This window comes from Streptomyces flaveus, from assembly GCF_014647675.1.
GTDB lineage: Bacteria > Actinomycetota > Actinomycetes > Streptomycetales > Streptomycetaceae > Streptomyces > Streptomyces flaveus.
Genome location: NZ_BMPQ01000046.1, coordinates 1 through 55,171, shown reverse-complemented (window position 1 = coordinate 55,171; position 55,171 = coordinate 1). Strand labels below are relative to the sequence as shown.

The following is a 55,171-nucleotide window of genomic DNA, read 5'->3' as shown; positions in this document are numbered from 1 at the left end:
GGCGAGGTCATCAAGACGGTGCCCGAGTCGAAGATCGTGGAGACCCTGATCGACGAGGCGATGAAGATCGCCGAACAGATGCAGAAGGACGGCGTCGCGTCGGGGGATCCGGCCGTCACCGTGAGTTGAACAGCACGGACCGAGAGGGGGCCCTGGCGTGACGATTCTGGAGACCATCCGGCAACCACGCGACCTGAAGGCGCTGTCCGAGGCGGAGATCAACCAACTGGCGGACGAGATCCGGGAGTTCCTGGTGCACGCGGTGGCCAGGACCGGCGGTCATCTCGGGCCCAATCTGGGGGTGGTGGAGCTCTCCATCGCGCTTCACCGGGTCTTCGAGTCGCCCGTCGACCGCATCCTGTGGGACACCGGCCACCAGAGCTACGTACACAAACTCCTGACAGGACGTCAGGACTTCTCCAAGCTGCGCGGCAAGGGAGGTCTCTCCGGCTACCCGTCACGCGAGGAGTCCGAGCACGACATCATCGAGAACAGCCACGCGTCCACCGTGCTCGGCTGGGCCGACGGGCTCGCCAAGGCCCGCCAGGTGCAGGGGGAGAAGAACCATGTCGTCGCGGTCATCGGGGACGGCGCGCTCACCGGCGGCATGGCGTGGGAGGCGCTGAACAACATCGCCGCCGCCAAGGACCGGCCGCTGATCATCGTCGTCAACGACAACGAGCGCTCGTACTCGCCGACCATAGGCGGCCTCGCCAACCACCTCGCCACCCTGCGCACCACCGACAGCTACGAGAAGGTGCTGGCCTGGGGCAAGGACGTACTGCTGAGCACGCCGGTCATCGGGAACACGATCTACGAATCGCTGCACGGCGCGAAGAAGGGCTTCAAGGACGCGTTCGCCCCGCAGGGCATGTTCGAGGACCTGGGACTGAAGTACGTCGGGCCGATCGACGGGCACGACGTGGGCGCGGTGGAGTCGGCGCTGCGGCGTGCGAAACGCTTCCATGGGCCCGTACTCATCCACTGCCTCACCGAGAAGGGGCGCGGTTACGAACCCGCGCTCGCCCACGAGGAGGACCACTTCCACACGGTCGGCGTGATGGACCCGCTCACCTGCGAGCCGCTTTCGCCCTCCAACGGACCTGCCTGGACCTCGGTGTTCGGCGACGAGATCGTACGGATCGGGGAGGAGCGCGAGGACGTTGTGGCGATCACGGCGGCCATGCTGCACCCGGTGGGCCTGGCGAAGTTCGCGGAGCGGTTCCCCGACCGGGTGTGGGACGTCGGCATCGCCGAGCAGCACGCCGCGGTGTCCGCGGCCGGGCTCGCGACGGGCGGACTGCATCCGGTCGTCGCGGTGTACGCGACCTTCCTGAACCGTGCCTTCGACCAGCTGCTGATGGATGTGGCGCTGCATCGCTGCGGAGTGACCTTCGTGCTCGACCGGGCCGGTGTCACCGGAGTTGACGGGCCGTCGCACAACGGCATGTGGGACATGTCCATCCTGCAGGTCGTGCCGGGGCTGAGGATCGCCGCGCCGCGTGACGCCGACCAACTGCGGGCCCAGCTGCGGGAGGCGGTCGCCGTGGACGACGCACCGACGCTGCTGCGCTTCCCCAAGGAGTCGGTGGGACCGTCGATCGAGGCGGTCGACCGGGTGGGCGGTCTGGACGTCCTGCACCGGGGAGAGAGGCCCGAAGTGCTCCTGGTCGCTGTCGGTGTGATGGCGCCGGTGTGTCTCCAGGCGGCCGAGCTGTTGGAGGCGCGGGGCGTCAACTGCACGGTGGTGGACCCGCGTTGGGTCAAACCCGTCGATCCCGCGCTGCCTCCGCTCGCCGCCGAGCACCGCCTGGTCGCCGTCGTCGAGGACAACAGCCGGGCCGCCGGCGTGGGCGCGGCGGTCGCTCTCGCGCTCGGCGATGCCGAAGTCGACGTGCCCGTACGGCGATTCGGGATTCCCGAGCAGTTCCTCGCGCACGCCAAGCGCGGGGAGGTGCTGGCCGACATCGGTCTCACACCCGTCGAGATCGCGGGACGGATCAGTGCGGGACTGGCGACCCAGGAGGCGAGCCTGGCCGTCACGGAGGCCGAACTCGCCGCCAAGGAGCCCATGTCCAAGGAGAAACAGGAATGACCGCGGAACCCTCCTCGCAGTCCGGGGGCTTCGACCTCGGCAAACTACTCGCCGGGCGGGCAGGTGAACGCTACGAGCTGCACGCCCGGCACCTCAATCACCAACTCCCGCGCATGCTGCACACCATCGGCTTCGACAAGTACTACGAGCGGGCCGAGGGCGCCTACTTCTGGGACGCGGAGGGCAACGACTACCTGGACATGCTCGCCGGGTTCGGGGTGATGGGCCTGGGACGTCATCACCCCGTCGTCCGCAAGGCGCTGCACGACGTCCTCGATGCCTCGCTCGCCGACCTCACCCGCTTCGACTGCCAGCCGCTGCCGGGTCTCCTCGCCGAGCAACTCCTCATCCACAGCCCGCACTTGGACCGGGTGTTCTTCGGCAACAGCGGTACGGAAGCGGTCGAGACGGCGCTGAAGTTCGCCCGGTACGCGACCGGGAAGCCGCGCGTTCTCTACTGCGCGCACGCCTTTCACGGGCTGACCACCGGCTCGCTGTCCGTGAACGGCGAGTCCGGTTTCCGCGACGGCTTCGCACCGCTGCTGCCCGACACGGCGGTGCCGCTCGGTGATCTGGACGTACTGGAAAGAGAGTTGAGGAAGGGAGACGTCGCCGGGCTGATCGTCGAGCCGATCCAGGGTAAGGGCGTGCACGAGTCGCCGCCCGGATATCTGCGCGCCGCCCAGGAGTTGCTGCACCGGCACAAGGCGCTGCTCATCGCGGACGAGGTGCAGACGGGGCTCGGCCGGACCGGGGACTTCTACGCCTACCAGCACGAGGACGGCGTCGAGCCCGACCTGGTGTGTGTAGCGAAGGCGCTGTCCGGCGGCTATGTGCCCGTGGGTGCGACCCTCGGCAGGGACTGGATCTTCAAGAAGGTCTACTCGTCGATGGACCGCGTCCTCGTGCACTCCGCGAGCTTCGGGGGCAACGCACAGGCCATGGCCGCCGGGCTCGCCGTGCTCTCCGTGATGGAGAACGAGGAGATCGTCGCCAACGCCCGTGCCACCGGAGAGGAGTTGAAGTCCCGGCTCGCCGCGCTCGTGGACAAGTACGAGCTGCTCAGTGAGGTACGCGGCCGGGGGCTGATGATCGGCATCGAGTTCGGCAAGCCCAAGTCGCTGAAGCTGCGCAGCCGTTGGACCATGTTGCAGGCGGCGCGCAAGGGACTGTTCGCGCAGATGGTGGTCGTACCGCTGCTCCAGCGGCATCGGATCCTCACGCAGGTCTCGGGCGATCACCTGGAGGTGATAAAGCTGATTCCGCCGCTGATCATCGGCGAACGGGACGTGGACCGGTTCGTGGACGCCTTCACCGACGTGATGGACGACGCCCACAACGGCGGCGGACTGATGTGGGACTTCGGCAAGACACTCGTGAAGCAGGCGGTGGCCAACAGGTAGGTGGCGTCCCGGGGCCAGTGGGGCGGGTCAGTCGAGGAAACGCTCCCGCAGCCGCTCCCGCGTCTCCGGGGTTACGCGAAGGCCCTGCTCCAGGTAGGTGTCGACGCCGCCCCATGTCTCCTCGATCGTCTTGAACGCCGCCGCGAGGTACTCGGCGCGTGCGTCGAAGAGGGGGCTGAGCAGCTCCATCACCTCGGGGGAGTACGCCGAGGACGCGGAGCTGCTGCGCCGCACCTTGTAGCGGCGGTGGGGGGCGTTCGACTTCAGGTAGTCCGCCACGATGGCCTCGCGCTCGACGCCGAGGGCGAGGAGCGTGATGGCTATGGACAGGCCCGCGCGGTCCTTGCCCGCCGCGCAGTGCATCAGCGCGGGCGCGCTGTCCTCGGCCATCGCGTGCAGCACTCGCGAGTGCTCGGGAGTGCGCTCCTTGATGATCGAGCGGTAGGACTCGATCATCCGGTTCGCCGCCTTGCCGTCCGCGAGGATCGAGCGCAGCTGGTCCAGATCGCCGTCGCGGACCATCGTCCAGAACTCGGCGCCGTGTGCCGGATCGGTCAGCGGCAGGTTCACATTCCGTACGCCCGGCAGCTCGACGTCCTCCCCCTCCAGCTTCTTGTCCGCCTCGTTACGGAAGTCGAAGATCGTGTGCAGGCCCAGCGAGGCGAGGAACGCGGCGTCCTCCTCGGTCGCGTGCGCGAGATGGCCGCTGCGGAACAGCCGTCCGGGCGCCACGCGTCGGCCGTCCTCGGTCGGCAGGCCACCCACATCGCGGAAGTTGCGCACTCCGGCCAGTTCGGGCTCGGTCGACGGGACCTGCTGCGTCACGGGGGCTCCTCCCAGTCGGCGGCCGACGCTGTTGTCGGCGGGGCGCGCTCTCGACGATACGACATGGGTTCGTAGGCCAATCAGTTGTCCACAGGCGGTGCCGGTGCGTTGTCCACAGGCGATGCCGACGAGGTGCGGGCGCCTGCGATGATGTTGTGCTTGAGCGAGCTTGTTCGGATCTGTGAGGACTTGATGGTGGAGATCGGCAAAGACGGTCGTACGTGGCTGCTTTCGGGGCCCACGAGCAGCTATGCCCTGCGGCTCACGGACCAGGACGAGCTGCTGCATCTGCACTGGGGGCCGCGCATCGCGCTCGCGGACGCCGAGGCGCTGGCCGCCCGTCCCGGGCCGGAGTACCGGGGCTTCGAGTCCCCGCTCGACGGGCGCGAGGAGTACCCGGTCGAGGGCGGCCCTCGTTTCGTACGGCCGGCACTGTCCGTGCGTACGGACGAGCGGCGCGGTACGGAGTGGCGCTTCGAGGCGTACGAAGTGGATGAATCCGGTGAAGCGGATGGGGCTGAACTGCGGCTGCGGTTCTCCGATTCCGGGCTCGGCATCACGCTGCACTACCGGATGCGCCCCGCCTCCGATGTCGTCGAGCGCTGGGTGACCCTCGTCAACGAAGGGCCCGCCCTGGAGGTCCTGCGCGCCGACTCGGCGACCTGGACACTGCCGGAGCGCGAGGGCTGGCGGCTGTCGCAGACGCACGGGCGCTGGGCGGCCGAGTCTCAGCTCGTACGAACGGACCTTACCTACGGTGAGCAGGTCATCGGCAGTCGACGCGGGCACACCGGGCATCAGCATCTGCCGTGGGTGGCGCTGGACGTCGAGGGTACGGCGACCGAGGAGCGCGGCGAGGTGTACGGGTGCGCGCTCGCGTGGTCCGGTTCGTGGCGGATCGCCGTGGCCCAACTCCCGGACGTGCGCGTGCAGATCACCGGCGGCGCCGGGTACGACGACTCCGGACTGGTGCGGCTGGAGCCGGGGGAGAGCTTTGTCGCGCCGGTCTTCGCGGGGTTGTGGAGCGATGGCGGCTTCGGCGGGGCGAGCCGGGCCTGGCACGCGTACCAGCGGGCGTATGTGATCCCGGACGCGGACCAGGACCGGCCGGTGCTCTACAACTCCTGGGAGGCCACGGAGTTCGACATCTCCGAGGAGCAGCAGCAGGCGCTCGCCCGGCGGGCCGCGGCGATGGGCGTGGAGCTGTTCGTGGTCGACGACGGCTGGTTCGGAAAGCGCACCAGCGACCGGGCCGGACTCGGGGACTGGACGCCCAACCCCGATCGCTTCCCGGCCGGGCTCAAGCCCCTGGCGGACGACGTGCACGCCCTGGGCATGCAGTTCGGGATCTGGGTCGAGCCGGAAATGGTCAATGCGGACAGTGATTTGTATCGGGCGCATCCTGACTGGATTCAGTACCAACCAGGACGAAAGCGTACGGAGCTCCGCAATCAGCTCGTACTGAACCTCGCGCGCGAAGACGTCCAGGAATACCTGTGGGAGCAGCTTCACGGGCTGCTCTCCAGCGCTCCGATCGACTATGTGAAGTGGGACTTCAACCGCTGCTTCACGGACGCCGGCTGGCCCGGAGAGGCGTATCCGCAGCGGCTGTGGGTCGACCATGTGCACGCCCTGTACGGCCTGTTGGACCGGCTGCGGGCCGCGCACCCCGGTGTCGCCTTCGAGTCCTGCTCGGGCGGCGGCGGCCGGATCGACCTCGGCGTCATGGCGCGTACGGACCAGGTGTGGACCTCGGACAACACCGATCCGCTCGACCGGCTCGCCATCCAGTACGGCTTCAGCCAGATCCACCCGGCGCGGGCCATGGCCGCCTGGGTCACCGACAGCCCGAACAAGCAGCTCAACGACCGCGTGAGTTCGCTGCGCTTCCGCTTTGTGAGCTCCATGGCCGGGGTGCTCGGGGTCGGTGGCGACCTGACGGAGTGGAGCGACGAGGAGCTTGCCGAGGCGCGGGACTGGGTGGCGCTCTACAAGGAGATCCGGCCTGTCGTGCAACGCGGCGACCTCTACCGGTTGCGGGCGCCGCAGGGCGGGCTGAGCGCCGTGCAGTACGTCCATGAGGACCAGTCCGTCGTCCTCGCCTGGCTCCAGGCTCAGCATTACGGCGAGCCCGTGGCGCCCGTACGGCTGCGGGGGCTCGACCCGGCGGCCACGTACGAATGCCTCGAAACGGGCGAAGTGCACAGAGGTGCCGTGTTGTTGCATCACGGACTGCGGACCGGCTTGCGCGGTGACCTGGATGCGGCAGTTTTCCGTCTGCGTCGCATCTGAGAGTTGTGTCCGCATTGGGGCGCCTTCATTCCAACTCGCTCTGAAATAGGGACTCCTGAATCAGCGATGCGTGAGCAGCGTCATATTCGTGACGGTGCGCTGTCGCCATGCCCACGTAATTCAAGGGTGTTTACAAGGGATTTCAGGAAGGTGGAAGACCGGTGGTTAACGGAGGGTGACGGCGATTTCGGTCAAGGATCAAGAGAATGGGGCACATAGGAAACCCAAAGCTTGTCCCTGTGTGTCTTGGTCGCTTACGTTCGCCATCAATCCGGACGGACGCCTAATCCTGCCGCCGCCCGGAATCCGTACACCGATCCGTACACGGCAGGAGCGGGGGACCCACAGGTACAGCGCCTGTTCTGGTCTCCGGAACAGGCTTGGGGTAAAGCCGCGCGAAAGTGTGGCCGGGCATCTCCAGCTCGCACCCGACAGCTCACCTCGTAGGCGCCGGAGAGGAATTCGTCATGCCCGCGAAGGGTAAGCACCGCCGCCCGAAGTCCGCGCGTTTCACCCGCTCGATCGCTGTTGCCTCAACAGGTGGCGCCGCGCTCGCACTTCCGCTGCTGGGAGCGGCCGGCGCACATGCCGCTACTCCGCAGAGCACGCCCGCGTCTGTTCCGGACAAGGCCGAATCCGTTTCCCAGAAGGCTGTTGAGTCCGCTCCTGTCGCCACTCAGAAGAAGACCGCGACCAGGACGTACGAAGTGAGGGCGGGTGATTCTCTCTCGGGGATCGCCCGCGAACAGAATGTCAGCGGTGGCTGGAAAAAGCTCTATGAGGACAACCGTCAGGTCGTCGGCGGTGACCCGGGGCTCATTCACCCGGGCCTGAAACTGACGATCGGCAAGAAGGCCGCCGCGCCTTCCGGTGACAACGAGGCCAAGGCGCCGAAGGCGGCCGAGGCTCCCAAGGCGGCCGAGGCCCCCCAGGCGTCCGCGAAGAAGGCCCCGACCGCCAAGGCGGCTGAGGCGCCCAGCAGTTCGAGCGGCTTCAGCATGCCGGTCGAGGGTGCGACCGTCAGCACCCCGTACAAGATGTCGGGCGGTATGTGGTCCAGTGGCTATCACACCGGTGTCGACTTCGCGGCCGCGACCGGTACTTCGCTCAAGGCCGTGGGTGCGGGCACGGTCGTCTCCGCCGGCTGGGGCGGCGCGTACGGCAACCAGGTCGTCATCCAGCTCAGCGACGGCCACTACGCCCAGTACGCCCACCTTTCATCCCTTTCCGTCTCGGCTGGGCAGTCCGTGACCGCGGGTCAGGAGATCGGTCTTTCCGGTGCGACCGGCAACGTCACCGGCCCGCATCTGCACTTCGAGATCCGCACCACGCCGGACTACGGCTCGGACGTGGACCCACTGGCGTTCCTGCGCTCGCACGGCGTCTCCGTCTGACGCCACCCGCGCACCGCCGCGAGCGGATCACGTCTCCTCTCGCGCCGAAGGCCGGACCCCTGATCCCCGGGTCCGGCCTTCGGCTTGTCCGCAGGGGTCGACAGCAGCAGCGGCCAGGCGTCAAAGTGATCTGCGGCAAGCGCTTTCTATGTACCCGCGCGAGATCCGCTCGCCCTGTCGTACGCCAGCCAAGGAGACGCTTCATGACGACCCGCAGAGCCTTCGGAGCCCTGGCCGCCGGTGCCGCCCTCGCGGCCCTTGCCCCCGCGCAGACCGCGAGCGCGTCGGCGGACCACCGCCGAGGACGGCTCATCGCCCGCGACGACTTCCGGCACGGACTGGGGCAGTGGGCAACGGAGTTGCAGGACGGTGGCAGCGTCACCGCTTCCCGTGGGGTCATGGAGATCGATGTGCCGAGCGGCGTCACGGTCTGGTTCAAGCGGAAGCTCGCGGGGCCGTACGTCATCGAGTACACCGCCACACCTGTCTCCGCGGGCGGTGTCAACGACCGGGTGTCGGACCTCAACAACTTCTGGAACGCCGTCGACGTCCGCTCCCCGGACGACCTCTTCGCCACCGAACGCGGCGGCGCCCTCGACGAGTACGACTACCTCAAAACGTACTACTCGGGCTACGGCGCCAACTACAACACGACCACGCGGCTGCGCCGTTACGTCGGCCAGGCGGGCGTCCGGCCGTTGATCCACGACTACACGGAGCCCCTGCTGGTGGCGAACCGGCCCCACCACGTCCGCATCGTCTCGCACGGCTCGACCGTCCAGTGGTGGAACAACGGGCGGCTCGTCTTCGACTACGCCGACCCGGAGCCGTACACGAGCGGGCACTTCGCCTTCCGGACCGTGTGGAGCCATTTCCGGATCACGGACTTCCGGGTGTGGGCACTGCGTATTCCGAGTTGACCGAGACTTGACGCGTGGCTTATCTCACCGCCCGTCAACCCCTTCCTACGGTCGCGTAGCTCACACCGAAAGGTGAATCATGGGCCGACGTGGCAGACGATTCGAAGAATGACAACAGATCAGTGATCGGGTCGTACGTAGCGGTGGGGGACAGCTTCACCGAAGGCGTCGGCGACCCCGGCCCTGACGGGGCGCTCGTCGGCTGGGCCGACCGGTTCGCGGTGCTGCTCGCCGACCGGCGGCCCGAGGGCGACTTCGACTACACCAACCTCGCCGTACGCGGGAAGCTGCTCGACCAGATCGTCGAGGACCAGCTTTCGCAGGCCAAGGAGCTGGCGCCGGACCTGGTTTCCTTCTGCGCGGGCGGCAACGACATCCTGCGGCCCGGCACCGATCCCGACGAGGTCGCCTCGCGCTTCGAGCGTGCCATCGCCGAACTCACGTCGGCAGTCGGCACGGTGCTCGTGACCACCGGCTTCGACACCCGTGACATGCCCGTGCTCAAGCACCTGCGCGGCAAGATCGCCACATACAACGGGCATGTGCGGGCGGTCGCCGACCGGTACGGGTGTCCCGTACTGGATCTGTGGTCGCTGAAGACCATCCAGGACCGGCGGGCCTGGAACGACGACCGGTTGCATCTGTCGCCGGAGGGGCACACCCGGGTTGCGCTTCGCGCCGGGCAGGTTCTCGGGATGCCGGTGCCCGCCGATCCGGAGCAGCCGTGGCCGCTGTTGCCGCCGCGCGGGACGCTTGAGGTGCGGCGCGACGACATTCACTGGGCGCGGGAGTATCTGGTGCCGTGGATCGGGCGGCGGCTTCGGGGGGAGTCGTCCGGGGATCGGGTGGTGGCGAAGGGGAGTCTGTCGCCGGACGACATCAAGATGCGGATGCGCTCCGCTGTTTGAGGGGTTCTTTTCCCCAGCCCCGCCCCTTCCCGGCTGTATCAATTTGCGGCTCCGCCGCGTGAGGGGGCTGTGCCCCCAGGCCCCCCGCCAGGGGGTGGGGTGACAGGTCGTGTCGCGGCTGCGGGTGCGTCGTGGCTGGTCGCGCAGTTCCCCGCGCCCCTAAAAAGCCTGCGCCTGCCCGCGCCCCCAGAAAAGTTCGCGCCCTGAGCAAGTCCGCGCCCCGAAGTCCCCGCGCTCCGAGGAGCCGGGGCTCCGGGGAAGCCCGCACCCCCAACCTCCCGCGGTTTCCCTCCGGCGGGAGGGGGCGTGGGCCGGTGCGTCGTATGCCCGTCGCTTAGGTTCGGTCTCGGAGGACCCGCACCCTGTACCAGGCCAGGGTCGTATGCCCGGCCTGCGACGGGCTGACGCACCGGCCCACGGCCCCGCACCCACCACCCACCCAGGGGCGCGGGGAACGGCGCGACCAGCCACCCACACACCCGCACCCAAAAACCGCCCAACCGCCGGAGGCACCCCGCTAAACCGCCGGAGGCAGTTCGTGAGCCAAGGCCTCGTCCGCCCACTGCTGCGTCCGGGCTCGGGACACCGCGCCCTCGTACGCCGTCATCTGGACGGCCAGGCCGTCCAGGAGTGCGGTGAGGCGGAGAGCCGTGTCCATGGGGGACGGGCAGCGGAACTCGCCGGCGGCCACGCCCTCCGTGATGACTTCGGTCAGCGCGGCCTTCCACTGGCGGTCGAGGTCGCGTGTGACGTCCCGCAGTGCGGGATCGCGCAGGGCTGCTGACCAGCCCTCGATCCACAGGCGCCAGCCCTTGGCCCGGTCTGTCGGGGCGTACCAGCGGACGGCCGCTCGGAGACGGCGCAGGGCTGTGGTGCGGCGGGCGAGAAGCTTGCGCAGATGGGCGAGGTCACCCTCGGCCGCGTACGTGAACGCGGCGGCGACCAGCTTTTCCTTCGTCGAGAAGTGATAGAGCACCAGCGCGTTGCTCACCCCGAGTGCGGCGGCCACATCGGCGATCCGTACCGCCGCAACGCCCCGCGCCTCGATCTGCTCGACGGCGGCCCGCAACAACTCCTCCCGCCGCTCCTGAACGCTCAACCGAACCCTGGCCACGCCCGCAACCCTACACACGGGGCCGGACAGGCATCCGGCGTCACCGATACCACCCGAACCGTTCGGAAATCACCGGCAGTCGGTCCGCGACGATCGCGTGTGCGGCCGCCCGTGGTGTCGTGCCGTCGGCCTCCGCGCGCGTGAGCATCTGGTCGATCAGGGCCCGCATGGAGCGTCGTGTGTATGTGAACGCCTCGTCCGCGTCGGCTCCGATGTCGCCGAACAGCGTCCACCACCACCAGGCGTTGGTCCCGGAGTTGACGACGACGTCCGGCAGGACGGTGACACCGCGCGCGGCGAGCAGTTCCTCCGCCTCGGGCAGTACGGGCATGTTCGCGGCCTCGACGATCCAACGAGCCGTGATCCGCGCCTGGTTGACGGTGTCGATCGCGTACGAGACAGCCGCCGGCACCAGCACCTCGGCCTCGGTGGACAGCCAGGCGTCGCCCGGCAGTTCGAGGTCGGCCGGGCGAAGTGCCGCCGGGCGGTCGACCGTTCCGTACGCGTCACGGGCGGCCAGCAGTGCCTCGACGTCGAGTCCCGCCGGGTTGACGATCGTGCCCTTCACGTCGGCGACCGCCACGATCGTGAGTCCCGCGCGCGCGAGGAACCGTGCCGTGGCCCCGCCCATGGTGCCCAGACCCTGCACGGCCACCCTCGTCCCCGCGTACGGCCGTTTGCTGCGGTCCAGCGTCGCGAGGACGGACTCGGCCACCCCGCAGCCGCCGGCCAGCTCGTCGAGCCCGATGCCGTCCACCTCGACGGCGAAGGCGTCCGCCAGTCGCCGCCGAGCCGTCGCCTCGTCGTCGAGCAGCGGGTACACGGCCTGGATGGACGAGACGAGTCCCGCCTCGGCGGCGGCCCGGTCGACGACGTCCTGGGTGAGGCCGAGGTCCTCGCCGGTGGTCCAGAAGTTCTCGATGTACGGGCGCATGGCGCGCAGATAGCGCACGAGGATCCCGTACGCCCCGGGGTCCTGGGGATCGCAGTCGATGCCGCCCTTCGCGCCGCCCAGCGGGATGTACCGACCCTCGGGGTTGTAGTGCAGCGCCTCCTTCATGGTCATGCCACGCGCGAGTCCGGTGACCTCGTCCAACGTGCAGCCTGCCCGCATCCGCAGCCCGCCGCTGGAGACTCCGCGCACCAGCCGGTCCACGACCAGGTGCCCCTGGCGGCCGGTGACGTGGTCGGTCCAGGTGAGCGTCATCAAGGGACTGCTGTCCTGGGCGGTCATGGGGGTCTCCTCGGGAACGGGAAATCGGGAACCGGGAACAGGCAGCGGAGTCGGAGCGTTTGAGCAGCGTGGGACCGGACGCCCAGAGTGGCCCGGTGCCGGTCGGGGCCTGTTGTTGCTGAATAACCAGTCAGTATCGAAAGGGTTGTGCGGCTCTGTCAACGTGCTGAATGGATCTTCAGTACGTGCCGACGTCGTACGCGGTGGATCTCGCCGTGTCCGGCGCGGACACCGCCCTGTCATACGCCCGACCCGGCGCTGTCAGAGGCGGCGACCATAATGAAATGTCAGACCGACTCCACCTGGAGGTGCCGTGACCGGTTTCCGTCCCCTGAGCTCCGGGCTCCGTGCTCTGCGGCCCGCCGCCTTCGGCGCGGATCCGAGCGGTGAGCGCATGGAGCGCATCCGCAGATCGCCGAACTTCGCGGACGGCGTCTTCCGGAATCCGGAGGGTGCCCCCCGGCCCGACGGTGCCATGCGTGAGTTCGCACAGGCCTTCTTCCGCAAGGAAGAGCGGGTTCGCCGCGCCCCGGCGGGGACGGTGCCGGTGCACGCCACGACCCTCGCCGACCTCGCCAGGCCCCCGGCCCACGGCCTGCGGCTGACGTGGATGGGGCACTCCAGCGTGCTCGCCGAGATCGACGGCCACCGGGTGCTCTTCGATCCCGTCTGGGGCGAGCGCTGCTCCCCGGTCGCCTTCGCCGGGCCCAAGCGGCTGCACCCTGCGCCCCTGCCGCTGACGGCGCTCGGCGCGGTCGACGTGGTCGTCATCTCGCACGATCACTACGACCACCTCGACCTGCCCTCCATCAAGGCCCTGGCCGATACGGACACGGTGTTCGCGGTGCCCCTCGGCGTCGGCGCCCACCTGGAGCACTGGGGCGTCTCCCCGGACCGGCTGCGCGAGCTGGACTGGAACGAGACGACGAAGGTCGGCGGGATCTCTCTGACCGCCACGCCCGCCCGCCACTTCTGCGGGCGAGGACTGCGCAACACCCAGCACACCCTCTGGGCCTCGTGGGTCGTCGCGGGTGATGAGCACCGGATCTATCACAGCGGCGACACCGGGTACTTCACCGGATTCAAGGACATCGGCGCCGAGCACGGCCCCTTCGACGCCACGATGATCCAGATCGGCGCCTATTCCGACTTCTGGCCCGACATCCACATGACGCCCGAGGAGGGCATGCGCGCCCACCTGGACCTCCAGGGCGAGAAGCCCAGCGGCGTGATGCTGCCGATCCACTGGGCGACGTTCAACCTGGCGACGCACCCCTGGGCCGAGCCCGGCGAGGGGACGATCACCGCCGCCCGAGCGGCCGGTGCGCGGATCGCGCTGCCCCGTCCCGGTGAGCCCTTCGAGCCCACGGCCGAGACCGTGCCGTCCGAGCCCTGGTGGCGCGGCGTGGCGCACACGCCGGTCGGTGGCTGGCCGGTCGCCGAGAAGCCGGCCGCCAAGGTGGTCGCCGATACGCCGGGTGACACCGCGGAGGACACCGGAGAGCCGGAAACCGTCCCGGCAGGGTGATCGGGACGTAAGCGAGGACGGTCGGCGAGGGCCGAGGAGCGATGTGCTCCTCGGCCCTCGCCTTTTTGTGCTGACCGTTTCTGACCAGGTCTGATCGATCCGATCGTGCACAGGAACGCGCGTACGAGGGGCTTATCGGTCTGTCGTACGAACGCTCATACCAGAGCGGGACGATGCCCGCCGGACTTTGTCAACTGCCCACCGAGTGTGATGCGCTGGCGACTACTGTGAGTGGCCGCCGGGCGACGCAGGGCCGGATTTTCGGCGTGCGCGAACGGCACCGCGATGGCGCATGCCCGACTCGCAGATCCGCGGGAGCCGCAACGGCCCCGACATATCCAGTACGAGGACGTCGATGTCTCACCTTCGCGCACCGGCCGCACGCGCTGACCGCCGCGAGGGCGGGCGCCACGGGCGACCGGTCGCCCGCACCGCCCCCTCGCTGCCCGAGACCCATATACGGCCCCAGCTCCTGCGTCTCGCGGTCCTGCCGCCCATCGCGGTGGCCCTCAGCGCCAGCGCCGCCGTGCTGTTCACCGTCCGCTCGACCATGGCCAGGCCCAGCCTCACCCTGTGGATCGTCCTCGGCGGAGCTGTCGCGGTCGCCCTCGCAGGCATCGTGATCGCCGCCGTGGCCGCCGACCGCGCCGCCAGGTCCGTACGCGAGCGGGTCGGTACGCTGCGCGGCGCCAGCGCCCGTGACCAGGCCGAACTGCGCGGCCTGGTCGAGGCCCTGCGACGCGGCGACGGGCCGCCGGCACGTCGCAAGCGCCGCGAACTCGCCCCGGACGCCGATGAGTTCGACCTGCTCGCCGACGACCTCGCACGCGCCCACGACGGCGCCGTCAGCGCGGTCGTCCAGGCCTCACGGCTGTCCAGCCAGGCGGGCAGCGAGCAGAAGCTCGAGGTCTTCGTCAATCTGGCCCGGCGACTTCAGTCCCTCGTGCAGCGCGAGATCTCGGTCCTGGACGAGCTGGAGAACGAGATCGAGGACCCGGACCTGCTCAAGGGCCTCTTCCACGTCGACCACCTCGCCACCCGCATCCGCCGTCACGCCGAGAACCTCGCCGTGCTCGGCGGCGCCGTCTCCCGCCGTCAGTGGAGCAAACCGGTCTCCATGACCGAGGTGCTGCGCTCCGCCACCGCCGAGGTCGAGCAGTACTCGCGGGTCAAGCTCGTGCCGCCGATCGAAGGCACCGTGCGCGGTCACGCCGTCGCCGACGTGATCCATCTGCTGGCCGAACTCGTCGAGAACGCCACGGTGTTCTCGGCCCCGCAGACGCAGGTCCTGCTGCGCGCCAACCTCGTCACCTCCGGGCTCGCCATCGAGGTCGAGGACCGCGGGCTCGGCATGCCGCCGGCCGAACAGAACAAGATGAACACCCTGCTCGCCGACCCGGACCAGGTGAACGTCGCGAGCCTGTTGCAGGACGGCCGCATCGGGTTGTTCGTGGTCTCGCAGCTCGCGCGTCGGCACGGCATCGCGGTCCGGCTGCAGACCAATATCTACGGCGGTATCCAGGCCGTGCTCGTCATGCCGCAGGAGCTCCTCGGCGCGGAACCCGAGCAGGCGGTGGCGGGGCAGGCGGGAGCAGGGCAGGCGGGGGCCGGTCGGTCGCGGACGGTGGCGCCGGAAGCCGGTACGTCGGCCGAGGGCGTTCCGGTGTACGGCACTCCGGTTCAGGGTGTTGCGGTCCAGGGGAAGCCCGAGCACGGGACGGCGGCTCCCCATGGCGTTTCGGCTCGTGTGGCGGAGGTCCCGGTCCAGGGAACGCCCGTTCCGGTGCAGGGTGTCGTGCCGGGCGCTCCCGTAGACGTATCGCATGCGCAGCGTCAGGAAACGAGGGCGCGTCAGGAATCGACTGCACGTCAGGAGGCGACCGCGCACGGGCACCGTGGCGAGAGGCCCGCGACGTCGCGGCAGCCGCGGGATGACGCGTCGGCAGGAACGACGGTGGTGAGCGGCAGCCGTTCGGTGCCGCTCCCCGTGCGCGGCGCCGAGGCGCGGCCCAATCCGGCGGAGGCGGTGCCCGGCATCCGCTCCGACGACCGGCGGATCGTGATCGAGAACATCGCGAAGACGCTCACCTCGCCGACGCCGCGGAGCGGTGCGGTGCGCGGCACCATGGGCAAGCCCCAACTGCCCAGACGGCGCGCCCAGGAGCACATCGTGCCCGAGCTGCGCGAAGGGCCCCTGCCCCGCCCGGAGTCCGAGTTCCTCGTCGGGCACGACCCCGGCCTGATGGCGGCCTTTCAGCGGGGCATCGGGCTCGCCGAGGCCCAGCAACGGGACGCGGCGCGCAGGGACGCCGCACCCGGGAGCGCGCACGAATCACCCGAGGCGCACGCCGCGCGCGAGCCGGCGCCCGCGCCCACTCATGACTTCACCGCCCGACACGACGGAAGCACACCAGCCGGATGATCAACGCCACCCCCACTTCCACGTCCACCCACACCTCCGCTCCCACCGACGCACGTACTTCAAGGAGTCGATCCCCCATGGCGAGCGATGTGCCGACCGCCCATGTATCCGATCTCGACTGGCTGATGAGCGGCCTGGTGCAGCGCGTCCCGCACACCAGGAGCGCGGTGCTGCTCTCCTGCGACGGCTTGGTGAAGTCGGTCCATGGCCTCGACCCCGACAGTGCCGACCACATGGCGGCCCTCGCCTCCGGGCTGTACTCCCTGGGGCGCAGCGCGGGCGTCCGCTTCGGGGACGGCGGTGACGTACGCCAGGTCGTCGTCGAACTCGACTCCACCCTGCTGTTCGTGTCCACCGCGGGCTCCGGCACCTGTCTCGCCGTGCTCGCCGGACGCGAGGCCGACGCGGCCGTGCTCGGATACGAGATGGCGATGCTGGTCAAGAGCGTCCGCCCGTATCTGATGACCGCACCCAGGCAGTCCCCCCTCGGGCAGTCCCCCGTCGAGCCCTCGGCGATGAGGCCTTGAGCGTGACCGCGGCCGGGGACGGGCCCTGGCTCGATGACGCGGCCGGACGCCTCGTACGGCCCTACACGGTCAGCAACGGCCGGACCCGGCCCAGTACCGCGCTCGATCTGCTGTCGCAGATGCGGGCCACCGGAGCCACCCCTCTCGGGTACCTCGGCCCCGAGCACAACCAGGCGCTCGAACTGTGCCGGGTGCCCGTCTCGGTCGCCGAGGTGGCCGCACATCTGAAGCTGCCGGCGGCGGTCACCAAGGTGCTGCTGGCCGACCTCGTCGACTGCGGGGCGCTGTCCACCAAGCCCCCGGCCTTCCCCCACAACCCCACTGACCGGTCACTTCTGGAGGCAGTGCTCGATGGACTACGACGACAGCTCTGACCCCTTCCCCACCGCACTGAAGATCCTGGTGGCGGGAGGGTTCGGGGTAGGAAAGACCACCCTTGTCGGCGCGGTGAGCGAGATCGCGCCGTTGAGTACGGAGGAGTTGCTCACCACGGTCAGCGCCTCGACCGACAACCTCGACGGCATCGAGAACAAGGTCGAGACGACCGTCGCGATGGACTTCGGGCGTATCACGCTCGATCCGGAACATGTGCTGTACCTGTTCGGTACGCCCGGACAGGAGCGGTTCTGGTTCATGTGGGACGAGCTCTGCGAGGGCGCGCTCGGCGCGGTCGTCCTCGCCGACACCCGCCGCCTGGAGGAGTGCTTCGCCGCCGTCGACTTCTTCGAGCAGCGCGGCCTGGGATTCATCGTCGCCGTCAACGAGTTCGACGGCGCCTACCGCTACGACCCGGAGGAGGTGCGGGCGGCCATCGACCTCGACCCGGAGATCCCCATCGTGCGCTGCGACGCGCGGATCTCCAGCTCAGGGGTGCAGACCCTGCTGACCCTCGTCCGCCATCTGATCGCCCACGCGCCCACGCGCGCCCCCAGTTACGGAGCCCGCACATGAGGTACGACCCGCCGCGACCGGCCGGTCGGCTGCTGCTCACCCCCGAGGACAAGGACGCCCCCGCCCGTACGCGGCGACTGCGCCGGCTCGGTCTGGGGGAGCGGGCCGAGCCGGCCTTCGACGCCTTCGCGGACCGGCTCGCGGAGATCGCCGCGGCGCCGTACGCGATGGTCAACTTCATCGACGAGAAAGGGCAGTTCTTCGCGGGCCTGCACACTCCGGACAGTACGGGCACCGGCTGGGGTACGGGCACGGGCTCGCGTGAGCGGTCGGCCGTGATCGTCGCCGCGGACGGTACGGAGTACCGGTTCGGTCGCCACATGGCCCGCGACCACGGCTTCTGCCCCCATGTGGTGGTCCGGGGGAAGGCGCTGGCCCTGGAGGACGTCCGCGACTACCCGCGGTTCGCCGGGAATCCGGTCGTCGACGAGATCGGCATCCACTCCTATCTGGGCGCCCCGCTCACCGACCGCACGGGCTTCGTGCTCGGCACGGTGTGCGTCGAGGACGTCGAACCGAGGCCCTGGGGGATGGCGGGCCTGGAGACCATCAAGGCGATGGCGGCGGAACTCGTCGAGCGGATCGAGCTGCGGGAGAGCGGCGGGTTCTGAGCGGCGTTCAGGCCTCGGGGCCTGCAGCAGGAGGGGCCTTCATATGGAACTTCATATGGAAACGGTGTCCCCTTCGGGGAAGGTGATCCGCACTTCGTGCTCCTCCACCGCGCAGGACACCGACTCCCGCAGCACCTGGGGGTGTACGGCGTCCCGCGTCAGCGCGAGCAGCGTGACGTACACACCGTGGCCTCCCGGACGGCCGGCCGCACAACGCACGTACGGTGTCGCCGAATGCGGGCCCAAGGCGTTGGCCTCCACCGCGCGTGCGATGCCCGTGTCCTCGTCCCAGCCGTACAGCGCGACGACCGCACTGGTCAGCCCGTCCGCGGTCCGCGCCAGCGTCCAGCCCGAACCCCGCTCCGCCGTGGGCCTGGCCTCTGCGGCGACCGCGTAACCGCCCTCCCGCACCGCCACACCGGCCGGGGCCTGCACCCGGTGTACGCGGATCTCCCACGGCCCGCGCAGCACACTCGTCGTCTCGATCGGGAACTCGGCGTCGCTGCCGGGCAGTTGAGCGTGGTAGCGGGAGGCCGCCGTACGCCCGGAGCAGTGCAGCGGAAGGATCAGGCGCCGACGGGAGGCGGTGCCGTCCGGGGCGAGGAGCGCGATGTGTCCGTCCACCGTGCGCTCCCAGGCGTGCACGCCCGCCTCGGGAGCGGTGGCCGTGGAGTACCCGAACTTCGCGTAGTGCGGGTCGTCCTCGGGAGCCCGGTCGGGGGAGTTGTGATCGCTGCCGTGGTTGACCAGGCGGACGATGCCGTCGTGCTTCGTGCCGTGCAGCAGCCAGCCCGGTGCCGGGAGCGCGGTGTACTGGTCCGACTCCTCGACGGGGAGCGGCAGTTCACGCTCCGTCCACACCGGGTGGTCCGAGGGCAGCAGCAGCCCGAGGAAACCTTTGCTCGCCCAGTACGGTGACGCGGGCCCCGAGTACGGCTGCGTCATCGGCAGGAACGTGCCGTACCAGCCGAGCGGCAGCAGCCCCCGCTCGTCGGGCACCCCGCGCTCCACGAAGTGGCTCACCGCGCCGGAAGCCAGCCGGCGCGTGAGCCCCGGCGCCAGCGGGGTGCAGCCCGTGAGGGCGCCCAGCCACACCGGGGCCGTGGTGGCGAAACGGTACGTCAGGGAGCGGCCCTGGAGCACCGGCGCGCCGTCCGCACCGAAGAACTGCGGGTAGACGGCCAGGAATTGGGCGAGCCGGTCGCGGTAGACCCGGCCGCGGCCACCGCCCTCGCCGCCCGTCATCCGTGACCACAGCAGCGGGTACAGGTGCATGGCCCAGCCGTTGTAGTAGTCGAAGGCGCGCCCCTCGCCGTCGCTGTACCAGCCGTCGCCGACGTACCAGTCCTCGATACGGTCGAGCCCGGCGTCGATGTCGTCCTGCCGGTACGGTGCGCCGACCGAGGCCAGGAACTGCTCGGCCACCACCTGGTACAGCCGCCAGTGGTTGTCCCAGGTACGGCGGCCCACGAAGCCCCACAGCCAGTCCACGATCCGCTCCCGCACCTCCCCGTCCAGGCGGTCCCAGATCCAGGGGCGGCTCTCGTGCAGTCCGACGGCGATCAGGGCGGCCTCGGCCATCTGCTGGGAGCAGTCGGTGAGTTCGGGCCAGGCTTCGCCGCTGTCGCGGTCCGTGCCCGTTGTCAGACCCCGCGCGTACCGTTCTATGAGACGGGGATCCACCTCGCCGCGTGCTCCCGCGATCCGGAAAGAGGCCAGCAGAAATGACCGTGCGAAACCTTCAAGACCGTCCGACACCACACCCGACCAGGAGGTTCTCCCGGGCAGCCGGTACTGCGCGAGTCCCGGCGTCGCATAGGGCACCAGCGCCTCCAACTGCCGGTCGGCGAGCGCCTCCCAGTGCGCCCGCGTCCAGCCGGTGAGCGGCGACAGGACGCGGTCGGTGGGCGGCAGGGCCAGATGCGGTGCGGGCATGTAAGAGTCCTGACTCCTCGGGTCGCGGGTCGTTTTGAGGGTTCCGAGGAGGGATACGGCTGGATGACGCGGATAGATCAATTGAGCCGCGTTCACCTGCGATTCGCCTGCGGCGACGGCTCGGCCTGTGCACCTCGTCGACATCGGGCAGAGGCGGTGACCTTGGCTGAGCAGGTGATTGTCAGTGGGATTGGCTACGGTGCCTGCCATGCCGGATGCCGAAGACGTACGCCGTATCGCCCTCTCCCTGCCGGACACGACGGAGAAGATCGCGTGGAGCATGCCCACCTTCCGGGTCGCGGGGAAGATGTTCGCCACGCTGCCCGAGGACGAGACGTCCATCGCCGTGCGCTGCCCGAAGGAGGAGCGCGACGAACTCGCCCTGGCGGAGCCCGGGAAGTTCTGGATCGCCGACCATGAGGCGGGCTTCGCCTGGGTGCGTGTCCGGCTCGCCGCCCTGGAGGGCGACAACGAGCTGCGGGACATCCTCGCGGACTCCTGGCGCCAGGCCGCTCCGTCCCGACTTCTCGAGTCCTACCCGGAGTTGGGCCTTCCGGCAGCCGACTGAGGGTGTTGCCGGTACCGATCACAGCCCCACCCGTACCCCGGCCCTCAGAAACTCTCCGATCCGCTCCCGCAGGGAACCCGCGTCCAGCCCGTGTGCGGCCACGTGCTCATCGATCCGGCCGTAGCGGCGCAGCTCACGGCGGCCGACACCGAGGCCGAGTACCCGGTGCGGGAGGTCCGCGAGGGCGTCGTTCGCGGCGGAGGTCGACGTGCCGGCCAGGTACGGCTCGACGAGGACGACATCGGTGCCGGCCGTCTCCGTGGCGCGGCGCAGGGCGGCCGCGTCGAAGGGCCGTACGGTCGTCGCGTACAACACGGTGACATCGAGCCCCTCGGTGGCCGCGAGCACCGCGTCGAGCACCGGCCCGACGGCGAGGACGACACCGGCGCGCCCCTCACGGACGGTCAGAAATCGCGACCCGTCGACCGGCAGGGCCTCCGCGTTGGACTGCACCGACAGCCGTACGTACACCTTGTCGTCGCCCGCCGCGACCGCGTGCCGCAGCAGCGTCTCAGCCTCGTCCGGGTGGCCAGGGACGTGTACGGTCCAGCCGTCGAGCGTGTCGAGCAGCGCCACATCGCCGGGTGCCATATGGGTGTACCCGCCCGCGGGCCAGTCGAAGGAGGCGGCGGCGCTGACCAGCACCGCGCCCACGCCCTGGTGCCCGAGATCCAGCTTGACCTGCTCGAAGGGCCGCTCGACCAGGAAGCTGGCGAAGGTGTGTACCACGGGCCGCAGCCCGGCCAGTGCCAGGCCGGCACCCGCGCCGACCAGCAGCTGCTCACGGATGCCGACGTTGATCACCCGGTCCGGATGCCGGATCTGCGCCTCCTCGAGATCGGCCATACCGATCTCGGCGAGAACCACCGCGACGCGCGGATCCTCGTCGAGCAGCCGCGAGACTACGGGGGCGAAGCGGTCACGCATGGTGTCCATGTGGAACTTCCCTTCTGTGGTGATGGTTGAGGGATCCGGTGGTACTGCCTGAGAGATCCGGGTCTCAGGCGGACTTGGGCTCGACCCGGGCGATGACCACCCGAGGCCGACCGGGATGCGGCGCGGTGAACGCTTCGTACAAGGCCTCGTGGTCCCGCCCGTCGACGCTCTCGACGGACCAGCCCGCGGCCTCGAACCGCGCCGCGATCCCACCCGGCCGGGCATGGCTGGCGGAGGAGTTGTCGATCACCACGGTGTGCAGCCGGTCGAGCCCGGCAGGCCCGGCGTACGCGATCGCCTCGTGGTTGCTGCCCTCGTCCAGCTCGGCGTCCCCGACCAGCACCCACACGGCGGGCTCGTGCAGCCCTTGGGCCCGCAGCCCCAGCGCCGTCCCGACCGCGATCGGCAGCCCGTGCCCGAGCGAACCGCTGCCGATCTCGGCGCCCGGCACCAGCACCCGGTCCGGATGGTGACCGAGGGGCGAGTCGTACGAGCCGAACCCCGGCAGCCACTCCACCGGTACGAAACTCTTGGCGGCGAGCACCGCGTAGTACGCCATCGGCCCGTGCCCCTTGGAAAGCAGGAACCGGTCCCGCTCCGGATCGTCCATCCGCTCCGGCGTGACCCGCAGGACCCGGTCGTAGAGCACCCAGAGCGCGTCGAGGGTGGACGTCGCCGCGGGCCCGTGTTTCTCGTCCCCGCTCATCAGGCTCATCAGCCCGGACAGGTCCTCGTACGTGTATCGCCGTTCCGCTGTCTTGGTCATGCCGACGATCGTGCAACCTCAAGCATGATTGAGGTCAAGCGGTGTCGTCCGGCATAAAGGCGTGCGCGATCACCGGTTGGAGTGCGGTATTGTTTCCATGCACGTTCGATCAGGGAAACCCCAGGTCACAACGGGCATCGGGACGTGGCGCAGCTTGGTAGCGCACTTGACTGGGGGTCAAGGGGTCGCAGGTTCAAATCCTGTCGTCCCGACCAGCTTTGATGCAGGTCGGAGGCCGTTCTCTCGTTTACGGGAGGACGGCTTTTCGCGTACCTGGAGGGCTGGTGGTCGCAGTGTGGTCGCGGCCCGGGGCTGGGGCCGGTTCGCGGTGGCACAGAAGCCGGGCCGAGTGGGGGAGCGGAGCCGGTTGACGGCTTCGCGGAGCCGCTGGATGTGGTCGCGCGGTGATCGCAGTCGCGTCTGCCGGGACTGCCGCTCGGCCTTCTGTTCGGCCCGCGTGAGGGTGTGCTCGATGGTGTCGACGGCTTCGCGGGCGGCTTGCCGGGTGAGGTGGCTGTAGATGTTGGCCGTGGTGGACAGGGTGGAGTGGCGCAGGGTCTTGGAGACCACGGTGAGGGGGACGCCGGCGGTGATGGTGAGGGTGGCGGCCAGGTGGCGCAGGTCGTGAACGGTCACCCGGGGGACGCCGGCTTCGTCGGAGAGTTCCCGGAGCCGGTCGAGGACGGCTCTGGGCCGCAGTGGGCGGCCGTCGGGCCGGCAGAAGACCAGTCCTCTGAAGGGAGCGCCCAGGTCGGTCTGGGTGCGGGCGCTGGAGCGGGCCCGGTGCCGGAGGGCGGCGGCGACGCGGGGGGAGATGGCCACCCAGTTCTTGCTGGAGCGGGTCTTGGGCGCGGTGATGACGAGCCGGTGCGATCGCGGAGAGCGTGCAGCGCACGTAGAGCACGCGTTCGGTCAGGTGGACGTCGTCCCAGTGCAGGCCGAGGGCCTCGCCTTTGCGCAGGCCGGTGCCGATGAGGAACTCGAACAGGTCGGCCATGTCCGGATCGGCGTGGTGGCAGTGCTGGAGGAACCGGACCGCCTCGGTGGCGGTCCAGATCCGGCGCTCCGGCGCTCCGGCGCTCCGGCGCTCCGGCGCGGGCGGTCGCCGCAGGGCCGGCGGGCTGGCCGGGTTGTGGGCGAGGCGGTGCTGGAGGACGGCGTCCCCCAGCGCGCTGGACAGCGTGGCCAGGCACCGGTAGAGGGTGGTGCGGCCACGGCCGGCGGAGAGCTGGCCGGTGACGAAGGCGGTGATGTGCCGGTGCCTGAGTTCGTCCAGCCTGAGGCTGCCGAAGGCGGGGACGAGGTCGTTGTGCACGTAGTCGCGGTAGCGGGCCATGGTGGTCGGCTTGAGGACCAGCGCCTTGGCTGTCAGCCAGGTGTGGAGGTAGTCGGCGACGGTCTGGTTCGGGTCGGCGTTGAAGCCGCCGGCCTCGCCCTCCAGGAACGTCCGCAGCGCGGCCTCGGCGTCGTTGTGGCTGGTGAAGCCGCCTCGCCGGACGGTGGTCCGGTGGCGGGCTGGGGCGGGAACGTCGACGGCGAAGGTCCACGTCCCGTGGTGATGGTCGGTGAGCAGGCGGGGGCAGTGTGCTCCGAGCTGGCGGCGGTGGGTGTCTCGGCAGCCGCACCTGCGGTAGACGCGGCCGCGGTCGGCGGTGGTACGCATGAGGATCGCCTCCCGGAGGCGCAGGAAGGGCCGACACTCCCAGTCTCGTGCGACCACATGCGACCACCATCCGCCCGTGCTTGCCGCGACCAGTACGTTTCCCTTGGTTGGGTGCCAAGGGCGGCCTGGGGGCAGCCCGTAGCGGTGACGCGCTGCGGCCCGGTGGTGGCCGGGCCGCGGCGAGGACATGACCGACGGGATCAGGTGCCGGTGAGGGAGATGGCCACGTCCGTGATGTTCAGAGGGAACTTGGCCTTGGCGGCGTCGGTGGCCACGAGGGTGGCTTGGCCGGTGAAGACGTTGATGGTGTAGAGGGAGGGCGTGCCGGCTCCAGAGGGGGTGAGGGTGGCGAAGGCGGTGTTGTCGACCGTCTTGCCGCCCGACAGGGTGCTGAAGATGTCCATGCCTGCGTTGATCCCGGCATCGATGCCGAGGTTGCCGGTCGGGGCGAGCGTGCCGTTGTTGGCCGGGGACTGGATGACGACCTGGTCGGTGGTCGTGTTGATGTCGAACAGCGTGGTCGCGGTGGTCCCGTCGAGGTCGTTGTTCGTGTAGGCAGCGGCGGAGACGCCCTTGGTCGTGCCCTCGATCGGCGGGGTGGTGAGGTTCAGGTCCTGGATGGTCGTGTGGTCGTTGAGGTTGTGCCGCAGATTCTGGCCGTTGTCGCTGATCACGCGCAGCCGGTCGGCCGCCGGGTTGAAGTCGACGCCGAAGTTCGTGCCGTTCAGCGCGTACTGGAGCTGGGACACCTTGGTGACCACGACGTCCTGGGTGCCCGTCGGGATCTTGATCGTGTAGATGCCGCCCTTGTTGCCCACGCCGTACATCAGGCCGTTCTGCACCCGGAAGTCGATGCCGACCAGGCCCGTGTCGCCGCTGAGGCCGGTGATGGCCCTGACCCAGTTGAGTACGTCCGGTCGGTCGGTCGTGAACGTGGCCATCAGGGTGCCGTCACCGGTGATCCCGAAGGCGCGCAGGCTGGGGGTGGCGGCGGGGGCAGCCGAGCCGGTGCCCGGCGTGCCGAGCATGAGCGCCGTCGACGTGACCATGACCGCGACCGCCGCCATGATTCTCTTTCTCGTTCCTGATTTCATCGGAGTTTCCCTCCCGTTTGAGCGAGCGCCATTGTTTGGCGCGCTGCTGAGAATTCCCGTACTCCCGCCCGTACCGATTTCCGGAGCCATGCCGGAGCCGCGCCGGAATGAGCCGCGGTGTTCCCCCAGCGGGCGTGTACGCGGTTCTTATTAAGGCCGCTTCACGCCTCCTCCACAAGCGGAAGTGGTGGCGGGAACGCCCCGGTCCGGGAATTTTGCGCACTGTGACAAAAGCCAGGTCGACAGGGTTGGCGCCGATTTGTGCGGAGTGATGAACGCCGTCCGGATCTCGTCTGTCGGCCGGTTCGCCCGGAATGACATGCTCGCGTCCATGGGGAGCCTCTTCGCCGAACTGGCCCGGCGGGCGTCGACCAACGCCCGCCGGGAGGTCGAGACGTACAAGCGTGAGATCCCGGAGTTCGGGTTCCTGGACAAGGACTCCCGGGCCCGGGCCGAGACGCTGGAACACGCGATGTGGTTCCGGCGCCGTACGGTCGAACTGTCGCCGGACAACAGCGAGTTGAGCGGCGACGACCTCGGCTACATCGCGTCGATGGGGGAGCTGCGGGCCGGGGCCGGAATGTCGCTCGACGCGCGGCAGCGGGTGCTGCGCGTGCACACCGCGCTCATGCTGCGCGAGATCAACGAGGCGACCGAGGCACAGCGCGGCGGCGGAGTCGACGAACTCATGCGCATGATGGCCTGGTTCGCCCCGCAGGGCGAGCGCGGCATCGGCGCCTACCGCCAGGGATTCGTCCGTGTACTGCGCCGCCGAATGCCGTATGCCGAGCAGGTCGCCCTGCTGGCCCGGTCATTGCTGAGCGGAGATTCGATATCGACGGAAATCGCCGCGGCCGTCGACATGGAACTGCCCGATGACTTCGCGGTAACGGTGTTCCGGCTGCCGGACCTGCCCGCCGTCGATCGTTTCCTGGAAAACGAGATCGAGACGCTGGTGAAGAGCCACCAGGTGCCGGTCATGTGGGGTCCGGACAACGGAGACGGTAGCGGTGAGCTGATAGCCCTGGTCCCCCTGATTTCCGGTGCCGCGGAAGCGGAAAACGTATCGCCGCACACCGTTCCCGACCTCTTGCCCGATCGCACCCCCGACCACTTGCCGGATCTCGTACGGGACTTCGCCCGCGCCCTCGGCCGGCCCTGTGCCGTCGGTACGGCCACCGCCCCGCTGTCCGGGCTGGCCGACGCCCTGGACAGGGCCCGGCGGATCAGCCGAGCGGCCCCGCTGCGCCGAGCGGACGCCCGGCTCCGGCCGCACACCCTGGCCGACGTGTTCGTCGAACTCGCCGTAGTGGACGTGCCGTTCGTCGACGCATGGCTGCGCGACGTGGCCCGACGACTGGACTCCGGCCCGGACCTGCTCGTCACCCTCGACGCGTACTACCGCCACGACATGCACCGCGGCGCCACCGCGACCGCCCTCAACGTCCACACCCGCACCCTCGACTACCGCCTCCGCCGGGTACGGGAACTCACCGGCATCGACCCCGGCTCGACGCGGGGCGTGCGCACGCTCAGCGCGGTGGTCACCCGGCGCCTGTCGGGAGCGTGGCGCTGAACGCATCGGGCGCGCCGGACCGGGGTGGCCGCCGTGCCGTCCGTGCCGCCGATACGGCAGGCTGGGGTGGTGAGCAACTCCAGTGATTTCCTCTTCAAGTCCGGCCACCTGCATCACCGGAGTGCGACGAACCGGTCACCGACCTCGCGCCGCTGCGTCAGCGGGGCGTTGTTCCGCTCGATGATGATCCGCAAAATGTTCATCGAGGTAGCGCGTCTCGGCGTCGTTGTGCAGGCGATCCTGCAAGATGACTGGCAGAACGGCTCGCCTTCCAGACGATGGACCATCAGATCGCGGGCTACACAGGCGTGTTGAGCCGGATCATCCGGCAGGTCGGCGTAAAGCCGGCCAAGGCCACTGGGGTCGGAGAAAGTGCTCTGCGCGGCATAAAAGGCGGCGGCGTCCCGTGCGAGGCGAGCGGATGGCATGGCTGGACCCCAGAAGGCATCGGCCACACATTCGATTCCTGGGCCGGTGCACCTCACCGTGTCAAAATCTCCCCGGAATTGTCCAGATGCCTTGTGCTGACGATTGAGGCCGGGGCACGCCGCCCACAACAGGCGACTCAACTCGCATTTCCGCACTACGCGATAGGTGACTTCACTCCGGCAACCCGGGCCTGGGGAGTACGCCCACAAGATTCCCGCCACCATCGAGTGAAGTGCAGAGAAGCGTTTTTAAGGCCCACGCGAAACCTTCGGATGCCCTGGCCTTCGGCGCCGATATCGCCCACACCGGTGAGTGCCCCGCTGAGTCACCGGGGCGCTGGTCGGCTGCCGCTGGGCCGCAGGGCCTTCAAATGCGGGCGAGGGTTCAGTTCTCCTGGAGCACGGCCAGGACGTTGCCCGCCGGGTCCGTGAACCAGGCGATCGCAGTTGGGCCTTCGGGGCCCCGGACGATGCCTTTGGCGTCGGACTCGAACTCCGGGTAGCGCTCCATGCTCACGCCGCGCTGTGCCAGCCCGTCGACGGCCGCCTCGATGTCGTCCACGGGGAAGTTCAGGATCGTGAAGCTCGCGGGTGTGTGGTTGTCCTTTGGGTAGACAAAGACGCTTGCGCCGCTGCCCAGCTTGATCGTGAGCATCCTCATGTCGCCTTGCCCGCTCTCCTCCACCTGGAGGCCGAGGGTCTCGCCGTAAAACTGGCGGGCCTTGCCGAGGTCGTCGACCGAGAAGCCGCTGAACGCCTTCGACTGTCCGAACATGCCGTTGTCTCCTTCACGTGTTCCGTCCCGGATTTCCGAGGCCACCCTCAGCGGACCACCACCCGGACACCTGCCTCGCGGGCTCGCGTCCGGATGGTCGCCGCGCGTCACCCTCAGGGAGCGATCGGCAGCCGACGTTCGTGATCGGTGATGCGAGTTGTCGCTGGCCGAGGCGGTACGTCGGCATGGGGTGTCCTCGGCGACGGTGGGCAACGGGCGGGACCGGTTCGTCGACGCCGGCAAGGCCGGGATGGACCGCTCGCTGCCCGGCCCCGATGGTGGGCAGTCGTGGACCGAGCGGCGGCTGCGCCACGAGTGCGAGCAGCTCAAGATCGCTCTCGCGGAGGCGACGGTGCAGTTGCGGATCTGGCAGAAGGGCTCGGAGTTCGTCGACGCTGTCCATTCGCCGACATCGAGGTCCTGAGAGCGGCACATGGCGTGTCGGTCTCGAGGTTCGGAGCACTCGCAGGAATCCCCGAACGAACCTGCTGGCAGCGACTAGCCCGCCACAGGAAATCCCTCGTCAGGCCCGCGTCACGGCGAACGCCGCAGCATGCCCCGGTGCCGGGTGCCCTGGTCGGTGGGCAGGGCCAGGATCTTTTCCGCCGCGGCGATGAATTGTCTGCGCGCATCAGCGAAGGCACTGTCCGCCTGGGCGTTCTGCACGAGGCGGTCGTCCAGATCCAGCCGCATGCGCCAAACGCCCGCCTGCCGGGCCGCCGCCGCATGGACGGCGTCGGCCAGTTCGCCCATGGGAGCGGGGCCGGTGATGGCGACGTTCGTCGCCGCCCGGCGCAGCGCGCCCAGTGCAGCGTCGGTCGACTGCCACAGCTCCCAGTGGGCGTCCTCGCTGCGCCATTCGAGAGCCATGCGGGCCTCGATGGCGGCGTTGATGCTGTGCCGGAACGCCTCACACTGGTCGAGCACGGTCGCGAAGGCGGCGCGTCGCTCGTCGCGCAGGCGGTGCCGGACCTGGAAGGCCTCCTGGTCCCGGGCCTGCCGACGTGAGGCCCTGGCCTGGAGAAGCGGTCCGGTCAGCCCGGCAGCCAAGGTCCCTCCGATGCCCAGGGCGGTCGCCCAGATGATCGCGTCGGCTTGGTCCATGCCGCCCATCATGCCGCCGCCGCACCCGTCAATGGCCGAACTCGACCGATTGCTATCGGACTTGGACCGCCACTGCCTCGGCGACGCACGCCATCCCGCGGGAACTGGCGAGCCGACCGTCACGGGAAGAACCTGGTGACCCCCCTGTGGACGTCAACACAACGGAGCGCCACGGCACCGGGTGTGGCGCTTGACACAAGCAAGACCGGGTGTGGCTCCCCGTACAAGGAAGGCGGCCGAGTGTGACCGTCACGAACATCCTGCTGTCATCGCACGGCTCCAAGCGCGGTCCAACACCTCTGCAGCGGAGAGGGGCCTCCTGAACGGCAACGGACGGTGGTGAATGAGACCAGGACTGAGACCACACACCGTGCCAGTCGTCGCTGGTCAGGCGTCCGGTCCCTTGGCCATCATCTCGACGAGGATGCGATCGGTTGATGCTCAGCCCCACGGCTCCGCTGGAACTGTTGCCTCTTCATGCCGCTCCGCTCGACAACGAGCGCACCGTGACATTGAGTGATGCCTTTGACCACATCACGTATGCGCCCACAGCTCGTCTCGTGTCCGCCATTCAGAGGTCCCAACGACACGCTGCGGGGGTCGAAGTGATGGTGGTCGCGCACGGTGGCGGCCACCTTCCCGACATCGCCTCGATCGGCGGTCCGCTCCACGAAGCCGTGCTGATCACCGACCTTCACGGCAGCGCGGAAATGCTTCGGCAAGAGGAAGCGACCCCGGCCCGAGCCTTGCACGCGATGTCCAGAGCGCGAATCGTCCACGTGGCATCACATGGCCTTCCACATTCGAATCGTTGGGCCACCGGGCTTGCGCTGCGCGGCAGTTCACTGGGAGAGGCCACACTGACGGCAAGCAGGATCCTCGCCGAGGGCGACTTCTCCACCGTCGACCTGGTCGTCCTGAACGCTTGCCGAACAGGCGTGCACGAAGGCACTGGACGAACTGTGCAGACCCTGCGCAGCCTCGAGTCCGCGTTCCTGGCTCGTGGAGCAAGAGCGGTAATCTCCACACTGTGGGAGATCACAGATCTGCAAGGTGTCGTCTTCTCCGCAGTGCTCCACGCCCACCTCGGCTCCGGCATGGCCCCCAACGCCGCCTACGCCGACACGATCCGATATCTGCGTGCGCATCAGTGGCGAGTGCCCTCTCAGCAAGGGCCGGTGATCTCCGCCGAATCGGCCATCAGCTCGGTGCTTCCGGACTGGCGCGGCTACCTGGATCAACAGGTCGCCGGGAACCCGCTGTTCTGGGGCACTTTCAAGATCACCGGTGCTGTGTGAACGACCTTCCTAGCTCAGGTCACGTCGGCGCTCAGCCAGGCACCTTTCCCACAACTCGTACGCGCGGTGCGCCTCGCGAAGTGACTCAGCGGTGAACCGCTTGTCGACGAAACCGGTCGCGGCCACTCGTTCCACCATGGTCACTAGGTGCGAGGCCACGCGAGCGATCCGATCCGTGTGCACGAGTCTCAACTGGGGCCTCAGCTGCTCCTCGCGGCCGGCAACCGCGAAGAGGTCCGTATAGTCGTCGGGTTCGGCGTAGGCGGACGGGAGCCTGGGGAGGGCGTCGGCGGTGAGGGGGACGACGGCGGCGGGCGTGAACGCGTCCCGGTCCTCCCTGCCCAGTACGCGGTTCAGCAGCCGACGGGTTTCATCGGTGCTTCGCACCCGTGCAGCGACGGTCGCCAACTCTTTCAGCTCGGCGGGGACGTCCGCCACGGACTCCGCGGAGGGATGCGTACGTAGGCGGTCCGCGATCTCCCCTCCATCCTCCGAGGCCTTGTCGATCACGTCGTCACAAGCGTCGAGTTCGGCGAACGCTCGCTCAGCCGTCCGCACCGAGGCCCGAACCATCTCGGCCGGGTCACCCTCGAAGCCGCCCACCGCATGCACGAGCTCCGACACCGACATGCCCAGTGCCGCGGGCAGAGTCTCCGCCCGCGGCTTCCCCGCCGCCGTCGTTCCGCTTCTCACCGTTCCCCCTCATGACCATTCCCCGTCGGAACAGATCATGAGCGCAGCATGCTTCGGAGGGCAATCCGGGCTTCGACCGCTGGCCGGAAAACGCTCCTAAAGCTGTGATACCGGCGCGTACCGACCGCGGAATGCCCGAATGTCATGAGAGGAAGTGGACTTGGCGCTGTCCGGATAGCTGTCCGGATAAAAGTGCGGCCTCCACAGCTGTGCCCGAGGTCGGCTTGCCGGGACATCCGGCTGCTCCCAGAGGGCGCCTGGGATCATGCCACGACGTAAGTTCCTGCCACTGACTTGAGCGACTGGGGAGAAGGATGACCGAGGAGTACCCGGAGTTCCTGCTGCGCCTGCCACGCGGCGGACCCATGGCGCGCGGGCGGTTGCTCACGGAGAAGGGAACCAACGGCAGCCAGAAAATGGTGGTCCTGGCCGGTTCGCCGGCCCGCTCCGACGTCGTACCCTCCTTCCCCGTGCGGATGCCGTCCTCCCACCGACTGCGGGAACAACTGTGGGAAGAAGGCACGATCAAGGAGACGACGACCTGGCCCGGGTGGTTGGAGGTCGTCCGTGACGTCGAGTGCAACTCACCGTCGGCCGCGGCGGAGATCCTCCTCGGCCGCAGTGCCAACGGCTGGCTGGAGTGGAAGACCGCCGACGGTCGGCCGCTCGCCGACTTCCTGGAACAGGCTTCGGCCGGCCCCAGCCGCGCATGGCTGGTCCGCGACCCCGACATCACCAGCCTCAGCCCGGGCGACCAGATGTGGCGCTCCAGGGACCGCGTGACGCTCGCCGCGGACCGGCTGAGGCCGGGGGTGAGCCCGGGCATCAGCAAGGAGCGGTTGCGCGTCATCGTGGAAGAGGACTACGAGTCGGCGGTCACCTACAGCCAGAAGGCACGGTTCGTGGACGAATTCCACGCCTTCCTCTCCCGGATGAGACTGGGAGACACTGTCTGCGTGTTCTCCGGTGGTGAGTTGTACGTCGGTGAGATCACGGGGAACGCCGAGCAGATCGCCTCGGAGCACGGGCGGAGCGTTCTGCGACGCCCGGTGGAGTGGGCGAGCGAGGGTTACCCGTATGACGAGCTCGCAGAGGAGCTCCAGCAGAAGCTGAACACCGGACACGACCTGGTCGATCTGACGGCGGTCAAGGGCATCCTCGACGGGCTGTGGTCCTCCGACGCGGAGTTGGAGAAGGTGGCTGAGGAGTCCACCGACACATCCGGCATCGCGATTCAGGCCATCGTCGCGCGCCGTGAACTGGAGTTCCCTCAGCCCGACGAAGCGCTGCGCAAGAAGCTCAACGTCCATCACCTTGAATGGCTGAGCGAGGTACGTGACCTGCTCTGGGACGAACGCCAGCTGATCTTCTACGGGCCGCCCGGAACGGGAAAGACCTACCTCGCGCAGGAGCTCGCCGAATTCCTGGGCGGCGGCCCCGAGCAGGTCAAGCTGGTCCAGTTCCATCCCAGTTACGCGTACGAGGACTTCTTCGAGGGGTTCCGGCCTCGGGAGGACCCGGACACACACGAGGTCGCGTTCCGGCTGACCCCCGGCCCGCTGCGGGAACTGGCCGACCTCGCCGGTCGGGAGGGCAATCGGCACATCCCTTACTTTCTGATCATCGACGAGATCAACCGCGCCAATCTGGCCAAGGTCTTCGGCGAGTTGTACTTCCTGCTGGAGTACCGCAAGAAGTCGGTTCGGTTGACCTATTCGGGCGAGGGCTTCGCCCTGCCCCGGAACCTGTTCATCATCGGCACGATGAACACCGCCGATCGTTCCATCGCACTGGTGGACGCGGCTATGCGACGGCGGTTCGCCTTCGTGGAACTTTCCCCGGGAACCGAGCCGACCAGCGGACTGCTGAGGCGCTGGCTGGAGGGCGAGGAGAAGGACACCGAGCCGGCCGATCTGCTGGACGCCCTCAACGCCCGCATCGACGAAGCCGACTTCCGGATCGGACCCTCGTACCTGATGAAGCCCGGCGTCTACCGGGAAGGCGGACTGGAACGCACCTGGCGGACGAAGATCCTGCCTCTGCTGGAAGAACACCACTACGGGGAAGGCGTGGACATCGAGAAGCGGTACGGGCTGGCGGCGCTGCGGGCCTCCGTGGCCGCGCGCAGAGCACCGGAAATGGATGACACTGGGGAAGGCCCTGGCAGGCCGTGACCGAGGTTCACCTTGTTGAACACGCCCCGGCGAAAGCTGTGCCCCTCCCGGACGCGGCAGGGCGAGCTCTGGCAGCGTCGAAGATCGTGGACGCCGTTCCCGATCCGTACGAGCCGGGGCTGTGGCGGCTACGGGCGGGAAGCAAAGTGGGGGCCGTGGCACTCGACGTCCCGGGAGGCGAGACCACCAGACTACGGATCACCCCCAAGGTGCCCATCGAGCGCCTGTTCTTCCTTCTCGGCTACAGCCTCTACCCACATGGCTGGCGGGAGAGAGCGGTTGATGTCGCCGGACACGACGAACTGCTGCCCGCTTTCGCCCACGCAGTGGAGCGGCAGACGGACCGAGCGCTACGGCAGGGTCTTCTGCAGGGCTATCGGCCCGCCGAAGCCACGGCGTTCGTCGTACGAGGCCGGATCCGCGAAGCCGAGCAGATCCGACGCCGATTCGGATCCCCGATGCCTGTTGAGGTCGCGTACGACGAGTTCACCACGGACATCGCCGAGAACCGCATACTGCGGGCGGCGGTGGAGCGACTGCTGCGCCTGCCTGATGTTCCCCGAGTCGTACGCACGCGCCTCATGCACCAGCGGGGCAGGCTCGCGAACGTCACGCCACTGGTGAGAGGGCAGGCGGTTCCCAGCTGGCAGCCGAACCGCCTCAACGCTCGATATCACAACGCCCTCCAACTGGCAGGCCTCGTACTGGACGGGGCGTCGGTTGAGCATCTGCCGGGCGGTCTGCGGATGAATGGCTTCCTCTTCGACATGAACAGGGTTTTCGAGGATTTCGTCTGCGTCGCCCTCCGTGAGGCCCTGACCCCGTACGGCGGGCACGGCACGCTTCAGGACGGGAACGTCTACCTGGATGAGGGCGGCGCCATCCGAATGCGACCGGACCTCGTCTGGTACGGAGAATCCGGAGTTCCGCTGGCCGTGGCCGACGCGAAATACAAGGCGGGCAGACCGCAAGGGTATCCCGATGCCGATCTCTACCAGATGCTGGCGTATTGCACCTCCCTCGGGCTGAACAACGGGCACCTTGTGTACGCGAAGGGCAATGCACCACACGCCGGCCACGTGATGCGCCGTTCCGGGATCGTGCTGCACCAGCACGCTCTTGATCTCGGCCAGGCCCCGGCGGTACTTCTCAGAGCGGTGAGTGCTTTGGCCGAGCGCATGGTGCGACTGTGACCGCAATGATCCAGGAGGTGTCAGGTACGCAACCGTGTGCCGAGTCCAGGTGGTACAGCTCCGTCGGAGGATCCGTCTTCTTACTCGGTCGACAGAACAGGACCTCACTGTGGCGCTTGTCTGATGGAATGTCAGTCCAGGTGAGCGGGACGGCTCCTTCGCCCCGTGCAGTGAGGACCGCTGTCGCCTCGCGTGATGCGATCAGACGGCCATGACTTTGGAGCGGTACGAGCTCCTCGACTGTGTCGCGTGGCTGTTCTTGCGCTCGGGGACAACGTCTCCGAGGACAGGGACGGTGAGTGGCTACGGCGACTCGGTGAACGGCATCGATGAAGACGCCATGGGAGCGGCTCTCGGAGTCGATCCCATGGCGTTGGGCGTCTGGTTCAGTCCGTTCCATCGAGGGAGGTGCGTCCACCCGTCTGCGGCGGACGAGCCCGACGGGGCAGCAGGCTGGCGTCAGGCTTGTTGCCTCGCCGACCGGCCCTCAAAGCCGTAGCAAGCGCATCGCCAGGACGGTGCCGTCCTCGTGCACCGAGACGGGACCGCCCCACTTCGGGTCCCAGGTCCGGTCGGACCACGATCCGCGGAGGGAATGGACGGCGCTGCGGTACTGCTCGACCTTTCCCGGGGTCCGCCGCCCGTCGTCGTTCCTCGGCGAGAGCAGTTGGAAGAGATCGGCCGCGACGCCGGAGAATGCCTCGACACGCTTGTTGTTGAGCCGGAACACGTGATCTGTGCCGACGAAGGGGATGCCGAGCAGCTCGTACTCCGCGTCCTGGACACTGCCGGCGGCCGCGTGCGCGAAGCCGGTCGTGAAGCGCTGGCTTCCTTGGCGCGTGGTCAGGTACTGGGCGGTGGTGTCGCCGTCACCGGCGAAGGCCGTCACTCCGGCTGTCGCGGTCCGCGCCAGGACGTGCTGGAACCACGCCTCGTACTGCGGTCCGACGTAGAAGCCAGGTTCGGGAGAGGGGACTTCGTCTCCTTCGGCGGGAGGCAGGATCCCCGGCATGATGTTCTCGTTCTCGGCGACGCCGTCCAGGTTCCGCAGGGGGTGCTTCGAGGTGCCGTGCAGTACGCCGCCGGTTCCGCGGGCGTGGAGGGCATGGACCGTGACAGGCCCTTCCATCGGCAACTCCGTGCCGAAGACGAAGCACGGCGTCTCGTTCCACGTTCCGACGTGCATGGCCTCCACATGAGCCGAGGCCGAGGCGAGCTGGTCGTAGGACCGCTTGGCTCCGCTGTGGTTACCCTTGCTCGCTATCAGGAAGACCCGGGACGGCTCGCCCGGCTTCCAGACCTCGGCGAAGAAATCGGGGCGGTACTGGAAGCCTGACGGTCCTTTGGGCCACCCGGCACGTATGACGCTGTCGGCGCCGACGATCGACACGACATGGTCCGGGTACCGTCGGCCGAGGGTGTGCTTGGCCACGGCCAGGGCGAATCCCTGGCCCAGCTCCCGGGACTGGAGGCGTTTTGAGCTGCCCCGAGTTTCGTAGAGTCCGGTGATCTTGTTTCAGGCGGACTGCGGGGTGTGCTCCTGGCTCTGCCAGAAGTCGCGTTCGTACTCGGCGGGTGGCACGTAGTCGAGCGCGGAGTGAAGACGTTCTTCGTTGTACCACGTGACCCACTGGAAGATCGCCCGCTCGACCTGGGCAGGGTCCTTCCAAGGGCCCTGCATCTCGATCAGCTCGGCCTTGAAAGTGCCGTTCAGCGCCTCGGCCATGGCGTTGTCATACGAGTCCGCGACGGAACCGACCGACGCGGAGGCGCCGATGTCGGCCAACCGGCCGGTGTAGCGAATCGACACATATTGCGAACCCCTGTCGCTGTGGTGAATGAGGCCGGAGTCCTTCTTGATTCTCCGGCGCCACAGCGCCGTCTCCAGGGCTTCCAGGGGCAGTTCGGTCCGCATGTGGTCGGCGACCTGCCAGCCGACGATCATCCGTGAGTACACGTCCAGTACGAACGCCACATATGCCCAGCCCGACCACGTGCGGACATAGGTCATGTCAGCCACCCACAGCTGATCGGGCCGCGCCGCGGTGAAGTTGCGGTCCACCAGGTCCGGCGGACGGGGCGCCGAAGGCTCCGGGATCGTGGTGCGGCGCCGTCGGCCACGGATCACGCCCTCCAGGCCGAGCTCGGCCATGAGCCGCTCGACGGTGCAGCGGGCCACCTCGACACCCTTGCGCCGCAGAGCGCGCGTGATCCGACGGGCGCCGTAGGTCCCGCCCGATTCCACGTGGATCTCCTCGATCACCGGCATGAGCTGTTCGTCGCGGAGCCGGCGGGCCGACTTCGGCCGCTTCTTGCGGGCGAAATACGTCGACGGCGACAGGTCCAGCACCCGACAGACGGGATCGACCCCGAGACCGTTGTCACGCAGGTGGTCGATCACCTGCTCGGCCTCGTCCGGGGACGGTCGATCTCCTGGGCAAAAAACACCGAGGCGGCTTTGAGGATCTCGTTCGCCCGCCTCAACTCGGCGTTCTCCTTGCGGAGTTGCTTCAGCTCGTCGCGCTCGGCGGTAGTGAGCCGGTCGTCACGCTCGCCATGGTCGGCCTCGGCCTGGCGGACCCAGCCGCGCAGGGCCTCCTTGTGGATGCCGAGGTCCTTCGCGACGTACGCGATCGGGCGGCCGGTGGTGCGGACCTCGCGGACCGCCCGCTCACGGAGTTCATCGGGGTACTTACGGGGTGCTGGCATGGTGCTGGTGGATCTCCTTCGCCAGGACCGTAACCCTGGCATCAGGGACTCCACAAATCTCAGTACAGCTCAGGTCCGGGCTCCCCTTGTCGGCGCGATAGTGGCTGTAGATGGCGGTCTGCGGCTGTACGGCGCGGTTGGTCGACTGGGATGTTGTGCTTACAGGGCGCGCACCTCATCTGGCTGCCTATGGTCGTGCAGCCCATCGCGTACTCGGTAGTCGCGGTTTCGAGCCGCCGTCGCCGGCAAGAGCATCAACTCCTGTGGCGCCTCTTTGGAGGGACGGTGCGACTGTCAGCCGAGTTGCTCGTCATCGTCGGCTCCGTGGCTGGTGAAGGCAATCAGTACGGAGCTTTAATTCGTCACGTGGCGGAGTTCCGCTTCAATGTGAAGGCCACGCGTTGCCGCGGATCCGGCGAATTGGCAAACTGCCAGGTCGGGTGTCCGTGGCTGGATTTTGGCTGGTTGAGCTGACGCTTCGTCACCTGTTGTCATTCGTCGTTCTCTACACGCTGGCTGGATCGCGGCTGGATGTAGCTGAACAGCGAGTCAGTTCGGAGGGGCGGCGCGTATGCCCGCGTGGCCTAGCGTTTCGGGTAATCGCGCCCTGGGGCCTGGATGGGGCGAACGGCCCTGTGGTCGCCCGGACGGGCCGGTTGGCCGGACGTTATGGCGGTCCCGTGGCCGCGCTTGGCCGCAGGTTCGAGTCCTGGGGGTGGCACCGACAGCATCTGTAGGTCCCACACTGGCCGTGAGCTGGTGCTTTCCGGGACGGTAGCGGTGCCGAAGGTGCCCCGGCGGCGCCACCGTGGGAGTGGTTCTCGGTGAGCGCCCCGGGCGAAACAGTGCGCGACGTATCTGCAGACCTTCGTGACGCTCCGTCGAATGCCGGTATCCGTGTCGGGTTTGAGGTGTGGGTGCGGCGTGGTTGGGCGCTGGTGGTGGCGTCGGTGGCTGCGTATGCCTCGTATGTGTATCAGCGGGCTTTTGCCTTGCAGGGTGGGGCGGATGCGGTGAGTGCGACGCTGTGGCCGTTGTCGGTGGATGGGCTCTTGTTGCTGGCGACGGTGGGGCTACTCAACTCATCCCGCAGTGAGGGGCGTCGGGTGCGGACGGTGGTGTGGCTGGCTTTCCTCCTCGGCATTGCGGTCTCGCTGGCGGCGAATGTGGCAGCATCGTCCACGGTCTTCGTACGCGCTGCGACCGCCGACGGTCATCCCGATGGCGCCGTCGAGGCATGGATCCGGCACCTCAGCGAGGGGCCGGGGCCACCGCCCCTTGTGCGCGCAGCACAGCGATGTCGTCCTCGGTGACGCCGAGTTCGGTGAGCAGGGCGTCGGTGTGCTGACCGAGTGCTGGGATCCCACCCATCGGTGGCTCGTAGCCGGCGATGACCGGAGGTGGAAGCAGAGCGGGTACCTGACCGTGAGGTGTGTCGATCCGGCGCCACCGGTCGCGGGCCATCAGATGCGGATGGGATATGACCTCGCTCGGTGTGTTGAACCGGGCATTCCCGATCCCTGCGGCATCCGCGTCGCTCTGCACCTGCGTCAGGTCATGGCGTGCGCACCAGTCGGCGATCTCCGCGTCCAGGAACTCACGGTGCGCGACCCGGCCGGAGGCGGTACGAAAGCGTTCGTCGTCGGCCAGGTCGGGCCGGCCGAGAAGGTCACGCGCGAATCGCCGCCATTCGCGGTCGTTCGTCGTGCCCAGGACGACGGTCTGGCCGTCCGCGGTGCGGTAGGCGCCGTACGGCGCCACCGCGGGCGAGCCCATGCCGACCGGCTGCTGGTCCACACCCGTGTGCAGCGTGTAGGTGAGCTGATACCCCATCAACTCCGTCATCGTGTCGAACAGGCTCACCGCGACCGCGGCGGCGCCGCGACCATGGCCACGCTCCTTGCCGCAGAGCAGCGCCAGAACCGACAACGCGGCATACAGGCCGGTGCACACGTCGGCCATCGGCGGACCGGGCTTGGCCGGCGCACCGGGAAAGCCCGTCATCGCGCATGCGCCCGACTCCGCCTGGGCCAGCAGATCGTAAGCGCGCTTGTGGGACAGCGGGCCTCCCGGCCCGTAGCCGTCGATCTCCACGGCGATGAGTTCCGGGTGGCTGACGGCCAGGTCGGCGGGCGCGATTCCGAGCCTCGCCGTGGCACCGGGAGCAAGATTGGAGACCATCACATCGGCGCGGTCGAGCAACCGGTGGAGTACCGCCATCCCGGCCGGATCCTTCAGGTTCAGCGTGACCGACTCCTTGCCCCGGTTGACCCATACGAAGTGCGCCGCCATGCCGCCCACCACGTCGTCGTAGTGCCGGGCGAAGTCACCGCCTTCCGGGTTCTCCACCTTGATCACCCGAGCCCCGAAGTCACCGAGGGTGCGGGTGCAGAGGGGCGCCGCCACCGCCTGCTCCAGGGACACCACCGTGATGCCCGCCAGTGGCCCGGCCGGCTTGGCCGCGTCGTGACCGCTGGGTCCCGGTTCGGATTGTTCCGTCCGCTCGGCATCTGCCATCCGCTCGGCGTCTGCCACGTTCACCCGCTCGCCCTTCGGGGTCCGGGGATGAAAGCCGGGCCTCGCCATAAGTTTCTCCTCGACCTTGTCGTACCTGCTGTGCCAGGCGCGCACGGGCTTGGGGTCCCGACGATCGCCCGTACGATGCCCGCGACCACCTCCATCCTCGCGGCGGACTCCTCCGGGGCGGGTGTCATGGAGCGGATGCCGCCGCCCGCGCAGAAGCTGCCGCCCGCGCCGCTCAGCACCACTGCCCGGCACCGCTCGTCGCGCGACGCGTCCCGCAGTGCGGAGAGGAGTTCCTGGCGGCCGGTCAGGTTCAGGGCGTTGTGGCGACCGGACTGATGAAGCGTCAGTACCCTTACCGGCCCGTCGTCCTCCACGAGCACGGCGGCCCCTGAGGTCCGGTCGCTCACGGCGGGCCCCCTGCCGACCCACGACCGCACAGCGACGGCCGGTCGCCTTCCCCGTACGGCCCGGTGGCCTCGCGCGCCTCGCTCATGGGGCCGCACCCGCGCCGCCCGTCACGCGTGCTCCCGCAGCAACTGCCTGCCCACGATGAGCTTCTGGATCTCGCTCGTCCCCTCGTAGATGCGGAACAGTCGCACGTCCCGGTAGAAGCGCTCGACGGGAACGTGGCGCATGTATCCCATGCCCCCATGTATCTGGACGGCACGGTCGGCCACCCGGCCCACCATCTCGCTGCAGAACAGTTTCGTGGAGGACGGCGCCAGCCTGCGGTCTTCGCCCGAGTCGTACGCGCGGGCCGCCTCCAGCACCATGGCGCGGGCCGCGTACATCTCGGCGTGCGACTCGGCGAGCATGGCCTGGACGAGCTGGAACTCACCGATGGGACGTCCGCCCTGCCGGGTGACCGAGGCGTGCGCGACGCTTTCGTCCAGGATGCGCCCGGCCAGCCCCACACACATCGCCGCGACGCTCAGACGTCCCCTCGCCAGCGACCGCATGGCGGTGCGGAATCCCTCTTCCTCGCGTTCTCCGACGAGGGCACTCGCCGGAAGGCGTACGTCGTCGAAGAAGACCTCCGCGCTCAAGGCCCCCGACTGGCCCATCTTGTGGTCCCTCGGTCCCACGGTGACGCCGGGGCTGTCCGCGTCGACGGCGAAGACGGAGATCCCCTCGGCGCCCGTGCTCTGCGGCCCGGTGCGGGCGAACACCATGAAGACACCGGCGAGCGGGGCATTGGTGATGAACCGCTTGCTGCCGTTCAGGACATAGCCGTCCCCGTCGCGTACGGCACGGGTCCTGATACCGCTGGGGTCCGAGCCCGCCTCCGCCTCCGTGAGCGTGAACGCCGCGATCAACTTCCCGGCGGCCATCCGCGGCAGATAGCGCCGCTTCTGCTCCTCGGTGCCGGTACTCGCCAGGAGCTGGCCAGCGACCCCGTTGTTGATGCTGAACATCGAGCGGAACGCGGGCGTGGTGTAGCCGATCTCCAGAGAAAGGCGCACGTCCTCCGTCATGGAGAAGCCAAGGCCGCCGTACTCCTGGGGCAGCGCGTAGCCGAACAGGCCCATGGCCGCGGCCTTCTCGCGGAGGTCCGCCGGGATCTCGTCCTTCTCCTCGATCTCGTTCTCGCGCGGGACGACCTTCTCGCGCACGAAGGCACGCACCGCCGCCAGAACGGCGTCGAACTCGTCTGGTTCCATTGGCTTTTCGCACTCCTCGGTTGTGGGCGCCTTGTCGAGCGGGCCCCAGGGCTCGGGCTGCTTGGGCCGCTTGGCCACTCCGGCTGCCCGGGCTCAGCGGGGAAGGAGTTCCAGGACGGTGGCGTTCGCCATGCCGCCGCCCTCGCACATCGACTGCAGGCCGTAACGGGTGCCGGTGGCTCGCATGTGGTGGAGCAGCGTCGTGGTCAGCCGGGCGCCGGAGGCTCCCAGGGGATGGCCGAGGGCGATGGCGCCGCCGTCGGGATTGAGCCGGTCCGGATCGGCGCCGGTCTCGGCGAGCCAGGCGCAGGTCACGCTGGCGAACGCCTCGTTGATCTCGAAGGCTCCGATGTCCTCGATGCCCAGACCGGCGCGCTTGAGAACCTTCTCGGTGGCCGGGATGGGGCCGGTCAGCATCGTCACGGGGTCGACTCCGACAACGGCGAAGGAGTGGAAGCGGGCGATCGGACGCAGACCGAGTTCACGCGCCTTCTCGCCGCTCATGACCAGCAGCGCCGAGGCACCGTCCGATATCTGCGAGGAGTTGCCGGCCGTGACCACGCCGTCCTCGGTGAACGCGGGCTTCAGACCCGCCATCGTGGCGGCCGTGCCGCCCCGCCGTACTCCCTCGTCCGTGTCGACGGTGCGTACGGAACCGTCCTCATCCGTCACGTCCACCGGCACGATCTGGGACTTGAACCGCCCCTCGTCGATCGCGGCCGCCGCGTTGGCGTGCGACCGGAGGCTGTGCGCGTCGAGTTGCTCCCGGCTCAGCCCCCAGCGCCGCGCGATCTCCTCCGCGCCCAGCCCTTGGCTGAACCGCGAGACGCCGTACCGGGCTTGCACGGCAGGGCCGAAGGGTTCGCCGGGGCCCCGCTCGCGGCCGGAGCCCAGCGGTACGCGGCTCATCGACTCCACGCCGCCCGCGACCACGATGTCGTACTGACCGCTCATCACTCCCGCGGCGGCGAACTGCGCCGCCTGCTGCGAGGATCCGCACTGCCGGTCGATGGTGACGCCCGGCACTTCCTCAGGCCATCCGGCGGCCAGGACGGCGAAACGGCCGACGCAGCCGCCCTGCTCACCGATCTGCGAGACGCAGCCCCACAGCACGTCCTCGACCAACGCCGGGTCCAGGTCGTTGCGTTCGGCGAGGGCGCGCAGCACCGCCGCCGACAGGTCGACCGGGTGCACAGTGCTCAACGAGCCGTTCCGCTTGCCCACGGGGGTACGGACGGCGTCCACGATGACCGCGTCACGCATGTCAGACCTGCCTTTCCGCCGTGTCCGGCGCGCTGGATTCCTGTGTGCCCGAGGGGGGTTCGCCCGGGCTCCGAGTCGTCCGGGCCAAGCGGCGGAGCTCGGTTTTCAGCACCTTTCCGGCCGGAGAAAGTGGAAGTTCGTCGACGAAACGGACCTCTCTGATCCGCTTGTACGGCGTCACACGCTCCGCGACGTACTCCATCAGCTCCTCGGCCATCGCGCGCGGCTCAGCGGCGGGGACCACGAAGGCGACGGGGACCTCGCCGACGGCAGGCACGGCCCTCCCGACGACCGATGCCTGGAGCACCGCCGGGTGTCCGCCGAGGATGTCCTCCAGCTCGCGCGGGTAGACGTTGTAGCCCTTGTAGATGAGCATGTCCTTCGACCTGCCGGAGACGTACAGGAAGCCGTCCGCGTCGAGGTGGCCGGTGTCGCCGGTGCACAGCCAGCCGTCGACGAACTGCGCGGCGGTCTCGTCCGGGCGGCCGAGGTAGCCCGAGGCCACCTGAGGGCCCCGCGCCCAGATCTCGCCGCGCTCGCCCCGGGGCACCTTCCGGCCGGGATCCAGCGGGTCCCTGATCTCCAGCTCGGTGTCGAACAGGGGAAGTCCCTGGCTGCCCGGCTTGCGCAGCCCGGCCTTCGCGATCGGGCCGCTGGACACAGTTGCTGTCGCCTCCGTCAAGCCGTAACCCTCGATGACGGCGGCGTTGGGGAAGACCTCTGTCAGCTTCTCCAACGAGTACGTGTCTATGGGGGCGCCGCCCGACACCACGGCCCTGACCGAGCTGAGGTCCCGCGTGCGGATGCCCGGTGTCGCCAGCAGGGCGTGATAGAGCGCCGGGGCGCCCGGGATGTACGCGATCCGGTGCCGTTCCACCTGCTCCAGGTACGACTCCGCATCGAAGCGGCCGCTCAGGATGGTGGTGGCGCCGCACAGGAGGAAGAAGTTGAGGCTGATCAGGCCAAGGGCGTGGAACAAGGGCGAGATGCACAGCGTGGCGTAGGTACCCGGTGCCAGGGCGTAGTCGCCGGAGGTCTCCAAGGGGTCCAGCACCACACCGCCTTCGCCGTCGAGCCCGGGGAGCGCCCCGGAGCGCCAGCAGGCGACCTGGATGGTGTTGGCGACGATGTTGCGGTGCAGTATGCGCACTCCCTTGGGTGCTCCGGTGGTTCCGCCGGTGTACCCGTACTGGGCGACGGAGTCGGTGGGGACCAGCACCTCTGGCGGGTGGGTGCTCTGGCCTGCGACGAGGGCCTCCAGGGGGGTGCCCGCCTTCCCGAAGAGCTTTGCGCAGTCATCCGGCCTGTCGGCCGGGGCCGATGCGCTGGGCGGCACGATGACGGCCAGCCGGACCGGCAGCCCGTCGATCGCCTCGGCCAGCACCGGTGCCGGCTCCGGATGGGTCACCACGGCCGCCGCGGAGCAGTCGGCGAGCTGGGCGCGCAGGGCTCTGGCCGGCTGGGCGGGGTTGGCCGGGCATGCTGTCGCGCCGGCGAGCGTGATGCCGTAGTAGGCGACGGCGAACCACAGGGTGTTGGGCAGGTGAAGGGCGACCACGTCACCCTGCCGTATGCCGTGCGCCCTGAGGCCGCGTGCGAACGCGGCAGCCTGTTCGTACAGGCCGGTGAAGGTGAGAACCTGGTCGCCGTCGCGCACGGCCGCCCGGTCGCGGTAGCGGCTGGCCGAGCCGGCGAGCACCGCGCCGAGCGGGACATCGGGGTAGTCGAGGCGGCGAGGCAGTCCCGCGGGCCAGTAGTCGGTCATGTGCCGCTCCCTTCACGCGCCGGCCCGCGGCCGGCCATGCAGGGCTTTCGCTCGGTACGCCGGCTCATCGCACGACCTCCGCATCGAAAAGCTTCTTGATCTGCTCGGGGCTGCGGCCCGTCTCGGCGAGGACCTGCGCTGTGTGCTCGCCCGGAAGGGGGGCCGGCCGGGTGTGCCGGTGAGGGGTGCAGGAGCCGAACCGGGGGGCCGGGGCGGGCTGGAGGACTCCCGTGCCGTCGGTGAGGAAGGTGCCGCGTGCGGCGTTGTGAGGATGGCGCGGTGCCTCCACCAGCGACAGCACGGGGGTGACGCACGCGTCGGCGTCGGCGAACACGTCGGCCCAGTCGTCGCGGGTGCGGGCGGCGAAGACCTCCGCCAGGCGCCGCCGCATGACCGGCCAGCGGGAACGGTCCCACTGTTGGGTGAAGTCGGCATCCGCGGCCAGGCCGAGCCGTTCCAGGAGGGTGGCGAAGAAGGGCGCCTCGATCGCGCCGACCGCGACGTACTCGCCGTCGCGGCAGCGGTAGACGCCGTAGAACGGGGCTGTGCCGTCCAGGTAGTTGACGCCCCGGTGGTCGGTCCATCGCTCCTGGTGCAGACGGCCGTAGATCATGGCCAGCAACTGAGCCGATCCGTCCACCATGGCGGCGTCCACGACCTGGCCTTTCCCGGTGGCGCGTGCCTGGACGACCGCGCACAGCACACCGAAGGCGAGCAGTGCGCCACCGCCGCCGAAGTCGCCGAGCAGGTTGAGCGGCAGGACCGGCGGGCCGTCGGCCGGTCCGATGGCTCCCAGGGCCCCCGACAGGGCGATGTAGTTGATGTCGTGCCCGGCCCGCGGCGCGAGCGGCCCGTCCTGCCCGAACCCCGTCATCCGTCCGTAGACCAGGCGCGGGTTGCGGTCCAGGCACGGGCCGGGGCCCACGCCGAGCCGTTCGGCCACCCCCGGCCGGAAGCCCTCCAGGAGGACATCGGCATCCGCCACCAGGTCGAGGACGGCGCCGACGCCTTCCGGGTGCTTGAGGTCGATGGCGGCCGAGCGCCGGCCCCGGTGCAGGACGGGATCGGGCCTGCCGGCCACGTCCGACGGGCGCTCGACACGGATCACGTCCGCACCGGCGTCGGCGAGGAGCATCGCGCAGAACGGCCCCGGCCCGATGCCCCCGAGCTCGATGACCCGCAGCCCGGTGAGCGGGCCCGGGGCCTCATCGGGTACGGCGCCGTTCGCACGTTCCTGGTCTTGTTCTTCGTTCACCGGCCGCTCACCGGCCTCGCCAGACGGGAGCGCGCTTCTCGGTGAAGGCCGACGCGCCTTCCCGAGCGTCATCCGAGTTGAACACCAGCTCGGTGATCGGCTTCTGATGGTCGAACAGCTCGTCGCGTGGCCAGCCGGGAGACTCCACGAGGATGCGTTTGGTGACCCGTACGGCGAGCGGACCGTTGGCGGCGATGGCGGAGGCCAGCAGCCTCGCCTCCTTCAGCGCGCCGCCAGGTGGAGTGAGCCGGTTGACCAGTCCGTAGTGGTGGGCCCGGTCCGCGGGGAGGACATCGCCGGTGAGGGCGAGTTCCATCGCGATCTGGTACGGGATCCGGCCCGGCAGTCGCAGCAGTCCCCCGGCCACCGCCACCAGACCGCGCTTGACCTCGGGCAATCCGAACTTGGCGTCCTCGGCGGCGACGACCAGATCACTCGCGAGGGCGATCTCGCATCCGCCCGCCACGGCGTAGCCCTCGACGGCGGCGATCAGCGGCTTGCGCGGCGGGGTCTCGGTGAGGCCGGCGAAACCGCGCCCCTGCACGTGGGGGCGCTCGCCCCGCAGGAACGCCTTGAGGTCCATGCCCGCGCAGAAGGTGCCGCCGGCGCCGGTGATGATGCCGACCGCGAGGTCGTCACGCTCGTCCAACTCGTCCAGCGCGGATGCGATCGCCTCCGCGACGGCTCGGGTGACAGCGTTGCGGGATTCGGGCCGGTTGATGGTGATGACGGCGATGCCGTCGTCGCCGTACTCGACCAGTACTTCGTCTGCCACGGCAGCTCCTTTACGGTGGCCCAGCGGTGGTCGCGGTTGGGGAGTGGCGGTTGAGCGCCGGCCTTCAGCGTGGGGCCAGGCGGATCGCGCCGTCGAGGCGGATGGTCTCCCCGTTGAGCATCGAGTTGTCGATGATGTGCAGGGCGAGTTGTGCGTACTCGTCCGCCGCGCCGAGGCGCGGCGGGTGCGGCACCGCGGCAGCGAGCGCGTCGAGCTTCTCCTTCGGCCTCCTGCCGAGCATCGGTGTGTCGAACAAGCCGGGCGCGATGGTGACGACCCGGATGCTCTTGCTCGCTAGATCCCGGGCCGCACACACGGTGAGGCCGGCCACTCCGGCTTTCGACGCCGCGTACGGGGCCTGTCCGATCTGCCCCTCGAACGCCGCGACCGACGCTGTCATGACCACCACTCCGCGGTCCCCGTCGAGTGGTTCGTTGCCAGCCATGCGGGCGGCGGCGAGTCGGAGCACGTTGAAGGTGCCGATCAGGTTGACGTCGACCACGGCGCGGAAATGGTCGAGATCACCGGCGGTGCCGTCCTTGTTGACCACGCGGAGCGGACCGCCGCGGCCTGCGCAGTGGACGACCGCGCGCAGCGCTCCTGTCCGCTCGGCGGTGTCGAGGACGGCGGTCATGTCCTCGGTGTTCGTCACGTCGGCGGGGACGAAGACGGCCTCGGGGCCGAGGTCGCGGACGGCGCGGTCGCCGTCCGAGGAGGGCAGGTCCGCGATGGTGACGCGGGCGCCGGCCTTGAGCAGCCGCCGTGCCGTCGCCAGGCCGAGCCCCGACGCGCCGCCGGTCACCACTGCGGATATTCCGCTGGTCTGCATGGACGCTCCAGTCGGTCGAGTCGGTGTCGGATCTGCCGCCGCCCGCGCCGGGAAGGCTCGGCGACTGCCGTCGTACGCCGGGCCACGGGCCCCGGCCGTTGTGGTCGGGACCGCAGCCGATACAGAGAAGGTACTTGTCGAACGATCGTTAAGTTAGGTCGCCGTCTCACCCACTGTCAATGACCGCGACGAAAGTGCGGGGGACCTACCGGGCCGGCGTCTCGCCGTGCCCGAGCATTGCGAACGCCAGCCGCACGTACCGGTCGCACAGCTCCGTCGTCCCGAGGTCGCCGGACGGGTCGTACCACTGGGCGACGGCGTTACACATGGCCATGACCGCCCGGCGGGCGTCGTCCGGGTGCGGGGTCCGGAAGACTCCGCCGGCGATGCCGTCGTCTATGGCCTTCTGGAAAAGTCCCGATACGGCGTGCCGCCTTTCGATGATGGGGTTGCGGTACTCGGGTTCGAGGTAACGGAGTTCCTGGAGGGTCAGCAGACTCTCGACCCGCCGCCGGACCCGGTAGTCGACCGTCACTCTGACCAGGGCGGCCAGACGCGCGGCGGGGTCGTCACCGGCCTGGGCCAGTTCCTTCTCGCAGTGACGGAAGTAGTCGTCGAGTGAGTCCTCGATCAGGGCGTGGAAGAGCTCCGCCTTGCCGGAGTAGTAGTAATAGAGGGCGGACAGACTCATGTCGGCACGCTTGGCGATGTCACGAATGGAGGTGCCGAAGTAGCCGCGCTCCGCGAAGACATCTCGTGCGGCGTCCATGATGGCGTCCCGGCCGTTTCCCCGGGGGCTGGAGGGACCGTTGTCCGCCGCCTTGCCGCTCTTGCCCGCCGCTTTGCCGCTCATAGCATCCATGGCCCCAGCCTTCCAGAACGAACGAACGATCGGCAAAGCCGGCTCCTGCCGTGCGGAGCCGAGGGCCGGCGCCCCGCCGCCGCCGGCCCTGCGGGCACAGTCCCCGGTGTCATCCGGCCGACGGAACCTTGTACTCCTTCGCCAGATCCGATGCGAAGAAGTCACCGAGTGCTTTGACTCCGGCGAAGACACCCTTGTCCACACCCAGCACCTGGGCCTCGCGCGAACTGGGCTCAGCGGGATCGGAGAAGTCCTGAGGCGGGAGCAGGCCCGGTAGCGTGAAGTCGGTGACAGCGCTGCGGGCCTTGAGCACGCCCGGGCGAGTGAGGTCCTCGCAGCTCTTGCCGAGTATCTCGGCGTACAGCTTGGTCATGGCGTAGGCGTGGACGACTCCGCTGCTGGCCTCCGGTGCCTTACCGATCTGGTCCCTCCAAGCAGCGGCCAGCTTGCGAGCGGCGGCGTTGTCCGCGCCGAGGGCGCCCAGCCCGCTGAGCCTGGTGTAGTGCTTGGTGAGCGCGGGCGCCGCAGACGTCCTGAGCAGGCTGGTGGCGAAGGTCGACACCCCGCCCATGATCGGCACCTCCATGCCGGCCGCCTGCGCCACTGCCGCCACCGAAGCCGCCTGCTTGGGCGTCGAGTCCACCACGATCGCCTTGACCTTCGCCGACTTGAGCGCGTTGACCTGGCTGGTGAGGTCGGTTGCGGCGGGTTCGATCTGTTGGCCGACGATCTTCAACCCCAGCTTCCCCGCAGCGAACTTGCTGCCCCGCAGGCTGTTCTCGCCGATTTCTCCCTGCAGGTAGATATGCCCGACGGAATCGCCGCTGCGCAGTTCACCCTTCCTCACGAGCCAGTCCAGGCCGTTGATCGTCTGGATGTCGTACGTGGCGCCCAGGACGATCAGGTGCTCGTCCCCGAGCAGGGTCGACGCGAACGTGGTCAGGCCGGCGAGTTCGTCCTTCGCCTCGATCTTGTCCCGCAGCGCCGTGACGACCGGTGAGCCGAGGATGTTCAGATAGCCGAGGACCTGCGGATCCATCTCGTCGTACGCGGCGACGGCCTTCTGCGGGTCGTAGCCGTGGTCGCGGGTGACCAGTGCCAGCTTCCGGTCGCAGACACCGCCTGCCGCGTTGATCTCCTTCACGGCGACGTTGCTCGCGTCGAGGATCGTCTTGCCGGTGCCCGCGAACGGGCCCGACAGATCCATCAGCACCCCGAGCTTGATGGTGGAGTCGCTGACCCCGGGCGCGGCGGCGGTCCCGGCCGTTTCGGCCTTGGTGGAGCAGCCGGCAACCGCCAGCGTGAAGGCCAGGGCCGCGGCCGCCAGGCCGACTGTGCGCGATTTGTGCATCGGTGTGTCTCCTCGCTGAGAAGCGGATGAGGTGGTTGACAGCACACGTCCGGCAAGGTGGGGGGGCGGGTCTGGAGTGTCTTCGGCGTCGGACGGCTGGAGAGCGGGGGTTCAGGGAGCGGCGGCCGCGGCCGGGCGGCGGCTTCGTGGAGGTCGAACGGCGCCGGCCAGCGCCGCCAGACCGCCCGGCTGGACGATCACGGCCACGATGACGACCGCGCCGTACACGAACTGGGCCGCTGTCGACGCGTCCAGTCCCTGCCCGCCGGCTCCGGTGACGAACGGCAGGGAATCCGCGTAGCGGGAGAACAGCAGGGGCAGCGTCACGACGAAGACCGCACCGGCGATCGCGCCACCCACGGATCCGAGGCCGCCCAGGATGACCATCACCAGATAGCTGACCGACAGGTGGAGGCTGAAGTAGTCGGGGACGGTGCGCTGGAAGGCCAGTGCCGTGAGCACACCGGCAGCGCCGGCATACATCGACGACAGTACGAAGACGGCCGCCTTGGTGCGTCGTATGTCGACGCCCATGGCGCTCGCGCCGATCTCGCTGTCTTTCATGAGCCTCAGCGCCCTGCCGGGCCGGCCGCGCAGGACGTTGCGGCCGAGCAGCGCCGCCCCGACGGTGACGACGAGGAACAGATACCACTGGCTCTCGGCGGCACCGAACGGAACGCCCAGGACGGTGACGTCCGCCTGGTCGGAGAAGGAGAACCCGCCGATCGACAGCGGCACGACGGTCCTGCCCTCGAAGCCGCCGGTCACCGGCTTCATGTTCTGCAGCAGATGGTGGCCGAGGAACACCAGGCCCAGGGAGGCGATGCCCAGGTAGATGCCGCGCAGGCGGCTGGAGACCGGGCTGAACAGCAGGCCGCAGACGCCCGCCAGCAGGACGGCCAGGACCGCGGCGAGAAGCGGGGGGAGGCCGAGACCGGACACCCCGCCGCCGCTTTCTCCGGCCAGGAAGGCATAGCCGTAGGCGCCGACGGCGACGAAGAAGGCATGTCCCAGAGACAACTGTCCCGCCGCGCCGAGCAGGATGGTGAGGCCGATCGCGCCGACCGCCGCCGCCATCGCGAACAGGCCCATGTTCAGCCAGAACGCGGAGACATACAGGGGCAGTGCCAGGAGGACCACCAGGGCGGCGGTCAGCGCGCACAGGGCCGGCACACGCCCTGCCATGGGGAACCGGGACGTCTCAGGCACGGCTGACCTCCTTCGCGCCGAACAGGCCCGAGGGCCGGCACAGCAGAATGCAGATCATGATCACGTAGGCCACGACGTCCCCCAGCCCTCGCCCGAGGAAGGAGAGGGCGTCCTGGTACTCGGCGACGGTCACCTCGGCGATGCCGATGACCAGGCCTCCCACGATCGCCCCGCCGAGCGAGTCGAGGCCGCCGATGATCGCGGCGGGGAGCGCCTTGATGGCCGCGGTCCCGGTACTCACGGCCACGCCAGGGCTCGGGAACGAGGCGAGACCGATGCCGGCCGCGACGGCGAGGATGCCGGCCGTGATCCAGGCACCTGCCGAGACCCGCTTCAGCCGGACACCGGCGAGAGCCGCGCCCTCGCGGTCCTCGATCGAGGCGCGCATGGCCAGGCCCCAGCCGGTGTGGCGGAGGACCGCGGCGAGACCGGCGATCAGCACCGGCACGGTGAGGATGGTGATGATCACGGACAAGGGCAGTACCACTGAGCCGAAGTGGACCACGTGTCCGTCCCAGGGAGCGCCGAGTGGCAGCACGCTCTCCCCGATGCGCCAGCTCAGTTCCGCGGTGAGCACCACGTTGACCCCGATGGTGAGGATCGCCAGCGCGTCGTGCTTGCGGCCGTCGACCCGGGACAGCAGCAGTCGCTCCACCGCCAGTCCCAGCGTCCCGGCCGCGACCAGGCCGAGCGCCACAGCGGCCGCGAAGCCGATGTGCGGGCTGGTCTGCGCCACCACCCACACACCGAAGAGCAGAAACGAGGCGTGCGCGAAGTTCACCGTGCGGGTCGCCTTGAAGACGATGACGAAGCCCAGCGCGATCAGGGCGTACAACAAGCCCAAAGACACACCGCTCAGCAGGATTTCGACTCCGCGGGTCATCACGACAACCTCTCCGCCACCTGGTCGTTTCCGGATTCCATGGGCGCTCCCAGATAGGCGCTGATCACTTCCGGATGCTGCCTTACGTGTTCCGGCGTGCCGTCCGTGACGACCTTGCCGAAGTCGAGGACGGTGATGCGGTCGGCGATCGACATGACCACTCCCATGTCGTGCTCGACGAACACCACGGTCAGACCGAGCGCGTCACGTGCCGCGGAGACCAGCCGGGCGAGTTCCGCGCTCTCCGCGGTGTTCATCCCGGCGACCGGTTCGTCGAGGATGAGCAACCGTGGCTCCAGGCACAGCGCCCGCGCGAACTCCAGGCGCTTGAGATCCCCGTAGGCGAGGCTCGCCGCCGGGCGGTCCAGAACGCCGGACAAGCCGGCGAACTCCGCGATGTCGCGCACCCGCGCTTCGTGGACACGCTGTTCACCGCGGCCCAGTCCCAGGGCGGTCGCGGCGATGCCGGACCGGGTCAGCCGATGCCGGCCGACCATGAGGTTGTCGAGTGTGGACTCGACCGGTGACACGACGATGTTCTGGAAGGTGCGGGCGACTCCCCTCCGTGCCACCCGGTCCGGACGCAGGCCCGTCACCTCCTGACCGTCCACCATGATGCGGCCCGAGGCGACACGGTAGATCCCCGACAGGGCATTGAGCAGCGTTGTCTTCCCGGCACCGTTGGGACCGATGACGGCATGGATCGTTCCGGGCCGCACGGTGAATGACACACCGTCAAGCGCGCGCAGTCCGCTGAACACCACACTCACGTCCTCGACACGCAGTTCCGCTGCCGTTTGCGTTGGAGTCGTCGTCATCCGGACCACCTGCTTAGCGTCGGCGTGTTTCCGGTTCCGGGCCCGGGCCGCGGTGCGGATCCGCCGGCGCTCTGGCCGGCGTCCGCGTCCGCGCCCAGGTAGAGGCGTCGCACGTCGTCGCTCTGCGCCAGTTCGTCCGTCGGTCCGCTCAGTACGACCCGGCCGAGGTCGAGCACACAGGCCGAGTCGGCGACCGAAAGCGCCATCGCCGCGTTCTGCTCCACCAGCAGGACGGGGACCCCTTCCCGGCTGATCTCGCGGATGGTCTCGCCCACGAGATGCACCAGCCGCGGCGCGAGGCCGAGGGACGGCTCGTCGAGAAGCAGGAGTCTCGGCTGCGCCATCAACGCCCGGGCGATGGCGAGCATTTGCTGCTCGCCGCCGGACAGCGTCCCGCCACGGGCGCGTCGCCGCTCGGCGAGCTGCGGGAAGAGTTCGTACATCCGACGGCGTGTGCGCTCACGCACCGCCGACGACCGCACGGTGAGCGCACCGGCGTTCAGATTTTCCTCCACCGTCAGACCGGCGAAGATGTGCCGTCCTTCCGGTACCTGTACGAGCCCCTGCACCACGGTGCGGGCCGTGTCCGCACCGGTGATCCGTTCGCCACGGAACCGGACGGAGCCTTCGGTGACCCCGCCGCCGTACAGGCCGAGCGTGCCGGAGACGGCGCGCATGAGCGTCGTCTTGCCGGCGCCGTTGCTGCCGAGGAGCGCGACGACGCCGCTGCCGCCGACGTCCAGGGACACCCCCCGCAGAACGGGTGCGCGAGCGCCGTACCGGACGACGAGTCCATCGATTTCGAGCACTTCGGCCTCCCTTGCCGCCCTGAAGCGACGTCATGCGTCACTCATCGATCGTTCGTTAAGGCCAGCGCGAACGTAGGGTGAGCCACGTCACTCGGTCAAGGTCCCTGCACGTGATCGCTTGAAACAACACGGGGTGAAGGGCTGTGAGGTCGCCCGGTTCCGCCTGGACAGGAAGGCCGGTACGGTGTTAAACGATCGTTCGTTAAAATCTCAGTCGGTCAGAAGACGAGGGGCCTTCGCATGCGTATCGGTATGACACTGGATTACAGCGGCGACTTCATCGAGACGGTCCGTGCCGTAAGGGATTTCGAGACGGCAGGGGTCGAGATCGCCTTCGTGCCGGAGGCCTACTCGTTCGACGCCGTCAGCCGACTGGGCTACCTCGCGGCTCGTACCGAACGCCTCGAGATCGCCTCCGGGATCCTCCCGGTCTTCACCCGTACGCCGTCGCTCCTGGCGATGACCGCCGCCGGTCTGGACGATCTCTCCGGCGGCCGGTTCACGCTGGGCCTCGGAGCGTCGGGACCGCAGGTGATCGAGGGCTTCCACGGCGTGCCGTACGACACGCCACTCAGCCGCACCCGCGAGGTGGTGGAGATCTGCCGTCAGGTGTGGCGGGGCGAACCGGTGGTGCACCCGGGGCCGAAGTACCCGCTTCCACTTCCCGCCGAGCGGGGCACCGGGCTCGGCAAGCCCCTGAAACTCCTCAACAAGCCAGTCCGCTCCCGCATCCCCATCACCCTGGCCGCGATCGGACCGAAGAACGTCGAGCTGACGGCCGAACTCGCCGAGGGTTGGCTGCCCGTGTTCTTCCATCCCGGAAAGGCCGCCGAGGTGTGGGGAGCGGCACTGACCGCGGGGCTGGCCCGGCGCGATGCGGCACTGGGCACGCTCGACATCACGGTGACGGCACCTCTGGCCGTCGGCGACGACGTGGAACACCTGCTGGACCGAGCTCGGCCACAACTGGCCCTCTACATCGGGGGGATGGGCGCGAGGAACAAGAACTTCTACGCCCGGCTCGCCGGTCGGTACGGCTACGAACGGGAGGCGGCGCACATCCAGGACCTGTACTTGTCAGGAAAGAAGCAGGAGGCCGAAGCCGCCGTTCCCGAGGGACTGTTGAGGGCCATATCCCTGGTGGGGACGAAGGAACAGATCGCCGGACAGCTCGATGCCTTTGCTGCCGCCGGAGTGACGACCCTGTGTGTGAAGCCGCTGGCCGGCACGCACAGGGAACGCCTCCACGCCGTCGAGCGACTGCGCGACATGCTGAGCTGACGCCTCGCGCGTAGCACGATGCGGGCGGGGAGCCCTCAGAGGGCATGGTTGCTCAGGCGAAATCAGCTGGCGGGCTTGCCGAACCAGCGGGAGAGGTGGTCGTCCAGTTCCTGCTGATCGTCGCCGTTCCAGGCGACGTGGCCGTCGGGGCGTAGCAGGGCGCAGGGAACATCCAGTGCGGCAGTGGGGTCCGCGAGGTAGTCGACCCGGTCTGACCAGCCGCCGACGGTCAGGCGCTAGGTGCGGTCCAGCAGCAGGCCGCGGCCGCGATGCAGCAGACCGTAGAGGTGGCTCGGTTTCACGTCGATGTCGCGCAGGCGGCGGCCGAGCAGGTTGGGGCCTTCGCCGAAGTCGTAGCGGATGCTGATCGCGGTGATCTTCTCGATCAGGCCGGCGGGGTGGTTGTTCCGATGGACTACCGGCCGGCACGTGACGGGCGCCGCCCTGAGGTCCGTCGATGACGACACCCTCGACTAGATCTGCGCGCCGAGGTCGCTGCCGAGGACGCCCTCCGCGCCCGGACCGAGGGCGTGCGATGGGCCTCGGTGCGGCCGGGGAATTCCGCACCGTACCGTTCCGTCACAGGGCGTCGAGCTGCCACTGCTGGCACCTCTCGAGGAGAATGCCCTTGGAGGTGACCGGGCCGCGCGGCATCACGTCGCGCTGCGTTCGCTCGCCTCTCTCATGTCCCGCTCCATGGCCCGGTTCTGCGCGGTGTCCGGCTGTCCCGCCGCGCTGCCCGGGCGTC

Annotated in this window: 48 protein-coding genes, 1 tRNA gene, 3 pseudogenes and 1 riboswitch; of the genes and pseudogenes, 22 read left to right on the top strand and 30 right to left on the bottom strand. The window is 69.0% G+C overall.

Annotation, left to right across the window (positions count from 1 at the left end; all coding sequences use genetic code 11):
* From IEZ21_RS43475 to IEZ21_RS43465, 3 genes and pseudogenes are all read left to right on the top strand, one after another.
* Positions 1-129: pseudogene (locus IEZ21_RS43475) on the top strand (flavodoxin-dependent (E)-4-hydroxy-3-methylbut-2-enyl-diphosphate synthase); the annotation flags it as partial.
* A 28-nt stretch (positions 130-157) separates the two neighbouring features.
* The gene (gene dxs / locus IEZ21_RS43470; RefSeq protein WP_189327324.1) at positions 158-2,095 is read left to right on the top strand and encodes a 1-deoxy-D-xylulose-5-phosphate synthase; all 1,938 of its coding nucleotides are present in this window, start codon (positions 158-160) and stop codon (positions 2,093-2,095) included.
* Positions 2,092-3,498 (top strand): aspartate aminotransferase family protein, encoded by a 1,407-nt coding sequence (locus IEZ21_RS43465; RefSeq protein ID WP_189327323.1) that lies wholly within the window; start codon positions 2,092-2,094, stop codon positions 3,496-3,498. The genes dxs and IEZ21_RS43465 overlap by 4 nt, the downstream gene beginning before the upstream one ends.
* A gap of 27 nt (positions 3,499-3,525) precedes the next feature.
* On the opposite strand, the gene IEZ21_RS43460 is transcribed toward IEZ21_RS43465, so the two are convergent.
* Positions 3,526-4,323, bottom strand: a complete 798-nt coding sequence (locus IEZ21_RS43460; RefSeq protein WP_189327322.1) for a tyrosine-protein phosphatase — start codon at positions 4,321-4,323, stop codon at positions 3,526-3,528.
* Between the two features lie 192 nt (positions 4,324-4,515).
* On the opposite strand from IEZ21_RS43460, the gene IEZ21_RS43455 reads away from it, so the two are divergent.
* From IEZ21_RS43455 to IEZ21_RS43440, 4 genes are all read left to right on the top strand, one after another.
* Positions 4,516-6,615: an alpha-galactosidase gene (locus tag IEZ21_RS43455; protein ID WP_189327328.1), complete on the top strand. Its 2,100-nt coding sequence runs from the start codon at positions 4,516-4,518 to the stop codon at positions 6,613-6,615.
* 301 nt (positions 6,616-6,916) lie between these two features.
* A riboswitch (cyclic di-AMP (ydaO/yuaA leader) is annotated at positions 6,917-7,080 on the top strand.
* 2 nt (positions 7,081-7,082) lie between these two features.
* The gene (locus IEZ21_RS43450) at positions 7,083-8,009 is read left to right on the top strand and encodes a M23 family metallopeptidase (RefSeq protein WP_189327321.1); all 927 of its coding nucleotides are present in this window, start codon (positions 7,083-7,085) and stop codon (positions 8,007-8,009) included.
* Between the two features lie 203 nt (positions 8,010-8,212).
* A complete protein-coding gene (locus tag IEZ21_RS43445; protein WP_189327320.1) occupies positions 8,213-8,929 on the top strand; it encodes a DUF6250 domain-containing protein in 717 nt (238 codons plus the stop codon).
* A 122-nt stretch (positions 8,930-9,051) separates the two neighbouring features.
* Positions 9,052-9,837: an SGNH/GDSL hydrolase family protein gene (locus IEZ21_RS43440; RefSeq protein ID WP_033329369.1), complete on the top strand. Its 786-nt coding sequence runs from the start codon at positions 9,052-9,054 to the stop codon at positions 9,835-9,837.
* A 517-nt stretch (positions 9,838-10,354) separates the two neighbouring features.
* Here IEZ21_RS43440 and IEZ21_RS43435 read toward each other — a convergent pair.
* Both IEZ21_RS43435 and IEZ21_RS43430 read right to left on the bottom strand, forming a co-directional pair.
* Complete coding sequence (locus tag IEZ21_RS43435; protein WP_189327319.1) at positions 10,355-10,951, bottom strand: TetR/AcrR family transcriptional regulator; 597 nt, start codon at positions 10,949-10,951, stop codon at positions 10,355-10,357.
* Positions 10,952-10,991: 40 nt separating this feature from the next.
* Positions 10,992-12,185, bottom strand: coding sequence for a glutamate dehydrogenase (locus tag IEZ21_RS43430; protein ID WP_189327318.1), 1,194 nt, complete (start codon positions 12,183-12,185; stop codon positions 10,992-10,994).
* A 313-nt stretch (positions 12,186-12,498) separates the two neighbouring features.
* Here IEZ21_RS43430 and IEZ21_RS43425 point away from each other — a divergent pair, with 313 nt between their 5' ends.
* The 6 genes from IEZ21_RS43425 to IEZ21_RS43400 all read left to right on the top strand — a co-directional run bounded on the left by IEZ21_RS43425 (position 12,499) and on the right by IEZ21_RS43400 (position 18,224).
* Positions 12,499-13,713 carry an MBL fold metallo-hydrolase gene (locus tag IEZ21_RS43425; RefSeq protein WP_189327317.1) on the top strand — a complete coding sequence of 405 codons (1,215 nt, stop codon included), beginning with the start codon at positions 12,499-12,501 and terminating at the stop codon, positions 13,711-13,713.
* 355 nt (positions 13,714-14,068) lie between these two features.
* Positions 14,069-16,135 (top strand): ATP-binding protein, encoded by a 2,067-nt coding sequence (locus IEZ21_RS43420; RefSeq protein WP_189327316.1) that lies wholly within the window; start codon positions 14,069-14,071, stop codon positions 16,133-16,135.
* Between the two features lie 77 nt (positions 16,136-16,212).
* Positions 16,213-16,662, top strand: a complete 450-nt coding sequence (locus tag IEZ21_RS43415) for a roadblock/LC7 domain-containing protein (RefSeq protein WP_033326993.1) — start codon at positions 16,213-16,215, stop codon at positions 16,660-16,662.
* Positions 16,663-16,664: 2 nt separating this feature from the next.
* Positions 16,665-17,036, top strand: coding sequence for a DUF742 domain-containing protein (locus IEZ21_RS43410; RefSeq protein WP_033326991.1), 372 nt, complete (start codon positions 16,665-16,667; stop codon positions 17,034-17,036).
* Positions 17,014-17,613 (top strand): GTP-binding protein, encoded by a 600-nt coding sequence (locus IEZ21_RS43405; protein WP_189327315.1) that lies wholly within the window; start codon positions 17,014-17,016, stop codon positions 17,611-17,613. The genes IEZ21_RS43410 and IEZ21_RS43405 overlap by 23 nt, the downstream gene beginning before the upstream one ends.
* Positions 17,610-18,224, top strand: a complete 615-nt coding sequence (locus tag IEZ21_RS43400) for a GAF domain-containing protein (protein WP_189327314.1) — start codon at positions 17,610-17,612, stop codon at positions 18,222-18,224. Before IEZ21_RS43405 ends, IEZ21_RS43400 begins: the two co-directional genes overlap by 4 nt.
* Before the next feature lie 51 nt (positions 18,225-18,275).
* Here the strand turns inward: IEZ21_RS43400 and IEZ21_RS43395 are convergent, their stop codons facing one another.
* Entirely contained in the window at positions 18,276-20,159 is a 1,884-nt protein-coding gene (locus IEZ21_RS43395) for a DUF2264 domain-containing protein (RefSeq protein WP_189327313.1), read from the bottom strand.
* 208 nt (positions 20,160-20,367) lie between these two features.
* On the opposite strand from IEZ21_RS43395, the gene IEZ21_RS43390 reads away from it, so the two are divergent.
* Positions 20,368-20,727: an MmcQ/YjbR family DNA-binding protein gene (locus IEZ21_RS43390; protein WP_189327312.1), complete on the top strand. Its 360-nt coding sequence runs from the start codon at positions 20,368-20,370 to the stop codon at positions 20,725-20,727.
* Positions 20,728-20,745: 18 nt separating this feature from the next.
* On the opposite strand, the gene IEZ21_RS43385 is transcribed toward IEZ21_RS43390, so the two are convergent.
* Positions 20,746-21,663, bottom strand: coding sequence for a transketolase family protein (locus tag IEZ21_RS43385; RefSeq protein ID WP_189327311.1), 918 nt, complete (start codon positions 21,661-21,663; stop codon positions 20,746-20,748).
* Between the two features lie 64 nt (positions 21,664-21,727).
* Entirely contained in the window at positions 21,728-22,429 is a 702-nt protein-coding gene (locus IEZ21_RS43380) for a thiamine pyrophosphate-binding protein (RefSeq protein ID WP_189327310.1), read from the bottom strand.
* 138 nt (positions 22,430-22,567) lie between these two features.
* Here IEZ21_RS43380 and IEZ21_RS43375 point away from each other — a divergent pair.
* Positions 22,568-22,644 (top strand) — tRNA-Pro (locus IEZ21_RS43375).
* On the opposite strand, the gene IEZ21_RS48200 is transcribed toward IEZ21_RS43375, so the two are convergent.
* From IEZ21_RS48200 to IEZ21_RS43365, 3 genes and pseudogenes are all read right to left on the bottom strand, one after another.
* The gene (locus IEZ21_RS48200; protein ID WP_246568800.1) at positions 22,607-23,251 is read right to left on the bottom strand and encodes a tyrosine-type recombinase/integrase; all 645 of its coding nucleotides are present in this window, start codon (positions 23,249-23,251) and stop codon (positions 22,607-22,609) included. The two genes, IEZ21_RS43375 and IEZ21_RS48200, sit on opposite strands and share 38 nt — an antisense overlap.
* 475 nt (positions 23,252-23,726) lie before the next feature.
* Positions 23,727-24,092: pseudogene (locus IEZ21_RS49040) on the bottom strand (hypothetical protein); the annotation flags it as partial.
* A gap of 200 nt (positions 24,093-24,292) precedes the next feature.
* A complete protein-coding gene (locus IEZ21_RS43365) occupies positions 24,293-25,159 on the bottom strand; it encodes a DUF4394 domain-containing protein (protein WP_189327309.1) in 867 nt (288 codons plus the stop codon).
* Positions 25,160-25,517: 358 nt separating this feature from the next.
* On the opposite strand from IEZ21_RS43365, the gene IEZ21_RS43360 reads away from it, so the two are divergent.
* Complete coding sequence (locus IEZ21_RS43360; RefSeq protein WP_189327308.1) at positions 25,518-26,762, top strand: PucR family transcriptional regulator; 1,245 nt, start codon at positions 25,518-25,520, stop codon at positions 26,760-26,762.
* Between the two features lie 113 nt (positions 26,763-26,875).
* On the opposite strand, the gene IEZ21_RS43355 is transcribed toward IEZ21_RS43360, so the two are convergent.
* On the bottom strand, positions 26,876-27,217 hold the full coding sequence (locus IEZ21_RS43355) for a hypothetical protein (RefSeq protein WP_189327307.1): 342 nt from the start codon (positions 27,215-27,217) through the stop codon (positions 26,876-26,878).
* A gap of 358 nt (positions 27,218-27,575) precedes the next feature.
* On the bottom strand, positions 27,576-27,965 hold the full coding sequence (locus tag IEZ21_RS43350; RefSeq protein ID WP_189327306.1) for a VOC family protein: 390 nt from the start codon (positions 27,963-27,965) through the stop codon (positions 27,576-27,578).
* A 157-nt stretch (positions 27,966-28,122) separates the two neighbouring features.
* On the opposite strand from IEZ21_RS43350, the gene IEZ21_RS43345 reads away from it, so the two are divergent.
* Complete coding sequence (locus tag IEZ21_RS43345; RefSeq protein WP_189327305.1) at positions 28,123-28,389, top strand: hypothetical protein; 267 nt, start codon at positions 28,123-28,125, stop codon at positions 28,387-28,389.
* Positions 28,390-28,499: 110 nt separating this feature from the next.
* On the opposite strand, the gene IEZ21_RS43340 is transcribed toward IEZ21_RS43345, so the two are convergent.
* Positions 28,500-29,069, bottom strand: coding sequence for a hypothetical protein (locus IEZ21_RS43340; RefSeq protein ID WP_189327304.1), 570 nt, complete (start codon positions 29,067-29,069; stop codon positions 28,500-28,502).
* Between the two features lie 383 nt (positions 29,070-29,452).
* Between IEZ21_RS43340 and IEZ21_RS43335 the strand changes: the two genes are divergently transcribed.
* Positions 29,453-30,367, top strand: a complete 915-nt coding sequence (locus IEZ21_RS43335; protein WP_281399743.1) for a CHAT domain-containing protein — start codon at positions 29,453-29,455, stop codon at positions 30,365-30,367.
* Between the two features lie 9 nt (positions 30,368-30,376).
* On the opposite strand, the gene IEZ21_RS43330 is transcribed toward IEZ21_RS43335, so the two are convergent.
* Positions 30,377-31,060, bottom strand: a complete 684-nt coding sequence (locus IEZ21_RS43330; protein WP_189327302.1) for a hypothetical protein — start codon at positions 31,058-31,060, stop codon at positions 30,377-30,379.
* A 314-nt stretch (positions 31,061-31,374) separates the two neighbouring features.
* On the opposite strand from IEZ21_RS43330, the gene IEZ21_RS43325 reads away from it, so the two are divergent.
* Together IEZ21_RS43325 and IEZ21_RS43320 are read left to right on the top strand one after the other, a co-directional pair.
* A complete protein-coding gene (locus tag IEZ21_RS43325; RefSeq protein WP_189327301.1) occupies positions 31,375-33,234 on the top strand; it encodes a DUF4357 domain-containing protein in 1,860 nt (619 codons plus the stop codon).
* A complete protein-coding gene (locus tag IEZ21_RS43320; RefSeq protein WP_189327300.1) occupies positions 33,231-34,427 on the top strand; it encodes an McrC family protein in 1,197 nt (398 codons plus the stop codon). The genes IEZ21_RS43325 and IEZ21_RS43320 overlap by 4 nt, the downstream gene beginning before the upstream one ends.
* A gap of 487 nt (positions 34,428-34,914) precedes the next feature.
* On the opposite strand, the gene IEZ21_RS43315 is transcribed toward IEZ21_RS43320, so the two are convergent.
* A complete protein-coding gene (locus IEZ21_RS43315; protein WP_189327299.1) occupies positions 34,915-35,859 on the bottom strand; it encodes a hypothetical protein in 945 nt (314 codons plus the stop codon).
* Positions 35,860-35,943: 84 nt separating this feature from the next.
* Positions 35,944-37,136, bottom strand: a protein-coding gene (locus IEZ21_RS43310) for an IS3 family transposase (RefSeq protein ID WP_189327298.1) whose coding sequence is annotated in 2 segments (ribosomal slippage) — positions 35,944-36,872 and positions 36,872-37,136 — 1,194 coding nt in all. Because the reading frame shifts where the segments join, the coding sequence is not laid out codon by codon here.
* Between the two features lie 824 nt (positions 37,137-37,960).
* Between IEZ21_RS43310 and IEZ21_RS43305 the strand changes: the two genes are divergently transcribed.
* Entirely contained in the window at positions 37,961-38,449 is a 489-nt protein-coding gene (locus tag IEZ21_RS43305; protein ID WP_308429714.1) for a DUF2637 domain-containing protein, read from the top strand.
* Here IEZ21_RS43305 and IEZ21_RS43300 read toward each other — a convergent pair.
* From IEZ21_RS43300 to IEZ21_RS43235, 14 genes are all read right to left on the bottom strand, one after another.
* Complete coding sequence (locus IEZ21_RS43300) at positions 38,388-39,767, bottom strand: CaiB/BaiF CoA transferase family protein (protein ID WP_246568798.1); 1,380 nt, start codon at positions 39,765-39,767, stop codon at positions 38,388-38,390. The genes IEZ21_RS43305 and IEZ21_RS43300 overlap by 62 nt on opposite strands.
* Positions 39,674-40,036 carry an enoyl-CoA hydratase/isomerase family protein gene (locus tag IEZ21_RS49035; protein ID WP_373302371.1) on the bottom strand — a complete coding sequence of 121 codons (363 nt, stop codon included), beginning with the start codon at positions 40,034-40,036 and terminating at the stop codon, positions 39,674-39,676. Before IEZ21_RS49035 ends, IEZ21_RS43300 begins: the two co-directional genes overlap by 94 nt.
* Before the next feature lie 141 nt (positions 40,037-40,177).
* Positions 40,178-41,323 carry an acyl-CoA dehydrogenase family protein gene (locus tag IEZ21_RS43290; protein WP_189327296.1) on the bottom strand — a complete coding sequence of 382 codons (1,146 nt, stop codon included), beginning with the start codon at positions 41,321-41,323 and terminating at the stop codon, positions 40,178-40,180.
* Positions 41,324-41,416: 93 nt separating this feature from the next.
* Positions 41,417-42,586: a thiolase family protein gene (locus IEZ21_RS43285; protein WP_189327295.1), complete on the bottom strand. Its 1,170-nt coding sequence runs from the start codon at positions 42,584-42,586 to the stop codon at positions 41,417-41,419.
* Between the two features lies 1 nt (position 42,587).
* Positions 42,588-44,351 (bottom strand): class I adenylate-forming enzyme family protein, encoded by a 1,764-nt coding sequence (locus IEZ21_RS43280; RefSeq protein ID WP_189327294.1) that lies wholly within the window; start codon positions 44,349-44,351, stop codon positions 42,588-42,590.
* A 64-nt stretch (positions 44,352-44,415) separates the two neighbouring features.
* A complete protein-coding gene (locus tag IEZ21_RS43275; RefSeq protein ID WP_189327293.1) occupies positions 44,416-45,606 on the bottom strand; it encodes a CaiB/BaiF CoA transferase family protein in 1,191 nt (396 codons plus the stop codon).
* 7 nt (positions 45,607-45,613) lie between these two features.
* Positions 45,614-46,381, bottom strand: a complete 768-nt coding sequence (locus IEZ21_RS43270) for a crotonase/enoyl-CoA hydratase family protein (RefSeq protein ID WP_189327292.1) — start codon at positions 46,379-46,381, stop codon at positions 45,614-45,616.
* 64 nt (positions 46,382-46,445) lie between these two features.
* Positions 46,446-47,210, bottom strand: coding sequence for an SDR family NAD(P)-dependent oxidoreductase (locus tag IEZ21_RS43265; protein ID WP_189327291.1), 765 nt, complete (start codon positions 47,208-47,210; stop codon positions 46,446-46,448).
* 205 nt (positions 47,211-47,415) lie between these two features.
* Entirely contained in the window at positions 47,416-48,063 is a 648-nt protein-coding gene (locus tag IEZ21_RS43260; RefSeq protein ID WP_246568794.1) for a TetR/AcrR family transcriptional regulator, read from the bottom strand.
* A 118-nt stretch (positions 48,064-48,181) separates the two neighbouring features.
* On the bottom strand, positions 48,182-49,423 hold the full coding sequence (locus IEZ21_RS43255) for an ABC transporter substrate-binding protein (RefSeq protein ID WP_189327289.1): 1,242 nt from the start codon (positions 49,421-49,423) through the stop codon (positions 48,182-48,184).
* A 111-nt stretch (positions 49,424-49,534) separates the two neighbouring features.
* The gene (locus IEZ21_RS43250) at positions 49,535-50,632 is read right to left on the bottom strand and encodes a branched-chain amino acid ABC transporter permease (protein WP_308429713.1); all 1,098 of its coding nucleotides are present in this window, start codon (positions 50,630-50,632) and stop codon (positions 49,535-49,537) included.
* Complete coding sequence (locus IEZ21_RS43245; protein WP_189327288.1) at positions 50,625-51,515, bottom strand: branched-chain amino acid ABC transporter permease; 891 nt, start codon at positions 51,513-51,515, stop codon at positions 50,625-50,627. Before IEZ21_RS43245 ends, IEZ21_RS43250 begins: the two co-directional genes overlap by 8 nt.
* Positions 51,515-52,333, bottom strand: coding sequence for an ABC transporter ATP-binding protein (locus IEZ21_RS43240; protein ID WP_189327287.1), 819 nt, complete (start codon positions 52,331-52,333; stop codon positions 51,515-51,517). Before IEZ21_RS43240 ends, IEZ21_RS43245 begins: the two co-directional genes overlap by 1 nt.
* Entirely contained in the window at positions 52,330-53,142 is an 813-nt protein-coding gene (locus IEZ21_RS43235) for an ABC transporter ATP-binding protein (RefSeq protein ID WP_189327286.1), read from the bottom strand. The genes IEZ21_RS43240 and IEZ21_RS43235 overlap by 4 nt, the downstream gene beginning before the upstream one ends.
* A 240-nt stretch (positions 53,143-53,382) precedes the next feature.
* Here IEZ21_RS43235 and IEZ21_RS43230 point away from each other — a divergent pair, with 240 nt between their 5' ends.
* Positions 53,383-54,423, top strand: coding sequence for an LLM class F420-dependent oxidoreductase (locus IEZ21_RS43230; protein ID WP_189327285.1), 1,041 nt, complete (start codon positions 53,383-53,385; stop codon positions 54,421-54,423).
* A gap of 62 nt (positions 54,424-54,485) precedes the next feature.
* Here the strand turns inward: IEZ21_RS43230 and IEZ21_RS43225 are convergent.
* Positions 54,486-54,812 (bottom strand): annotated as a pseudogene (locus IEZ21_RS43225) (aromatic-ring hydroxylase C-terminal domain-containing protein); the annotation flags it as partial.
* Between the last annotated feature and the right edge of the window lie 359 nt (positions 54,813-55,171).

What these genes read in the sequence shown, in the direction of transcription:
- IEZ21_RS43260 (WP_246568794.1), bottom strand. Translation starts at nt 48,063, where the DNA reads ATGAGCGGCAAAGCGGCGGGCAAGAGCGGCAAGGCGGCGGACAACGGT.
- IEZ21_RS43285 (WP_189327295.1), bottom strand. Translation starts at nt 42,586, where the DNA reads ATGCGTGACGCGGTCATCGTGGACGCCGTCCGTACCCCCGTGGGCAAG.
- IEZ21_RS43445 (WP_189327320.1), top strand. Translation starts at nt 8,213, where the DNA reads ATGACGACCCGCAGAGCCTTCGGAGCCCTGGCCGCCGGTGCCGCCCTC.
- IEZ21_RS43455 (WP_189327328.1), top strand. Translation starts at nt 4,516, where the DNA reads ATGGTGGAGATCGGCAAAGACGGTCGTACGTGGCTGCTTTCGGGGCCC.
- IEZ21_RS43290 (WP_189327296.1), bottom strand. Translation starts at nt 41,323, where the DNA reads ATGGAACCAGACGAGTTCGACGCCGTTCTGGCGGCGGTGCGTGCCTTC.
- IEZ21_RS43385 (WP_189327311.1), bottom strand. Translation starts at nt 21,663, where the DNA reads ATGGACACCATGCGTGACCGCTTCGCCCCCGTAGTCTCGCGGCTGCTC.
- IEZ21_RS43245 (WP_189327288.1), bottom strand. Translation starts at nt 51,515, where the DNA reads ATGACCCGCGGAGTCGAAATCCTGCTGAGCGGTGTGTCTTTGGGCTTG.
- IEZ21_RS43340 (WP_189327304.1), bottom strand. Translation starts at nt 29,069, where the DNA reads ATGGACCAAGCCGACGCGATCATCTGGGCGACCGCCCTGGGCATCGGA.
- IEZ21_RS43400 (WP_189327314.1), top strand. Translation starts at nt 17,610, where the DNA reads ATGAGGTACGACCCGCCGCGACCGGCCGGTCGGCTGCTGCTCACCCCC.
- IEZ21_RS43265 (WP_189327291.1), bottom strand. Translation starts at nt 47,210, where the DNA reads ATGCAGACCAGCGGAATATCCGCAGTGGTGACCGGCGGCGCGTCGGGG.
- IEZ21_RS43240 (WP_189327287.1), bottom strand. Translation starts at nt 52,333, where the DNA reads ATGACGACGACTCCAACGCAAACGGCAGCGGAACTGCGTGTCGAGGAC.
- IEZ21_RS43450 (WP_189327321.1), top strand. Translation starts at nt 7,083, where the DNA reads ATGCCCGCGAAGGGTAAGCACCGCCGCCCGAAGTCCGCGCGTTTCACC.
- IEZ21_RS43365 (WP_189327309.1), bottom strand. Translation starts at nt 25,159, where the DNA reads ATGGCGGCGGTCGCGGTCATGGTCACGTCGACGGCGCTCATGCTCGGC.
- IEZ21_RS43420 (WP_189327316.1), top strand. Translation starts at nt 14,069, where the DNA reads ATGTCTCACCTTCGCGCACCGGCCGCACGCGCTGACCGCCGCGAGGGC.
- IEZ21_RS43280 (WP_189327294.1), bottom strand. Translation starts at nt 44,351, where the DNA reads ATGACCGACTACTGGCCCGCGGGACTGCCTCGCCGCCTCGACTACCCC.
- IEZ21_RS43255 (WP_189327289.1), bottom strand. Translation starts at nt 49,423, where the DNA reads ATGCACAAATCGCGCACAGTCGGCCTGGCGGCCGCGGCCCTGGCCTTC.
- IEZ21_RS43465 (WP_189327323.1), top strand. Translation starts at nt 2,092, where the DNA reads ATGACCGCGGAACCCTCCTCGCAGTCCGGGGGCTTCGACCTCGGCAAA.
- IEZ21_RS43395 (WP_189327313.1), bottom strand. Translation starts at nt 20,159, where the DNA reads ATGCCCGCACCGCATCTGGCCCTGCCGCCCACCGACCGCGTCCTGTCG.
- IEZ21_RS43230 (WP_189327285.1), top strand. Translation starts at nt 53,383, where the DNA reads ATGCGTATCGGTATGACACTGGATTACAGCGGCGACTTCATCGAGACG.
- IEZ21_RS43390 (WP_189327312.1), top strand. Translation starts at nt 20,368, where the DNA reads ATGCCGGATGCCGAAGACGTACGCCGTATCGCCCTCTCCCTGCCGGAC.
- IEZ21_RS43415 (WP_033326993.1), top strand. Translation starts at nt 16,213, where the DNA reads ATGGCGAGCGATGTGCCGACCGCCCATGTATCCGATCTCGACTGGCTG.
- IEZ21_RS43325 (WP_189327301.1), top strand. Translation starts at nt 31,375, where the DNA reads ATGACCGAGGAGTACCCGGAGTTCCTGCTGCGCCTGCCACGCGGCGGA.
- IEZ21_RS43405 (WP_189327315.1), top strand. Translation starts at nt 17,014, where the DNA reads ATGGACTACGACGACAGCTCTGACCCCTTCCCCACCGCACTGAAGATC.
- IEZ21_RS43430 (WP_189327318.1), bottom strand. Translation starts at nt 12,185, where the DNA reads ATGACCGCCCAGGACAGCAGTCCCTTGATGACGCTCACCTGGACCGAC.
- IEZ21_RS43380 (WP_189327310.1), bottom strand. Translation starts at nt 22,429, where the DNA reads ATGACCAAGACAGCGGAACGGCGATACACGTACGAGGACCTGTCCGGG.
- IEZ21_RS43350 (WP_189327306.1), bottom strand. Translation starts at nt 27,965, where the DNA reads ATGTTCGGACAGTCGAAGGCGTTCAGCGGCTTCTCGGTCGACGACCTC.
- IEZ21_RS43360 (WP_189327308.1), top strand. Translation starts at nt 25,518, where the DNA reads ATGGGGAGCCTCTTCGCCGAACTGGCCCGGCGGGCGTCGACCAACGCC.